Below are 57,671 nucleotides of genomic sequence, written 5' to 3'. Positions count from 1 at the left end.
AGGCCGGGATCGCCCGTGAGGGCGCCGATCTCGCACGGTTCTACAACGGTTCTCACACGCTCTCTACGACCGGTCTCCAACCGCCCGGATTCGTAACCGGACACTAACCGCGCGTCCGTACCTTCAGTGCCGTCCGACAATTCCGTCCCCGATCAGAAAAGGGCGTCGACATGGCACTCGGTCGGCATTCCGATTTCAACCGCCTGTGGTTCGGGCAGACCGTCAGCAACTTCGGTGACAAGATCTCGCTGCTCGCGCTGCCGACCCTCGCGGTCGTCTTTCTCGACGGGGGAGCGTTCGAGGTCGGCGTGCTCGGCGCGCTGCGCTTCCTCCCGTTCCTCCTGCTCGCCCCGGTCGCCGGGCTCGTCGCCGACCGGGTCTCGCGCCGCGCCGTCATGATCGTGGCAGACCTCGGCCGCTTCCTGGCGCTGGGCACCATCCCACTGGCCTTCGCACTCGACTCCGTCACGATGACGCACGTCTACGTCGTGGCCGCCGCCACCGGCATCCTGACCGCCTTCTTCGAGGTCTCCTACCAGTCCTGGCTGCCGCAGCTGATCGGCACCGAGAACCTCGTCGAGGGCAACACCAAGCTCCAGATCAGCCGAAGCGTCGCCGAGGCGGTCGGCGCCGGCGCCGGTGGCGCGCTGATCCAGTTCCTCGGCGCCGCCCGCGCGATCACGGCGGACGCGCTGACCTTCCTCGTCTCCCTGGTCGCCCTGCTCCTCATCCGGCACCGCGACACCCGCGCCAGGGTGCAGGAGACGAAGGCCTCGGCCAAGGCCGAGATGAAGGAGGGCCTGAAGACCCTCTTCGGAACCCCCGTCCTGCGCAGCCTGTTCACCGCCAACGTCGTGGTCAACCTCGGTGCCGCGATGGGTGACGCGCTGCTGATCGTGTACGCCTACAAGGTCCTCGACCTGAGCCCCGGCCAGGTGGGCGCGGCCTTCGCCGTGATGTCCGTCTTCGTCATCGTCGGCGCGGTGCTGTCCGAGCAGGTCTCCAAGGCGCTCACCCTGGGCCGCACCCTGGTCCTGACGGCGGTCGTCCTCGGCGCCGGCTACATCCTGGTCCCGACCGGCGGCGCCGTCGCCGGCTTCGTCGGACTGATCGTGGTCCAGGCCGTCATCGGTTTCGTGTCCCCGATGTTCGACATCCACGTCCTCAGCCTGGTCCAGGGCGTCACGCCCAACGAGCAGATGGGCCGCGTCAGCGGCACCGCCCTCTCGGCGGTCTACGGCGCACTGTCCCTCGGCTACCTGGTGGGCGGCGCGCTCGGCGAGGCGCTCGGCCTCACCGGCGCCCTGGCAGTGGCCGGAGTCATCACCGCCATCGGCGGTCTGACCCTGCTCGGCGGCCCGGTCGCCGCCATCAGGGAGATGCCGGGCGGAGACGCCCCCGAGGCACAGGACACCCCGGGCACCGAGTCCGCGGCGTCCGCCGGGAACGACACCAAGATCGGCGCCTAGGGCGTGTTGCGAAAGTAGCTCCGTCCGCCCACAGGGCGGGAGGGACCGCCGCAACACGTCCTGGGGCTCCCCGCGCCCCGGAGCGGGCGCCGGCCCCGGCCGGCCCCCGCTCCGCAGCCGCACACCGCACCGGCGGCGGTGCCGCCGGCGCGCATCCGCACCCCCGCGCCCCCCGCCGTCTTCCCTCGACCACACGCACGGAGGCACAAGGTGAGCGAGTCCCTCGCCGAACGCATAGCCGCACTGCCGAAGTCCCGCCGGGCACTGTTCCAGGCCCTCGCGGGCCGCAACGGGGGACGCGCCGCCGTACGGGAGGACCCGGACCCGGCACCGCGGGACCCGGACGAGCCGCCGGTGCTCTCCTTCGCCCAGCGCCGGCTGTGGTTCGTCGACCAGCTCCAGCCCGGCAGCCCGGCCTACAACGTGCCGGTCGCCACCCGTATCCGGGGTCCCCTCGACGTCCCCGCTCTCCACGGTGCGCTCCAGGACCTCGTGGACCGGCACGAGATCCTGCGCACCGTCCACGAGGACGTCCCGGGCGCGGCCGAGGCGGTGCCCCGGGTGCTGGAGGGGCACCGGCTTCCGCTGCCGGTGACCGAACTGCCGGACGAGGACGCCGTCCGCGCCTTCTACGACGCGGACGCCTCCGCCCCCTTCGACCTCGCGGGAGACATCCCGGTGCGCGCCTCGCTCGCCCGGATGTCCGCCGACGACCACGTCCTCGTCCTCAACCTGCACCACATCGTCACCGACGGCTGGTCCATGCGGCTGCTGACCACCGAACTGGAGCGCGCCTACGCGGCCCGGACCGGGGCACGGACCCCACCGCCGTCCCCGCTCGCCCTCCAGTACGCCGACTTCGCGGCCTGGCAGCGCCGCCGCATCAGCGGCGAGCGGCTGGAACGCCTCACCGGTTTCTGGCGCGAGGAACTCGCCGGTGCGAGCCCCGTGGACCTGCCCACCGACCGGCCCCGGCCGCCCGTGTTCGGCCACTCGGGAGCGTCCCGCTACGTCGAACTGCCCCCACGGCTCATCGACCGGCTCAGGGAGTTCGGCAAGTCCGAGGGCGCCACCCTCTACATGACGCTGCTGGCCGGGTTCGCCGCCACCCTGCGCCGCTGGACCGGCCAGGACGACATCGTCGTCGGCACCTCCGTGTCCGGCCGCGACCACCCCGCCTTCAGCGACCTCATCGGCTTCTTCGTCAACACCCTGCCGCTGCGCATCGTCGCGCCCGGCGACCTCTCGTTCGCCGGACTCGTCCGTGCCACCCGGCACACCACGCTGCAGGCGTACGCCCACCAGGAGCTGCCGTTCGACCTGATCGTGGACACGGCCGGACTGCCGCGCGACCCCAGTCGGCCACCGCTCACCTCCGTGATGTTCCTGCTGGACGAGACCCCCGACACCGCGCCGCGACTCGCCGGACTCGCCACCGAACCCCTCGACTTCGCCTCCCGCGCCACCAAGTACGACCTGATGATCAGCGTCCACGACACCGGCAGCACCGTCCGCGCCCTGGTGGAGTACCCCACCGACCTCTTCGACGCCGCAACCGTCGACCGGCTCCTGGGCAACTTCCTCACCACCCTGGAAGGCGCCGTCGACCGCCCCGAGGCACGGCTCCGCGACCTCCCGCTGCTCACCGGTGCCGAGCGCCGCGCCGCGCTGGACGACTGGAACGCAACCCGGGCCCCCTTCCCCCAGGACGCCTGCCTCCACCAGCTGTTCGAGGAGCACGCCGACCGCAGGCCGGACGCCGCGGCGGTCGTCTGCGGTGGCCTGGGCGGCTGGACCGTCACCTACCGGGAGCTGGAGGAGCGCGCCAACCGGCTCGCCCACCGGCTCACCGAGGCGGGCGCCGGCCCCGACCGGACCGTGGCCCTGTGCCTGCGCCGGGGCCCCGGGCTGATCACCGCGATCCTCGCCGTCCTCAAGGCGGGTGCCGCCTATGTCCCGCTCGACCCCGAGTACCCGCAGGAGCGCCTGGGCCTGCTTCTCGACGACGCGGCAGCGCCGATCGTCGTCTCCGACGCGGAAGTCGTGGGCCGGCTGCCGCTCCGCCCCGGCACCGAGCGGATCCTGCTGGACGCCGACCGGCCGCTGCTGGAGACGTTCCCCGCGACCCGTCCCGCGGTCCCCGTCACCTCCCGCGACCTCGCGTACGTCATCTTCACCTCCGGCTCCACCGGCACACCCAAGGGGATCGCCCTGGAGCACCGCGGGGTCGTCAACAACCTGCTCGACCTCAACCGCTCCTACGGCATCGGCCCCGGCGACGCCGTCCTCGCCCTCTCCTCGCCCAGCTTCGACATGAGCGTCTACGAGACGCTCGGCATGCTCGCGGCCGGCGGCACCGTGGTCCTGCCGGACCCCGCGGCCGCCAAGGACCCGGCCCACTGGGCCGAGCTGATCGAGCGGCACGGCGTGACCGTGTGGAACTCCGCGCCCGCGCTGCTCGGGCTGCTCCTCGACCAGCTGGAGCACGCCTCCGGTCCCGCGCTGCCCGGCCTGCGCGCCGCCTTCCTCGGAGGCGACTGGATCCCCGTCACCCAGCCCGACCGGATCCGGGCCTTCGCCCCCGGGCTGCGGTTCGCGGCGCTCGGCGGGGCGACCGAGGCGTCCATCCACTCCGTCGAGTACCGGGTGGGCCGCGTCGAGCCGGGCTGGACGAAGCTGCCGTACGGCCGGCCGATGGCCAACCAGCGCACCTACATCCTCGACTCCGAGGACCGGCTCGTTCCGGTCGGCGTGCCCGGCGAACTGCACCTCGGCGGGACCGGGCTGGCCCGCGGGTACCTCAACCGGCCGGAGCTGACAGCCGAGAAGTTCGTCCACGTCGAACTCGAACCCGGACGCACCGAACGGCTCTACCGGACCGGGGATCTCGCCCGCTACCTGCCCGACGGGACCGTCGAGCTGCTCGGCCGCACCGACTTCCGCATCAAGCTCAACGGGCTGCGCATCGAACCCGGCGAGGTGGAGGGCGCCCTGCGCGACCTGCCCGGCGTTCGCGAGGCCGTCGTCGTCGCCCGGCATGCCGCCGGCTCGGCACGCCTGGTGGGCTACGTCGTGCCCGAGGACGGCGCGGTCCCGGACACCGCCGCCCTGCGCAGCGCGCTGGGCACGGTGCTCCCGGCGCACTGCGTGCCCGCCGAACTCGTCGTCCTGGAGCGGCTTCCGCTCAGTCCCAACGGCAAGGTCGACCGCACGGCCCTGCCCGAACCGCGCCGCGCCGCCGCTCCGTCGGACGGATCCGCCGCCGCGCCGGCGGGCCCGGACCCGGGGACTCCGGCGGCCCGCCGGATCGCGGCGGTCTGGGCGGACGTCCTGGGACTCACCGAGGTCGGCGCCGACGACGACTTCTTCGCCCTCGGCGGCGACTCGTTCGCCGCCGTACGCGCGGTCCGGGCCGTCGCCGAGGCACTGCCGGAGGCCCACGCGCTGCGTGTGGTGGACCTGTTCGGCAACCCGACGCCGGCGGGCCTCGCCGCCCGTGCCGAGGAGCTGGGCGGCAGCGGCGGGGGGACGGAACCCCACCGGCTGCTGCACCGGCTGTCCTCCGGGAACGAGGACGACAGGTCCGCCCTGACCCTCGTGTGCTTCCCCCACGGCGGCGGCGACGCCATCGCCTACCGGCCCCTTGCGGCCGAACTGCCGCCGCACATCGAACTGCTGGCCGTCTCCCCGCCCGGCCACGACCCGCTCGCCCCGGGCCCCATGCTCCCCGTCAGCGAGTTCGCCGAACTCGCCGCCCGGGAGATCGCCCGCAGCGTCACCGGACCGTTCGCGGTCTACGGCCACTGCGCCGGCGTCGTCGCCGCCCTGGAGACCACACGGGTGCTGGAACGCGACGGTCTGCGGCCGGTGGCGCTCCACCTGGCGGCCGCGCTCCCGGAGGACGACCCAGAGTTCGCCCTGGAGATGGAACGCACCTCCAGCGACGACGACCTCGTCGCCTACCTCACCGCCATGGACGGCTTCGACGGCGTCCTCGACGACGGCGACCTGACGGCCGTGATGCGGATGGTCCGCCACGACATGACCGAGGCCGCCCGGTTCTTCGCCCGTACGCCCCAGGGCTACGAACGGCCGCTCGCCACCCCGCTCACCTGCGTCGTCGGCGACGCCGACGACGCCACCCAGGGATATGAGCAGGGCCACCGGGCGTGGGGCCGGTACGCCCCGGACCTGCGGCTCGCCGTGATCCCCGGCGGCCGCCACTACTTCGCCAAGCATCTGCCCGACCGGCTCGCCGCGCTGCTGGCCGATCTGCACCGCAACGGAGGAACCCATGTCTGACCTCGCCGAACGGCTCGGCCGGCTGCCCCAGGGGCAGCGCTCCCGGCTGCTGGGCCGGATGCGCAACCAGATGACCGCAGGCGTCGGCCACCGCGTCGAACTCAAGCGCGCCGACCACGGGCCGCGTTCCCGCGCCTCCTTCCAGCAGGAGCAGATGTGGTTCGTCGACCGGCTGGGCGCCGGCAAGGCCCGCAACAACATAGCCCTCGCCGTCCGGCTGGACGGGCCGCTCGACCGGGCCGCGCTGCACGAGGCGGTCAACGCGGTCGTCGCCGGCCACCAGGTCCTCCACAGCAGGCTCGTCGAGGTCGACGGGGTGCCCTGGCAGGAACCCGTGCCCGCCTTCGTCCTCGGCGTCCAGACCAGCGACCTCGGCGCGAGTGAGGACCCGGAGCGGGAGCTGGCCGAACTCACCGCGTCCTGCGCGTCGGCGCCGTTCGACCTGGCCGAAGCCCCGCCCGTACGCGCCCACCTGGTGCGGCTCGCGGACGAGCGGCACGTACTGCTGTGGGTCGTCCACCACGTCGTCTGGGACCCGGGCTCCACCCGCATCTTCACCGAGGAGCTCACCTCCTGCTACACCCAGGCGGTCCAGGGCCTGCGCCCGGAACCGGCCGCCCCGCCCGTCGAGTACGCCGACTTCGCCGCCTGGCAGCGCGCCAAACTCGACAACGAGGAGCACCGCAGGGCACTCGCCGACAAGTGGCGGCAGCTGCTCGCCGGCGCCGAGGCCACCGAGGTCATGCCCGATCATCCGCGCAGCCCCGAGACCCGCGGCGACGGCCGCGGACTGAGCCTCCGGCTGGAGCAGGACCTGCTGGACCGGCTCAGGGCACTGGCCGAGAGTTCCGACACCACCGTCTTCACCACCCTGCTCGCCGCCTTCAACGCACTGCTGCGGCACTGGACCCACACCGAGGACGTCGTCGTCGGCACGGCCAGCGCCTCCCGTCCCCACCCCGACCTGGAACGGGTCATCGGCTGCTTCGTCCAGATGATCACCCTGCGCACGGAGGTGGGGGACGGCCTCACCTTCCGCGAACTCGTCTCGCGCACGGCGGGCACCGTCATGGACGCCTTCACCAACAGCGAGCTCCCCTTCGAGCAGGTCGTGGACGCCGTACGGCCGGTCCGCGACCCGCTGCGGCACCCCCTGTTCCAGATCGAGTTCACCTCGCTCGGCCGCTGGGGCGCGCACACCAGCCGGTCCGCCGACGTGGACTTCGCCGTCGAGCAACTGCACGACGGAGCCGCCAAGTTCGACATGAGCTTCCTCGTCGGCGAGAACGACGGGCTGGAGCTGTCCCTGGAGTACAACACCTCGCTCTACCGCCATGGCACCGCCTCCGCGCTGCTGACGGCCTTCCGCCGGGTCATCGAGCAGGTCGCCGCCGACCCTGACCTCCCCATCGGCGAGATCAGCCTGGTGGAGGAGCCGGCGGCGTCCCGGCACGCCCGTGAACTGTCCCGCGGCGGCCCGGTGGACGAGGCCGCCTGGACCGCCACCCTCGACCGCGCCTTCCGCGAGCGCGCCACCATCCAGCCCGAGGCCGTCGCCGTCCGGCACGGCGGCACGACGCTGGACTACGCGGCCCTGGACCGCTGGTCCGAGGCCATCGCCCACCGGTTGCGCGACCGGGGAGTACGGCAGGGTGACCCGGTCGCCGTCTGCCTCGGTCGGGGTCCGGCGGCCGTCGCGGCCCTGCTCGGCATCCTCAAGGCCGGTGCCCACTACCTGCCCGTCGATCCGGCCGCCCCGGCCGAGCGGACCAGGACCGTGCTGGCCGACGCCGGCGTCCGGCACGCCCTGGTCGACGACGGGGCCGACCTGCCCGTACCGCTGGAGCTCGTCACGGCCGGCACCACGGCCCCGGTGCGCGAAGTGCCGTCCCTGGCACCGACGTCGAACCCCGCCGACCTCGCCTACGTGCTCTACACCTCCGGCAGCGGCGGAACCCCGAAGGGCGTCATGATCGAGCACCGCTCGGTCACCCACTTCTCCCGCACGATCGCCCGGGCGTACGAGATGGGCACCGGCGACCGCGTCCTGCACTTCGCCCCGCTCACCTTCGACGTCTCCGTCTTCGAGGTCTTCACCACCCTGCTGGCCGGCGGGGAACTCGTCATCGCCACCGACGACGAGCGCCGCGACCCGGCCCTCCTCGAGACCCGGATGCGCGACGACGCGGTGACCGTCGCCGAACTGCCGCCCGCCCTGCTGCCCCTGCTCGACCAGGCCCGCCTGCCGGACCTGCGGCTGGTCTCCGTCGGCGGTGAGGCGTTCCCCGGCAAGCTGGTCGCCGAATGGACGGCGGGGGAGCGGCGGTTCGTCAACGGCTACGGCCCGACCGAGGCCACCGTCGCCGTCACGCTCATGGACTGCGCCGGCAGCTACGACCGCAATCCGCCGATCGGCCGCCCGATGCCGGGCCACCAGGCGTTCGTCCTGGACGAGCGGCTGCGTCCCGTACCGCCCGGCGTACCGGCCGAACTGTGCGTCGCCGGGCCCGGCGTGGCCCGCGGCTACCTCGGGCGGCCCGAACTGACGGCGGAACGGTTCGTCACCAACCCCTACGCCGACGGCCCCGAGACCGAACGGCTCTACCGCACCGGTGATCTCGTGCGTTGGCTCCCCGGCGGGAACCTGGAGTTCCTCGGCCGCACCGACCGGCAGCTGAAGCTGCGCGGCCACCGCATCGAACCGGGCGAGGTCGAGGCCGTGCTCCTCGGTCACCCCTCCGTGCAGCAGGCCGTCGCCGTCGCCCGGCCCGGCGCCGGGGGCGAGCCCGTCCTCNGGAGTTCCTCGGCCGCACCGACCGGCAGCTGAAGCTGCGCGGCCACCGCATCGAACCGGGCGAGGTCGAGGCCGTGCTCCTCGGTCACCCCTCCGTGCAGCAGGCCGTCGCCGTCGCCCGGCCCGGCGCCGGGGGCGAGCCCGTCCTCGCCGCGTACGTCACGGCCCAACAGGCCGGCGGGTACGCCTCCGAGGTCGCCGACGCCGAGGGACTGCGGGCCTACGCCGCGTCCCGGCTGCCCGGCTACATGGTGCCGGTGGTCGTCGTCCTGGACGATCTGCCCCTCACCCCGCACGGCAAGGTCGACGTCGCGGCGCTGCCGCTGCCCGTGGACCAGGCCGCGGGCGGCACCGCCCCGCGCGACGCCGTCGAGGAGCAGATCTGTCGCGACATCCTCACCCCGCTGCTGGAGTGGACCAGCCCCGACGTCGAGGGCGACTTCTTCGCCCTCGGCGGCAGTTCGCTCCAGGCGACGATCGTCGTCTCACGGGTCCGCGCCGTCTTCGGCATCGACATCGCGCTGGCCGACTTCTTCAGCCGCCCGACGGTCGCCGGACTCGCCGACCTCGTCCGCACCGCCCGGGCCGAGGCGGCCGGCGAGCAGGACCGGCTGCTGGCGGTGTTCGACCAGATCGAGAACATGAGCGACGAGGAGGCCGCCGCGTTGCTCGACTCGCTGCAGAACCCGGACGGCGGGCGATGACCGCCGACACCGGGACCGGGGTCGACCGGGCCCTCGCCGCCCTGCCGGAGGGCAAGCGGGAGCTCGCCCGGATGCTGCTCGCGGCCCGGAGCCCCGTCCCCGCCCGGCCGGCCCCGCGCACCGGCACGGGCCCGGTGCCGGCCACCGCGCTCCAGGCCNGCCGCCCTGCCGGAGGGCAAGCGGGAGCTCGCCCGGATGCTGCTCGCGGCCCGGAGCCCCGTCCCCGCCCGGCCGGCCCCGCGCACCGGCACGGGCCCGGTGCCGGCCACCGCGCTCCAGGCCCGGCTCCTGAGGCGCGAGCGGCTCGGCACCGCGGGCAGCAGCGGCACCGGTTCGCACGCCGTACGGCTCACCGGACGACTCGACACGGGGCGGCTGCGCGAGGCGCTCACCGGTGTACTGGCGCGCCACGAGGCACTGCGCTGCCGGATCACGGAGCCCGCGGACGGCGGCGGACCACTGCTGACGGTGGACGAGGATCCGTGCCTGCGGCTGACCCGAACGGACCTGACGCACCGCACGGCCGCGGCGCGGCGGGACGCCGTACGCGCCCAGCTGGCCGAGAGCGCCGCGACACCGCTGTCCCTGGAGAGCGGCCGCACCAGCGCGTTCCGGCTGCTGACGCTCGGCGAGGGCGACCACGTCCTCGTCCTCGCCTCTCATTTGGGCGTCTTCGACGGCTGGTCTTCGGGGGTGTTCCTGAACGACCTCGCAACCGGCTACCGCGAGGGCCCCGGAAGCCTCGCCCCGCCGGCGCTGCAGTTCCCCGATCACGCGGACTGGCAGCGGCGCTGGCTCGCATCCCCGGACGGCGCCGCCGAACTGGCGGACCGGCGCGCCGCGTTCGCCAGGTGCCCGGCGCCGCCGCGGGCACCCGGCGGCTTCGAGCGGGGCCATGTCCCGGTACGCCTGGACCGCGGGCCGGGCAGCCCCCTCGCCGCAGGGCTGGCTCTCGGCGCCACCGAGGGCGCCACCCCCTTCATGACGCTCGTCGCGGCCCTCGCCGTCGTCCTGGCCCGGCGCGACGGGACCACCGAGGCCGTCGTCGGCACGCCGGCGGCGGGCCGCTTCGCCGGGCCGCTCGAGGGGGCCGTCGGACAGTTCACGACGGTCGTACCGATCCGGATCGACCTGTCCGGGCGCCCCTCCTTCGTGGAACTGCTCCACCGCACCCGCACTGCGGTCGCCGACGGGCTGAGCCGTCAACGGCTCCCCGTGGACGAGCTCTTCACCGGCGGGACACAGCCGTACGGCGTCCTGTTCGCCCTGCACAACTATCCCGCCGTGTCCCTCGGCCTGCCCGGCATCGAGGTGGGGCAGCTTCCCGGTCCGCCCGCCCACCACCTGGAGCTGTACAGCACCGACCCCGCCGCCACCCTGGCCTGCGTCGGCCTGGTCGAACGCGACGGCGAGATCGGCGGAACGGCCGAGTTCAACCGCAGGGCCGCCGGTCCCGAGGACGTGACCGCGCTGCTCGGCGGAGTCGAGGACGTCCTCGCCCGTGCCGCCGCGTCCCCCGGGACCACCCTCTGACGCGCCCAAGTGCCGCGTCAGGCAACGTTCGCCCTGTCGCGGCGCCCGGCACGGCGACTCGCGGCGTTGCCGAGTCAACCGAGTAGGCCCACTACGAGGTCGACCCGGCGCCTTGCGATCCACCGCACCCGACGCCGCTCCTTGTCGGGCAAACCTTGCCTGACGCGGCACTAGCCCCTGGGAGTAACCGTTGCTCACCACCGAGTTCTACCGGGCACCCGCCGACTGCGGCCTCGTCCGCTCCGGTGAGGGTGCGCCCCGCACACCCATGCGAGCCCTCCGCGAGGAGATCCACGACGTCCTGGTGTCCGCACCCGTCGCCGCCGCCCGGCGCAGCAGGGATCCCCGTCCCGTGCACCGGGCACTCGGAGGCGCGGGACTGCTCGCCCCGCAGTGGCCCGAGGAGTACGGCGGCCGCGGGGTCAGCCAGGTCGCCGCCGCCGTACTCGTCGAGGAACTGGCCATGCACGACGTGCCCGACCTGCTGCACACCCTGACCGTGCAGATCGTCGGATCCACCCTCCTCAACGTCGCGAGCGCCGCCATGAGAGCCCGTCATCTGCCGGGCTTCGCCGCCGGAACCGCCTTCGGCTGCGTGCTCTTCAGCGAGCCGCAGGCCGGCTCCGACCTGAACATCCTCTCCACCCGCGCCGTCTCCGACGGCAACGGCGGCTACAAGCTCTACGGCACCAAGGTCCACTCGCTGTTCGCCGGCCTCGCCGACTACGGACTGTGCCTCGCGCGCGCCGAGAACGACGCCTTCACCCTGTTCCTGGTGCCCCTGGCCCAGCAGGGCGTGACGATCACCGCCGTTCCCGGTATCGGTGACGACGCCTTCCACGAGGTCACCCTGGACGGCGTGGCCGTCACCGCCGACGACGTGGTCGGCGAGCCGGGCCAGGGCTGGGCGATCGTCGTCAAGACGCTCGCCTTCGAACGGACCGGACTCGACTACTACGTCAAGGCCCTGCGCTGGTACCGCGCCGCCGTGGAACGGCTCGAAGCCCACACCGACCGGCTGCAGTCCGGCCAGCACGACCAGATCGGCCTCGCCAAGCTCAACGCCCGCCTCCTGGCGGCGGGCACGCTCGTACGGCGCGTACTGACCCGGCTGGACCGCGGCGAGCTCAACGAGGACGAGGCGGCGGCCGCCAAGTGGTACACCACCGAACTCGCCGCGGAGGTCGCCTGGTGGGCCGCCGAACTGGACGGCGACCACAGCATGACCCTCGACGACCCCGGTACCGACGGGGTGGCACATCCACTGGACTCGGCGCTGCGGGAAGCCCCCGGGATGCGGATATCGGGCGGCACCGCCGAGATGATGCTCGAGACGCTGGCCCGGCTGCGTCTCGACTCAGGGGCGGAGGTACGGCCTTGACAAGCGCAGCACAACGGACGGCGGACGGCAGGCCACCGGTGGAGCGGTGGCGGGAGCGCGAGGACGAGGACTCCCTCTTCCGGCAACTCCGGCTCACCGTCCGGCAGGGCCTGGAGATCGACGCCGCCACACCCAACAGCGCGTGGGAGGCCCTGACGGGCGTGGGGGCCTGGGAGTTCGCCCTGCCCATCGGCATGGACGGCCTCGACCTTGGCCAGGCCGTCGTCGCCATGGTCTGCGAGGAGGGCGGCAACGCGATGCAGCCCGTGCCGCTCACCGACACCTTCCTCGCGCTGGACCTGCTGTCCGGGCTGGGTCCGCTCGCCCCGGAGGGCCTCGACGGCCTGCTGGACCGGGTCAGGGACGGCTCGCACCCCGTCGCCGTGCCGGGCCGGCTGCCCGACCCGCGCGGTTCGGTACCGCCCGGCATCACCTGGAAGCCCGACGGTGACGACGGCGGTGTCGTACTGACCGGCTCCGCAGGGCCCTTCGCCGCGGGTGTGGAGCCCGGCTCGCTGCTCGTCCTGGCCTCCGGGCCCGACGGGCCGTGCGTCGCCCTCGTCGACCCGTCGGCCCCCGGGGTCGAACTGCGCGCGCTGCGGGACCACGGCGGCGGCGCGGTCTCCGGCGCCGTCCTCGGCGGAGCCCGGATACCGGCGGGGTCCGTCGTCCTGAGGGGGATAGCGGCCGAGCAGGCGCTTGCCCGGGCGGGTCTGCGCGCCGCAGTCCACCAGGCGTCGCTGCTCGCCGGCGTCACCGCGGCCGCGCTGACGGCGGTCGTCTCCCGCATCAGGAGCCGCCGGCAGTTCGGTCAGGCACTGGTGAAGCACCAGGGGCCGCGGCTGAGGGTCGCCGGTCTGCTGGCCCGTCTCGACGCGGTGCGCTGGGCGGTCGGGGACGCCGCCAAGGACCTCGACGAGAACCGGCTCGGCCCCGGTGACGCGGCAGGGCTGATCGCCCTGACCGCGGAGACCGCGCTGGACGTCACCCGTGACGCGGTCCATCTGCACGGGGCCTCCGGGCTCTTCAGGGACGGGCTGGTGGCCGGGTGCTACCGGCGGGCCGCCTGGGAGGCACTGCGCTGCGGCCGCCCCACCCAGCTGTGGGACATCGCCGCGCACACCGCCTGAGAAGACGCACGGAGAGGGGCTCCCGCCGGTGCGGGAGCCCCTGGCTACGCGCCGTCCTCGCCGGCCCGTTCCCGTGGCGCCGGGGCCCGCCGAGACGGCGGACCCCAGCGCCACGGGACGCTCAGTCCAGGTCGCGGCGCATCACCCAGCGATAGCGCTTGTCGCTCTTGGCCTCGGTCCTGCGGACCCGGTGGAAGCCCGCCCGTTCGAACATCTCCATCGTGCCGACGTACGCGAGCGTCGCGTTCACCCGACCGCCCTCCGGGTCCACGGGGTAACCCTCCACCGCGGGGGCGCCGTTGGCCCGGGCGTGCTCCACCGCGCCCTCCAGCAGACCGGACGCGACGCCCTTGCCGCGGAACTCCTTGCGCACGACGAAGCACGTGACGGACCACACCGGCAGGTCGTCGACGGGCGTGATCGTCTTCGACGACGTGAGCCGGTCCAGGTGCTTGCGCGGCGCCACATTGCACCAGCCGGCAACCTCCCCGTCGAGATAGCCGAGCACTCCGGGGGGCGGGTTGCCCGCCTCGACGAGTGAACCCAGGTGCGCGCCCCGCTCGTCGGCGGTCATCCGCCCGTAGTCGCCGGTGGTCAGCCGCCAGGCCATGCACCAGCAGGTGTGCGCGCTCTTGCGCGGCTGCAGGACCGCCCGCACGTCGTCCCATCGTTCGGCGGTCGCCGGTAGAACTTCCCAACTCATCAGGCTACTTCGCTCTCTTTCCATTGCTGTGCGTGTCCCGCGGACGCGGGAACGCCCCTCGTCCGGCGACCCTCGCCCATGAGGGCCGCCAGGACCCCCACGGCACGACGGCAGGCCTGCCGTCCGACACCCAGATGTGTGACGAGCCGGACCGTCCGTGGACCGGGCGCGGTCACCAGGACCCTCTCCCGGGCCGCCCCGGCCACGACCTCCTCGGCGTCCGGTGTGTCGACGAGGACGACGTTGGTCTCCTGCGGACGCACCGCGCATCCGGCGTCCCGCAGTCCCGTCGCGAGCACGGCCGCGTGGGTGTGGTCCTCGGCCATGCGCTCCAGGTGGTGGTCCAGCGCGTGCAGGCCCGCGGCTGCCAGGATCCCCGACTGCCGCATGCCGCCTCCCAGACCGTGCCGCAACGACCGGGCCGTGGGAAGGTGTTCGGCGGCCGTGAGCAGAACGGAGCCGACCGGGGCGCCGAGCCCCTTCGACAGGCACACCGACAGGGTGTCGGCCACCGGGGCCCCGTACTCCGCCAGCGGCGTTCCGGTCGCGGTGTGCGCGTTCCAGATCCGGGCGCCGTCGATGTGCACCGAGACCCCGGAGCCCCGGGTCACCCGCCGGATCGCGCGCAGTGTCTCCACGGGGTACACGGCGCCGCCGCCGCGGGTGTGGGTCTGCTCCAGCGCCACCGCGCGGGTGCCGACGGTGTAGGCGTTGCCCGGACGCAGGACGGCCTCCAGTTCATCGGCCCCGAGCAGTCCCCGCTCACCGGGGACGGTGCGCGTCTGGATCCCGCCGTACCGGGCGGGCGAGCCCTCCTCGTGGGCCAGGATGTGGGCCTCGGCGTCGCAGACGACCTCCTGGCCCGGCGCGACGAGCAGACGCAGCGCGATCTGGTTGGCCATCACGCCCGACGGGACGAACAGGGCGCCGCCGAAGCCGAACAGGCCGGCCAGGCGGTCCTCCAGCGCACGGACGGTGGGGTCCTCCCCGAACAGGTCGTCGCCGACCTCGGCGACGGCCATCGCGCGGCGCATCGCCGGCGTCGGACGGGTCACGGTGTCGCTGCGCAGATCGACGGTCTCCATGGTCATGACGGTGTGTCAGCTCCTCGGTCGCGTCGCGGTCGCGGTGTCAGCCCGCGGACCGCGGCCCAGTCCAGCAGTGGCCGCACCAGCTCCCAGGTCTCCCGGACGAAGGCGCCGGCGGCGGCCGAGCCGAGGGCGGGGCCCGGTCCGAGCCGCCGTCCGGCATCGATCTTGCGGTGCCGCAGCAGCTCCAGCCGGGGGTGGTCCGCCGGCACACCCCGCGGCCGGGTGGCGAGCCTGTCGCCGCCGATCGTGAACCCCAGACCGGTCAGCCGGGCGGTGATCGCGGCCAGTTCCGCGCCGTCCGCCTCCTCCCCGACGGCGGTGCGGTAGCGGGCGACCTCGGCGCCCCCGTACGGGTACCAGCGCCCGGAGGCGTACAGCCCCTCCCGGTCCAGATGCAGCCAGAAACCCAGCGCGGGCAGTACGTCGAGGTACCCGCCCTGGTACGTCTTGTACGGGGACTTGTCGTGGGACATCCGGGTGTCCCGGACCGGGCCGAGCAGACGCACCCCGCCCGCGTACTCGGCGAAGTGCGCGGAGAGTTCGCCGGCCAGCTCCTCCATGGGGGCCCGGACGTCCCTCTCGTACACCGCGCGATGACGCGCCCGCCACGACTCCTTGGAGTTGTCGGCGGCGAGCGCCTCGTACAGGCGCGGTGCCGAGGGAGGGAAGCCGCTGAACGTCACGATCCGTACCCCGGCAGCGGGTGGCGGGAGCAGAGTGCGTCGACGCGGGTCCGTGCCGCCGCGCGCGCCTCGGCCGGGAGCACTCCGGAGCCGGCCCGCAGGGCGTCGAGGACGTCGGCGACCAGGTCCGCGCACTCGCCTGCCGCGTTGCGGTCCATGCCGCGTGCCGCCAGGGTGTTGCTGCCCAGCCGCAGTCCGGCGGTGGTCCGCACGGGCGTGGTGTCGCCCGGGACGCGATTGCGGTTGACGACGATGCCGCAGGACTCCAGGGCCTCCTCGGCGACGTCACCGGTCAGGCCGGCCGGGCGCAGGTCGATGAGCACCATGTGGGTGTCCGTGCCGCCGGTGACCAGGCGCAGGCCGCGCTCGGACAGCCGCTCGGCGATCGCCTGGGCCCCGTCCGCCAGCCGCTTGGCCAGCTCGGCGAACTCGGGTCCCGCCACGAAGTCCAGGGCCCGGGCCTTGGCCGCGACCGACGCGAGGTCCGGGGTGCCCTGGGTGAACGGGAACACGGCGCGGCGCATGGTCGAGGCGAGCGTCCCGCGCTCGGGCCCCGACCTGCCGGCGTCACGGCCGAGCAGGATCAGCCCGCCGCGCGGGCCGTACAGCTGCTTGTAGGTGCTCGTGGTGGTGATGTGGGCGTGGTCGACGGGGCTCGGGTGCAGTCCCGCCGCGACGAGCCCCGCGATGTGCGAGATGTCGGCGAGCAGATAGGCGTTCGTCTCGTCGGCGATCTCCCGGAAGCGGGCGAAGTCGATGCTGCGCGGGTAGGCGCTCGCGCCGCAGACGATCAGCTTGGGCCGGTGGGTGAGGGCCAGATCGCGGATCCGGTCGTAGTCCAGCAGCCCCTCGGGGGTGAGCCGGTATCCCACGGCGTTGTAGTAGCGGCCGCTGACCGAGGCGGGTGAGCCGTGGGTGAGATGCCCTCCGCAGTCGAGGTCCAGGCCCAGCAGGGTGTCGCCGGGTGCGAGCAGGGCGGTGAGCACCGCCAGGTTCGCGGACGACCCCGAGTGCGGCTGGACGATGGCGTCCTGGGCCGAGAACGCCGCACGGGCCCGCTCGACCGCCAGCCGCTCGATCTCGTCGGCGACCGAGCAGCCGGCGTGGTAGCGCCCGCCCGGGTAGCCCTCGGCGGTGAGGTTCCCGAGCGTGCTTCCGCCACAGGCCAGCACGGACGGGTCGGCGACGCTCGAGGCGGCGACCATCATCAGCGTGTTGTTCTGACGGTCCGCCTCCCGGTTCAGCAGCTCGTACAGGACGGCGTCGGTGCGGCGCAGCCGGGCGGCGGCGTGTCCGGCGAAGGTGATCATGTCGGGTGTTTCCGGCCGCGGACCCGCGGCCGCCGGAGCACCGCAGGCGGCCGGGGCGCCCAGCGGCGCGGGCAGGGTGAACGTCATGGCTGTCCCCTCGTGGAGTTCCTGTGGTCGTCGGTCAGGCGCGGGCCGCGCCCCCGGGCCGGTCCGGCGTCCCGGCGGGGATGTCCGCACCGTCCTCCTCGGGCAGCGCACCGAGGGCCTCCGCGGCGGCCAGCGCCTCGGCGCCGTGCTTCTCGTCGGCGGCGATCCGCGCGGCCAGCGTCGCCAGCACCGGGGTGCGGAACACCGTCTTGACGGGCACGGGCACCCCCAGCAGGTCCTGGAGGAGGCCGGCCAGCCGGGTTCCGCTCAGCGAATCGCCGCCCAGTTTGAAGAAGTTGTCGCCGGGACCGACTCGGTCGAGGCCGAGGATGTCGGCGACGGCCGCGCACAGCACCAGCTCCAGCGCGTCGCCCGGCTCCGCCGCCACGTCGGCCGTCGCGGAGTCGTCGGCGGCCTGGCGGCTGCCGGCGGTGGAGGCGAGCAGCAACCGGTCCACCTTGCCGTTGCGGGTGAGCGGCAGCTCCTCCAGCACGGTCAGCGCGGAGGGGACCATGTACGCGGGCAGTTGCTCGGAGAGCCGGGCGAGGATCTGCTCACCCGTGCTCTCCCGGCCGGCGACGACGTAGGCGTGCAGCCGCCGGACGCCGTGGGCGCTGGCGGGGGCGACCACCACGGCCGCCGCGACGCGCTCGTCCTGCCGCAGCGCCGCCTCGATCTCGCCGAGTTCGATCCGGTGGCCCTGGACCTTCACCTGGAAGTCGTCGCGGCCCAGGATCTCGATGCTTCCGTCCGGGAGGTAGCGCCCCAGATCCCCCGTCAGATAGGCCCGCTCACCGGTGTCCGGCAGCGCCACGAAGCGGCTGCGGGTCAGCTCCTCGTTCTTCAGGTAGCCGAGCGCCAGCCCGACGTCGCTGGCCACGGCCATCTCGCCGACCACACCCAGCGGGCGCTCATGGGCGGAGCCGTCCACGATGTAGTACCGCTGGTTGGTGATGGGCTTGCCGTACGGGATGCTGGACCAGGCCGGGTCGACCTCACCGATCGGCTGGAACAGCGACCAGCAGATCGTCTCCGTCGGGCCGCCGGAGCCCACCACCTGGATGCGGGGGCACTGGGCGCGCAGCCGGTCCGGCAGGGTCAGCGGGATCCAGTCGCCGGAGAGCACCGAGAGCCGCAGGGACTCCAGCGGCCGTCCGCCACCGCGCCGTTCGCGGACCTCCGCCTCGCCGACGAGGAGTTCCATCAGCACCGGCACGGAGTTCCACAGCGTGACGCGCTCCGCGGACACCAGGTCGGCCCACACGTCGGGCTCGGCGTGCTCGAACGGCGGCGGGACGACGACGGTGCCCCCCTGCGTCAGCACGCCGAACACGTCGTAGATCGACGCGTCGAAGTGCAGACCGGAGACGGCCAGCAACCGGTCGGCCCCGTCCACCCCGAACCGCCGGGCCACGTCGTGGATCAGGTTGACGACACCGATGTGGTCGACCATGACGCCCTTGGGCTCGCCCGTCGAACCGGAGGTGAAGATGGTGTACGCCATGTCGGCCGGGGTCTGCGCGACCTCCGGCAGTCCGGCGTCGCCGATCTCGAAGTCCTCGTCCACGCGGTAGCGGTGGGCGTTCGGCGGCCAGCCGATCCGGGACTCCAGCCGCGACTGGGTGAGCACCTTGTCCACTCCGGCGTGGGCCAGGAGCCTGCGCAGGCGATCGGGAGGGAGGGCGGCGTCGAGCGGCAGATAGGCCGCGCCGGACGCCAGGATCCCGTACACCGCGGCGTACTGTTCCCAGCCCTTCTCCATCACGACGGCGATCAGCTCGCCCGGCTGCGCGCCGTGCTGCCGCAGCCTGCGGCCGATCCGCCAGGCGTAGGAGGCGAGTTCCGCGTAGGTGAGACGCCGTCCGGCGTCCACGACCGCCTCGGCGTCCGGTGTGCGGGCGGCCTGTTCGGCGAACAGCTCGTGCAGGGTGGTGTACGGGATCTGGCCCGCCGTGTCGTTGACCCGGCGGCGCAGCTCGCGCTCGGCCGGGGGGATCAGGTCGAAGCGCCGGCTGTGCAGGCACTCCGGTTCCTCCACGAGGCGCCGGACGAGCGAGACGTACGCCCCGAACGCCGCCTCGGTGAACCCGGGCGCGAAGGCGCCGTCGACGTAGTCCCAGATGATCCGCAGCTCCCCGCCGAGTTCGCGCAACTGGACGTCGAGCGACACCTGCGGGGTCTGCGAGATCGAATAGACCTCGTGCCCCAGGTCGGTGACCGGGCGGCGGGCCGGGTAGTCCAGCAGGCTGGTGACGACCACCGGCATCCCGGCCTGTGCGCCGGCGCCGTGCAGCCGGGTCAGTTCGCGCAGCACCCGGACGCCGTTGAACGAACCGTGCTCGGTGTCCCGGCGGAGCTGGTCGCGCAGGGCGTGCGCCCGGTCGAGGAAGGTGGCGCCCGAACCGTCCGCGGCCAGCATCACGGCGTTGGTGAAGTCCCCCAGCACCGAACCGATGTCCTCGTGCACCCGGGGGCGCTCGAAGACCGGGTAGTTCAGGGTGAAGTCGGTCTCCTCGGCCCAGCAGCGGACCACCTCGGCGAACGCGGCGGTGAGCAGCACCGACGGGGTCACCTCCGCCTCCCGCGCCACGTTCCCGAGGCGGTCCCAGTCCGCGGGCGCCAGCCGGTGCTCGTGCCGTTCGAAGCGGACCCCGGCCCCGCCGCCCCCGCCCTTCGGCAGCGAAGGCGCCGGCGGGAGCTGGGGAACTCGTTCCAGCCAGTAGTCACGGGCCGCGCGGAACGCCTCCGTGCCGGGCATGACGTCGGCACGCCAGCGCGCGTAGTCGGCGAACGTGAGGCCGGAATCGGGCAGCTCGACCCCGGGGTCCTCGTACAGGTCGATCAGGTCCGGGAAGAGCACCTGGAAGGCGCTGGAGGCGTCCAGCACCTGCAGATCGATGCCCAGATGGACCCGACCCCTGCTCCCCTCGCCCGGCAGCAGCACGAACCTCAGGTCGAACAGCGGCCAGCTCCCCACCGGGAACACCCGGTGGCTCATCTCCTCCCGCAGTTCGGCGAGCCGATGCTCGGCGTCGTCGGGGGAGAGCCCGCGCAGGTCCAGCACCGGTGTGTCGTACGGGGGAGGCTCCACGAGCACGTGCTGCGTGCCGTCGGCCGCTCCGACGGCACGCAGCATGTCGTGGCGGGCGACGACCCGGCGCCAGGCGGCGGCGAACCGCTTCGGATCCAGGTCCTCGCGCTCCCATTCGAAGTATCCGTAGCAGCCGATGCTGCCCAGCTCGACGCCCTCTCCCCGCCCGATCATCAGCGCCTGCTGCGTCTCGGTCATGGGGAAGGGGGCGGCGCTGTCGGCGGGGCCGTGCAAGAGCTCGGTCATGGTCCAACTCCACTCGCTTTAAAGGGAATTCATCGGGCCGGGACTGCAGAGACGTCGCCGCTCCGCCGGGCGGAGCGAGGGTAGGCCGCGCCGGTTAGCCACCGGTTACGCCCCCACGGAACCGTCCGGCCGGTGCGCCCTGCGCCCGGTCGTCGGGAAGGGAGAGGGCGAAGAGCCGCACCAGCGGGTGGAACACGTAGCAGGGCCGGCCCCACTCGTCGGCGCCGCTCACCTCCAGCAGCGCCTCGTCCGCCATGGCCTCCAGCAGCAGCTCGGCCTCCCCCTCGGGCAACCCCAGCAAACCGGCGGCGCGCACCGCGGGGAACGGCTCAGGGCCCAGGCCGCCGAGGTCCGGGAAAGCCCGGCGGGCATCCGGCCGCAGTGCCCGCCACGAGGCGAGCAGCGCGCCCTGCACGTCCAGGTCGCCCGAGTGGAGCTCCCGCAGCCGGGTCTCGGGGTCCGCCAGCCGCCGCGCGAACCGGTCCGGCGCGTAGTGCGGCCGGGCCGCTATCCGCGTGCCCGCGATACGCAGTGCCAGCGGCAGCCCCGCGCAGTGCTCCACGATGACCGCCGCCGCGCCGGGGGCGGCGGCGATCCGCTCCGGCCCTGCCGCCGCGGCCAGCACCTGGAGCGCCGGTCCGTCCTCCAGCGGATCGAGGGCCACGGTGTGGGCCCCGGCCACGGTGGGCAGCGCGGTGCGTCCCGTGACGAGGACGGCCGGTTCGGGGGTGTTGGGGAGCAGCGGCCCGAGTTGTGCCGCGCTCGCGGCGTTGTCCAGCAGGATGAGCAGCCGCCTGCCGCCGGTGCGCTCCCGGTAGAGACGCACGAGTTCGTCGGTGTCGTCGGCCACCCCGGAGCCGACGGCCAGCCCCAGTGCCCGCAGCAGATGCAGCAGCACCCCGCCGGCCGGCCGCGCGGTGCCGTCCGGAGTACGCAGGTCGGCGTACAGCTGCCCGTCGGGGAAGTGCCGCTTGCAGCGGTGCGCGGCGTGTACGGCGAGCGCGGTCTTGCCGACCCCGGCCATCCCCGTCACCAGCACCCTGCGGGGCCGGTCGGCCGCTGCGGTGTCCGGGGCGAGCGCGCGGGACAGCAGTCCCAGTTCGCGCTCGCGGCCCGTGAAGTCCGCCGTGTCCGGGGGCAGCGTGGCGGGTACGCCATGGGTGTCCTGGTCGTCCTGGCGGCGGCCGGCGGGCTCCGACGCCGCGGTGCCGGCCCGCCGCGGATGCCGCACCAGGGAGCCGTCCAGCAGTGCCCGGTAGGTGGCCTGCAGTTCCTCGCCCGGGTCGACGCCGAGTTCCTCGGCCAGCACCGCGCGGCCGTGGTGGTAGAGGTGGATCGCGTCGGCCTGCCGTCCGCAGCGGCACAGCGCGGTCATCAGCTGGCAGCGGATGCGCTCCCGCAGGGGGAACTCCGCCACGAGACCGGTGAGCTCGACGGTGATCTCCTCGTGGCGGCCCAGCGCGAGGTCGGCGGCGATCCGGTGCTCCAGGGTGACGGCGCGCGCCTCCGTCAGGCAGGGGGCCTCGGCGGCCGCGAGATGGTCCGTCGTGTTCGCCAGGGGAGGGCCGTTCCACCGCGCGAGGGCCCCCCGGAGAAGATCTCCCGCTTTTTCGTGGTCCTGCGCGGAAAGCGCTTCCCGACCCTCCCGGTCGAGTTCCTCGAATTCGATCAGGTCGAGCGAAGAATTGCCTATGGCCATGGCATATCCGGGTGGCCTGCGGTCGATGAGTATGTCGTCGCCCAGGATTTTCCGCAGCCTCGACACATAGGTGTACAGCTGGGCGCTCGCGGTGGCGGGCGGCGTCCAGCCCCAGAGCAGCCGGCTCAGCCGGTCGTCGGAGACGACCTCCTCGCGGGCCATCAGCAGCGCTGCCAGCACGGTGTGCAGCTTGGTGCCGGAGAGCGGCACTCTGCTCCCGTGCCGGCGGACCTCGACCGGCCCGAGCACTCGGAATTCCATGGGCAGCCCCGTTCGTGATTCACGCGAAGAATCTCCGGACGACGCTAGAGGGGTGCGTTATTTTCTCGATATCGTGTCGGTTTCACGGGGGTCCCGACGCGTGAAATCGGTGGGACAAGGGATCGAAAGGAGGCGTCCCTACTGTCCGTTCGTACCGCAGCAAGCGGCAATGACGGTCCACCGATGAGGGGGAATCGCAATGCGCAGCACTCGGACGGCGAAGCGGGCGACGATGGCCGGTCTGTTCGTACTGGCAGGGCTCATCACGGGCGCCGGCGCCGGCACCGGACTGGGCTTCACCGCGCACTCCACAACGGTCGCGAACGCCGACGACATGCCCTGGGGCGTCGTCACGCCGACGGGGCCGACCGCGGCCGCCGACGACGACATGCCCTGGGGCTGAGTCCCCGAATCCTCCGGGACCGGCTCAGTCGGACCGGTCCGCCAGGAGCAGCCGCAACATCCGGGGTGTGAAGCACCGTTCCGTCCCCGCGGCCGCACCCGCCCCGCCCGGCTCGCCGCGCAGCGCGGCGAGCAGCCTCAGCACCCTCTCCCGCCAGGGCTGGGCCCCGACTTCGCCGAGCGCGGCATGGGCCCGCTCGAACCTCTCCGCCGCTGCCGAGTGCCGGCCGTCCAGCGCCTCCACACAGCCGAGGTCGGTCTCCACCCGCGCGTACAGAAAGCGGTCGGACAGTTCCTCAGTGATCTCCAGGGCCTGCCTCAGCGTGCTCTCGGCCGCCGGGAGCAGGCCCTGGCTCCACTGCGTCTCGCCGAGTCCGCGCAGCGCGTGGGCCTCGCCGACCCGGTCGCCCTCCTTGCGGGACAACTGCAGCACCTCGTGGAAGGACTGGGCCGCGTCGTCCAGTTCACCCACGCACAGCCGCGCCTCCGCGAGCCGGTACAGGTTCTGCGTCTCCGCGCGCACAGACCCGGACCGCCGGCTGAGCGCCACCGCCTCCACGGCCAGGGGGAGCGCCTGCCCCACCTGACCGCGGTCCAGCTCGATCTGCGCCAGATAACCGAGCAGATGGGCCTGGTTGCGGGTGTCGTGCACCTCGGAGAAGCCTTCCAGCGCAGCCCGGCAGAACTGCAGCGCCCGGTCCCAGTCGCCCTGGAGCCTGGCGCACATCGCCAGGTTCCGCTGGGCGAGCGCCGCCCCGTGGACGTCGTCGCTGCCCCGCAGGAGACGCAGAGCGGCCATGTTCCAGCCCTCGGCCTGCTCGTAGCGCCGCTGGTAGATGGCGAGCGAGCCCAGCAGGCGCAGCATGGTGGCCTCGCCCACCCGGTCGCCGGCGCGCCGGGCGGACGTCAGGGCCGCGTCGGCGCAACGCTGCCAGTCCTCCAGGTAGTTGCGCGTCTCGAAGTGCGGCACCGCGCTCTCCGTCAGGGCCCACGCGTACCGTGCCCGGCCCGTCTCGGCCGCGTGCGCCACCACGTCCGCGACCGCGGCCCGCTCGGACTCGAACCAGTCCAGCGGTGCGGCCAGCAACTCGTCCGCGGCACCGGGCAGGCAGGCCGGTGCCCGCTGTGCCGGACGGCCCACCGGGAAGTCCCGGCCGTCCAGCCGCCGATGTGCCTCCTCCGCGAGCCACAGCCAGGCGGCGAAAGCGCGCTCCAGCGCGGCGTCGCACTGCTCCTCCGTCTCGTCGGCCTCGGCACGCTCGCGCGCGAAGAGCTGGAGCAGGTCCTGGAACCGGTACCGGGCGGGCCTGCCCGGTACCGGTTCCACGGCCTCCAGCAACTGGGCGTCCACGAGTTGGTCGAGCAGTTCCTCGGCCCGCCACAGGCTGGTGTCCACCGTGGCGGCGGCGGCCCACGCCGCGAAGTCCGGGGTGCGCAGCAGTCCGAGCCGGCGGTACATCCGGGCCGCGTCCGGAGACAGGTCCCGGTAGGTCAGCCGGAAGCCGGCCCGGACCCCGCCTTCCTCCGGGCTCAGCTCGTCCAGCCGACGCCGCTGGTCGCGCAGTCTCTCGACCAGCCCGCGCACCGTGAGCCCGGGTTTGGCCGCCAGCCGTGCTCCCGCGATCCGCAGCGCCAGCGGCAGGCAGTCGCACAGCGCGCTCAGCTGCTCGAGCCCCACCGGGTCGCTGCCGAAGCGGTCGGCACCGGCGATCTTGGTGAGCAGTGTGGTGGCCTCGGCGGGCGGGAGGACGCGCAGCCTGATCCGCAGCGCCGTGTAGTCGCCGGTCACATCGTCCAGGACCTCGCGCCCGGTGGCCAGGACGACACTGCGGCCGCCGCCCGGGAGCAGGGGCCGCAGCTGCGCGAACGACCGTACGTTGTCCAGGAGGACCAGCATTCTGCGCGTGCTGAGCAGGCTCCGGTACAGCGCCGCACGCTCGTCGAGCTCCTCCGGGATCTGCGGAGCCGGCACCCCGAGTGCGCGCAGGAAGCGGTCGAGTACGGCGGTGGGGGAGACCGGGGGGTTCTCCTCGTCGTAGCCGCGCAGATCGGCGAAGAGCTGACCGTCCGGGAAGCGGTCGGCAGCCTGACTCGCCCAGTGGACGGACAGTGCCGTCTTCCCCACCCCGCCCACGCCGACGACCGTGGCCAGAGCGGGGGCGTGGGGATGGTAAGGCTCCTTGAGCAGCCGGTCGAGCGCGGCCAACTCCTGCTGCCGCCCGGTGAACCGCATGACGTCCGCGGGCAGTTGGGCTGGCACCGTCAGGACGCTGACCGACGCGGGCGGAGCGGTGGCGGGCGGGCGGGACAGCTCGGGTGAGTCGCGCAGGATCAGATCGTGCAACTGCTGCAGCGCGGGCCCCGGTTCGATGCCCAGCTCCTCGTTCAGCAGCCGGCGCCCCAGCCGGAACACCTCCAGGGCCTCGGCGCGCTGTCCCGAGCGGTAGAGCGCCAGCATCAGATGCTCGCGCGACTGCTCCCGCAGAGGATGCCGTGCGACGAGTTCACCGAGTTCCCCGGTCAGCACCCGGTGCCTGCCCAGCTCCAGCATCAGACCGGCGCGCTCCTCCATCAGATCGAGCCGGAGCTGCTCCAACCTGGCCGCCTCCGCCTCGATCCGCTCGCCCGAGAGCTTGTCCAGGGCCGCCCCCCGCCACTTGCTGAGAGCCTCCTCCAACAGCGCACAGGCGTCCTCGGCCCGACCGTGGCGTGCGGCGTCACGCCCCTGTTCCGCGTGCTGCAGGAACTCCACGACGTCGATGCGGTGCTCACCGCGGGCGAGTACGTAGCCGGGCGGGGACGTCAGCAGCAGATCGCTTTGCCCGGCCTCCTTGAAGGTCTTGCGCAGAGTGGCGACGCAGATGGCGATCTGGTTGCGCGCGGTGGCCGGAGGGCTCTCCGGCCACACCGCGTCCACCAGGGTGTCCACGGACACGATCCGGTCGGCGGAGAGAAGCAGCATCGCGAGGACGGTGGACTGGCGTCTGCCTTTGATCCGGACCGGCACCCCGTCTGCCTGAACCAGCAGGGGGCCGAGCATCCTGAAGACTAGCTGGTTCAAAAGGTCCCCCCGACGTGACCCTGATCAAGGCGCTGACGGTACAATACGGAAGTACTCGAAATCGGCCATCAACAGCTCCGCCGGCAGGGCGATTTCCGGCCCTGGCGGGTGGACCTCGGAGCGTGCGGGGCGCGGTGGCCCACGGGGTTTCCGCGGACTCAGGAACGGGGCTGCGGTGCGACGGCGCACAGGGCCCGCGACAGTTCCCCCAGCACCTCGATGATCTTGCGGAATCCATCCTCCCCACCCAGCTCTCCGCACAGTCGGCGGGTCAGTTCGGCCTGGCCGGGCTCGATTCCGTGCAGAACCGCCCGGCCGCCGTCGGTGGCCTCGAGCAGTTTGGCGCGCCGGTGTGCGGGGTTGTCCCGGTAGGCTGCCAGTTCCCGGCTCACCAGCACATCGGACGTACGCTGCACGCTCTGCCGGGTGACGCCCAGGAGGCGGGCCACGGCGGAGACCGGTCGCGGCTCGGTCCCTATGGTGTTGAGGACCTGCCACTGGGCCGCGCTGAGTCCGTGCGCCAGCGTCAGCCTGTTGAGCTCGGCCGTGAACCTGCCGTTCAGGTGGAGCACCGCGAGTGCGGACCGACTGAGGGCGTCGACGCTGGTCACGCCACCAGGAGCGTCCTCACAGTAGTTGGCGACACGCAAAACGGCCCCCTCCGCAGGAAGTCGACACACTGAGCGTCCGTCGGTCCGCGGCCCCCGATGGTTCCGGCCACATGCTGCCGCACCGTACCGTTGGCCGAACGCAGTGTCCATGATGTGTTCGATTACCGGAATCTCGCGCGCCGCTTATGGTGAATCCGCCTCCGCCGAACCCCGTTAACGGAGCAGCGTATTCATGTCTGCACCCGGCCCACGGCCGGTGCCGTGCGGCCGACGGCACGGCGGGCAGCCCGCCGCCCCGGCGGGGGAGGCGCCCTCGGTGCTGCCGTCGTCACGCCGACGGCAGGCGCGAGCCGTCTGCCGGTTGATGTCGGCGTCCGACCTGAAGGGGCCGCCGGGTGTCTCGTCGGAAGTGCGGGGTCTTCGTAGTCACTGCGGCGCAGCCGCATCCCGCCGGTGTAGACGCCCGTGCCCATGCCGAACCATCGTGGGGTGCGCGATCGATGCGGCCGTCGAGCTCACCGGCGGCCGAGGCGTGCCGGCCGGATCTCGCCGGAGTGCGGCCGGGCGGGCGGGGCAACCGGACGCGAGGGAACCGGGGGACGTCGCCGAGCCGGGTGCGGACCGCTGGGCCCCGGGCCGGAGCGCGGACGGCCTTGCGGCCGGGCTCCGGTCCGCAAGGGCCCTCCGGGCGCGGTGCCGTCGGTGAGCGGTCCTTCGGCGAGCGGTCGTCTTCCGGCGGTCGTTCGCCGGGCGGCCATTTCGGTGACTCGTGCGGAAATGAGGCCGGCCCGGTATCCGCCGTGCGAATACCGGGCCTCGGGGTCGGAAAGCCCCGCCTCAGCGGTGAAAGGCGTCCTTGGTCTTCTCCTTCGCCTCGCGCATATCGCCCTTCGACTGTTCGGCGCGCCCTTCGGCGGTCATCCGCTCGTTGCCGACCACGCGTCCCACGGTCTCCTTCACCTTGCCCTTGGCCTGCTCGATCCTGGCCTGGGTCTTCTCGTTCGCAGTCATGACTCTCACTTCCCGGAAGTCGACGACGGATGCACTGTGTCGACTGACCCGGGCCCGCGCCGTCAAACGCCCGGTCCACCCGGGAAAAGACGGCGGATTGATCGACCAAGCCGCAGGTGTGAATTCGCGGAGCCCGGGCAACCGTGGCTTCGGAGGTTGATAAACATGGTCCCGTTGCTGCTGGTTCTCATACTCGCCGCGCTGCTTTTCGGTGCTGGATTCGCTCTCGAAGCGCTTTGGTGGATCGCCGCGATCGTCCTCGTCGTCTGGCTGCTCGGTTTCGTCATCCGACCGGCCGGTCCCGGTGGCGGCCGCGGACGCTGGTACCGCTGGTAGGTCGGCTCCGGCCGCCGACCGCCCGAGTACGGGTGCCCCGGGAGGACCTCCCGGGGCACCCGTACTCCCGTGTCCGGACGGCGCCGAACGAGCCCCGTGGATCAGGAGCGGCGGCGCGGCTTGCCGGGCCGGGCACCCTTGCGTCCGGCGGGGGCGCCGCCACGCCCGGTGGCGGCACCGCGCCGTCCCGCGGCCGCGGTCTTGCCGCCGGCCGCCTCGCGCGCCGGGCGGCCGGCGCGCCGGGCTCTGTCCTTCGGCTGGTCCTTCGGCTGCTCGGCGGGGGAGGGGCGGCGACCCCGCGTGCTGTTGACGGTCCTCCCGCGGACGATGCCGATGAAGTCGTCCACCAGATCGGTGGTCCGCTCCTCGGGCCAGGACAGGGCGACCCCCGACTGAGGGGCGTCGGTGACCGGGCGGTACGTGAGGTCCCTGCGGTGGTGCAGACGGGCGAGGGACTGCGGGACCACCAGCACACCCACCCCCGCGGCCACGAGCTCGATCGCGTCCGCGGTCGTCGCCGGCCGCTCGATCGCGGGACGTCCCGGGAGGTCCAGCCACTCGAGGGTGTCGTCCAGCGGGTGGAGCACGACGTCCTCGGCGAGGTCCTCCAGGGACACCTCGTCGACGGCCGCGATCGCGTGGTCCTTCGGCACGACGACCACCGTCGTCTCCGTGTAGAGCGGGATGGCGCTGAAGACGGCGCGGTCGACGGGCAGCCGCACCACACCGGCGTCGGCGCCCCCGTCGCGCAACAGCCCCGGCGCCTCGGCGGCCGGCACCGCGACGAGGTCCAGCGGGACGTCGGGCAGCCGATCCTGCCAGATCCGCACCCATTTGCCAGGAGTCACGCCGGGTACGTAGGCGAGCCTGAACGAGGGGGGAGCTTCGGAGCCAGTCACCGCTCCAGGTTATCCGGCGTGGTCGGAGCTCGTGCACGCGCTCGATATCCTTGCCCCATGACGTCGCACCACGGCACCCAGACCATGAAGCCCGCCACGGCGGCCAAGAAGCTGGGTGTGTACCTCGAAGCCACCCCTGCGGAGTTCCGGGAGGGCGTCGTCTCGCGCGACGAGCTCAACGCGCTCCAGTCCGACCCGCCCGAGTGGCTCCGCGAGCTGCGGCGCAACGGCCCGCACCCCCGCCCCGTGGTCGCGGCGAAGTTGGGCGTCTCCATCTCCGGTCTGGCCCGTGGTGGTGTCACCGAGGCCCTGACCACGGAGCAGATCGAGGCGCTGAAGCAGGAGAGCCCCGAGTGGCTCCGGCGGGAGCGCGCGACCCAGGCCGAGGTGCGCAAGGAGGCCGTGCGCCTCAAGGAGAAGCGCGCCGAGAAGGACGCGGAGGCCGAGGGGCGTTCCTGACGGCCGGCATGCAGGGCGGGCCGGGCGCTCCGGCCGGAGCGCCCCGCGCCGCCGGCCGACCACCGGTGTCAGTCCGTGATCCTCGTCCACGCGGTCGTGCCGAGCAGGCCCGTCTCGCCGATGTCGAGGCCGCCTTCCGGTTCCACGGTCTGCCGGTCGGCACCGGCGCTCGGGCCGATCTCCACGTACACGCCGCTCCCGCGCAGGGACGCCGCGTCGACGGCGGAGTAGCGCCAGACGAACACGCTGCGTGCCGACTCCCCGGGGCGCAGCGGGACCGGGTGCGGACCCGGGTCGTCGAGTCGGGTGATCGGTTCCGGCCCCTTGAGCACCGTCACGTCCATGGGCCGGTGGTCCACGTCGCGCACCCGGACGTCCGGATAGCCGTTCAACCGCTGAGCCCGAGTGCCGCAGTTGGTGATCGTGACGGGCATGGCGCGCAGGCCCATGGTGGCGCTGACCATGCCGGTCGACACCCGTATGCCCGAGGCCGGGCAGTTGCGCGCTCCGGGCGGAGGCCGCTCCCCGGCGGCTTCCCGCACACCGGACGACGGCCGTGAGCCGGGAGGACCGGGTACGGGAGGACCGGACGCCGGGTGCGGGGGACGGGCGTCCGCTCCCGTCCGGGCGGGATCGGCCTCGCGGTCCAGCTCTGCCGACAGCCCGCACCCGGTGGCCAGGATCGCGGCCGACGCCGCGAGGATCGCCGCACGCCTCAGCTCTCTGCCGTTCATGCCGTGATCATGGCACGCCGCCGCCACCGTGCGACGGGGGATTCGGGAGCCCGCTTCGGCAGGGAACCGGGCCGCGCCCTGCCGGCCCGCTCCGGCACGGTCGCTCCAACGGCTCTGCCTCACCGCCGACTTCGCGGTGGACCGCTCGCCGCACGCACCGTTCCGCCGGACGCCGCCACTCGGACCGCCCGGTGGACGGTGTCGTCCGAACCGCCCCGTGGACGGCGTCCAGACGCTTCCAGGCCCGTGCGCTCCGCGGTAGGTGCGCGGGTACCGGACCGCCGCGCCACCCGTGGAGGGCCGGCGGGGCGCGAGGAACGCCCCGAGGGCAGGGCGCCCCCGTGCGCACTCACCGGATCATGACCGTGCCCCGCGGCCCTTGGGGGCGCGGGGCACGGAACAGGCCTTGCGCGGACGGCGGTCAGCCGCGGGCGGCGCGGCGCCGGCGCGTCACCACGAGGATGCCGGCACCGGCCGCGACTGCGGCGGCCGCGGCGCCCGCGATCACGGGCGTGGCGCTGGATCCGCCGGTCTCCGCGAGGGGCGGCGTGCTCGGCTCGGGCGCGGGTGGCGCCTCGGAGCTGGGCGGCTCCGAGCTCGGGGTGTCCGAGGGCTCCGGCTCCTCCGGCGTCTCGGAGGGCTCCGGCGTCTCCGGGGGCTTCGGGGTTTCGCAGACTGGCGCGCTCTTGGTCTCGTCGTGCGAGAACCGGTCGCCGTCACCGGCCTTCACCACGAGCCGCACCTCGACCTCGGCCTTGTGCTCGGGCAGTTGCAGCGTCTTGCTGAACTCGCGCCCGAACGCCTCGGTGGGCAGCAGGTCCTTGCCGTCGACGGTGACCGTCACCGTGTTGGTGACGTCGGGGCTGTACGCCTTCAGGTCGACCGTGACCTCGGAGCAGGTCACCGTCCAGACGGGTGTGTGGGCCGACGCCGGAGCGGCGCTCAGGCCCACTCCGACGAGCCCGAGTGCGGCGCCCGCTATAAGAGCGCCCGAGCGCTTCCACGCACCGGTGGGTGCATTCATCAATCCTCCATGGAGGTCCGAACACCTGGTCTGATGGCAGCGCACAGTACTCCTCCCGCGAACCGGGTTCACTCCGCCCCCGACAACGACTTGGTCCCCATCACCCCACCGGGCCGGGGGCGTTCGCGCCGTCGTACCCGGTCCGCCGCGGCACTGCTGCCGCCGCCGGGGAACGGGCAGGGGGCCCAGCCTCGCCACTTGGCCAACCGGCCTACCTGATGGAGCGTTTCCTCGCCCGGCCCGAGCACGGACCCGAGGCAGAGGCCGGTGATCACCGGCGTGCCCGCGGAGGATCCGTGTGCGGGCTGCCCGGCTGTACGCCGGCGCCCGACGCGGTCGACCACTGCGGGCTCGGCGTCACCCGGCACAGCCCAGGGCTCGACGATGCTGCCGGCCACGGCCACGGCCACGGCCGCGGCCGACCGGCCGCGACCGGCATCGGCCGCGAGGGCGCGGGGGTGAACCCGCTGCGCGGGCAGAACGACGTGCAGGGCTCGCGCGACACGGGCCCCTTCCCCGCGACCGGTGCCGACGCCGACGCCGACGCCGTGACGACCGAGTACCCGGACCGGGGGCCGACTGTCCCGAGTGCAGAGTGACGGCGTCCGGGGCACCCTGAGGCGGCCCGCGGCGGCGGAACCGGCGGTGGCCCGCGGGGGCCCTCGCCGCCGGGGAGCGGTGGGTCATGGCCCGTTCGCCCGTCGCCGCCCGCGTACGGCTGGCGACGGCATCGCGGCACAGCTCCGGCAGCGGGATCCGCCGCGGTGGCGGAGGAGACCGCCGTACACGTCCGGGCCTGCCGTGATCCCCGGACGCGCGCCCGGCCGACCGAGGACGCCGAGGCCGGCCGCGACGGCCGGGATCCCCGACGTCCCCGCCGTCGCCCTGCTGCCCGGCGGGGGTCGGCTTCGGCCGAGCGGCGGGGTCCGCACCGGGCGGCGGACCGGGCGTCCGCGCGGCCGTGCACCTGCCGGGACCGCCGGCCGCGTCGTCCGGCCCTCCGCCGGAACCGGAGGGAGGGTCGGCCGGGAGAGCCCGAGCCGCCGCTCCGGCCGTGCGGACACGCAACCGTCGCCGACGGTGCGGTCCGGTGCCGGGGCCCGAGCCGCGTCGGAACGACCGGCGGAGAGGGTCCGAATTGCCCCGATTGGTCGATATCGGTCAGGCTTGTACTGGCAGGACGGGAGCGGACCCGTGTGTGGACGTGGCAGGAGCAGGCCGCAAGGCGTCCGGGACACGGCGCCGGAGCAGGCGCGCGGCGACGGCGTCCGGCGGCCCACGGGCCGCCGGACGCGGCGACCACCGGTGCCGTACGGCCGGCGGGCGCGGCGTCGCCCCTGCGTATGCGTGTGCCCGCGCGCACCGACCTGAGTATCCGCTTCCCGACCTGTGAACCGCGCCTCGTGCGACGAAGGAGAACCTCATGGCCAAGGCAGTCGGAATCGACCTGGGGACCACCAACTCGGTGATCGCGGCATGGGAGGGGGGAGAGGCCGCAGTCCTCCCGAATTCCGAGGGCAGCCGCACGACCCCCTCCGTCGTCGCCTTCACCGACACCGGGGAACGGCTCGTCGGCCAGCTGGCCCGCCGCCAGGCGATCCTCAATCCCAAGGGCACGATCTACTCGGCCAAGCGCTTCATCGGCCGCCGATACGACGAGATCTCCGACGAGGCCAAGGCCGTCGCGTTCGACGTCGTTCCGGACGAGCACGGCAACGCGCGCTTCGACGTGCGGGGCAAGCTGTACTCGCCGGAGGAGATCAGTGCGCTGGTGCTGCGCAAACTGGCCGACGACGCGGGCAAGCAGCTGGGGGAGCGGGTGACCGAGGCGGTCATCACCGTTCCCGCGTACTTCAACGACGCCCAGCGCCAGGCCACCAAGGACGCCGGGAGGATCGCCGGTCTGGAAGTGCTCCGCATCATCAACGAGCCGACCGCCGCGGCCCTCGCCTACGGCCTGGACAAGAAGGGCCACGAGACGGTCCTGGTGTTCGACCTCGGCGGCGGCACCTTCGACGTGAGCCTGCTCGACGTCGGCGACGGCGTGGTCGAGGTCCGGTCCACCGCCGGTGACAGCCACCTCGGCGGTGACGACTTCGACCGGCGCCTGGTCGACCACCTGGCCGACAAGTTCCAGCAGGACAACGGCATCGACCTGCGCCAGGACCCCCAGGCGCTGCAGCGGCTGTTCGAGGCCGCGGAGAAGGCCAAGGTCGAACTGAGCTCCGTGACCCAGACGCAGGTCAGCCTGCCGTTCATCACCGCCGACGCGGCCGGCCCCAAGCACCTGACGGAAACCGTCATGCGGTCCACGTTCGAGCAGATCACCGCGGACCTCGTCGAGCGGACGCTGGAACCCGTCAAGCAGGCCATGGCGGACGCCAAGGTCACCGAGAACGACATCGACGAGGTCATCCTCGTCGGGGGATCCACCCGCATCCCTGCCGTGCAGGCCCTCGTCCGCCGGCTGACGGGCGGCAAGGAGCCGAACATGAGCGTGAACCCCGACGAGGTCGTGGCCCTGGGCGCCGCGATCCAGGCGGGTGTGCTCAAGGGCGAGGTCAAGGACGTCCTGCTGCTCGACGTGACCCCGCTGTCGCTGGGCGTGGAGACCCGTGGCGGCGTGATGACCAAGCTGGTCGAACGGAACACGACGGTCCCCGTCCGCCGTACGCAGACGTTCTCCACCGCCGAGGACAACCAGCCGGCCGTCGACGTCGTAGCCCTCCAGGGCGAGCGGGAGATGGCCGCCGACAACCGTGTCCTCGGGCGCTTCCAGCTGAAGGACATCCGGCCGGCCCCTCGGGGCGAGCCGCAGATCGAGGTCACCTTCGACGTCGACGCCAACGGAATCCTGAACGTCACCGCACGCGACAAGAACACGGGAGCCGAGCAGGGCATCACCATCAGCGAGGGCTCCAACCTCGACCAGGGCGAGGTGGAGCGGATGGTCCAGGAGGCCGAGCGCCACCGCGGCGAGGACGCCGCACTGCGCGAGGCCGTCGACGCCCGCAACGAACTGGACGCCGTGGCCTACCAGGTCGAGCGCCGACTGCAGGACCTGGGCGACGCCGCGCCGCCGCACGAGAAGGCCAGGGCGGAGATCCTGGTCGGCGACGCCAGGGGGGCCGTGCGGGAGGAGGCGCCGGTCGACCGGGTCAGGTCACTGACGTCCGAACTGCAGCAGATCCACGCCTCGTTGTCCGCCCACCGCGCCGGTGCCGCGACGGGCGCGGCGGGCACGGGGCCCGACGACGGTGCGTCGGTCGGTGCCGGAGGGGCCGGCGACGACGTGATCGACGCCGAGTTCGACAAGGGCTGAGACGGTTCATGACCACCGACGACGTACCCGTTCCGCCGGAGGAGCCCACCCGGGCACCGGCCGCGGAGGCACAGCCGGACACCGGGGAACCCGCCGAGGAGCTCGAAGAGATCCGGGACCGCTGGCGGCGCTCCCTCGCGGACCTGGACAACCTCCGCAAGCGCCACGCGCGGGAGCTGCAGCGCGAGCGGAGCGACGAACGGGCCCGTACGTCTGCCGCCTGGCTGCCCGTGATCGACAACCTCGAACTCGCCCTCCAGCACGCGGGATCCGACCCGTCCGCCGTGCTGGAGGGAGTCAAGGCCGTGCGCGACCTGGCCGTCGACGTCCTCCGGGGGCTCGGATACCCCCGCTACGAGGAGACGGGAGTGCCGTTCGACCCGGCCCGGCACGAGGTCGTCGGTGTCGTCGACGACCCCGAGGCCGTGCCCAACACCGTGGTCCGGGTGCAGCGGCCCGGTTACGGCGAGGGCGACCGGCAGCTGCGTCCCGCGTCCGTCGTGGTGAACAAGCGGCGGGAGTGACGCCCATGGCGCGTGACTACTACGACGTGCTCGGGGTCGGCCGCAGCGCCGATTCCGACGAGATCCAGGCGGCCTTCCGCAAGCTGGCCCGCCGGCACCATCCCGACGTCAACAAGGACCCGGAGGCCGAGGAGCGGTTCCGGGAGATCAACGAGGCGTACGGCGTGCTGTCCGACCCCGACACGCGCCGCCGCTACGACCGGTTCGGCGAGCACTTCCGGGACGTCCCGGAGGACTACGACGAGCGTGTCGCGGCTGCCGCCGGCGCCCGGGGCGGCGGGTACGCCCGCGGCGGCGGACCGGGCGGCGCCGGCCGCCGGGTCCGCTTCGTGTCCGACTTCGGCGATGGCTACGAGGGGGGCGCGGGCGTGGACTTCGAGGACCTGCTCGGCGGGCTGTTCGGCCGCGGCGGGACCAGGACCGGGGGATCCGTGCCCGGCGCGGACCAGGAGGCGGAGCTCCCGCTCCGCGTCGAAGAGGCCTACCACGGTGGCAGACGCGGCATCACCCTCTCGGGACCGGACGGTCCGCGGACCTACGACGTGACGGTTCCCCGCGGCGTCCTCGACGGCCAGCGCATCCGGCTGGCCGGAGAGGGCGGCCGGGGGAGCGGCGGCGGCTCGTCGGGCGACCTGTACCTGCGGGTGCGGATCACACCGGACTCGCGGTTCCGGCTGGAGGGCCGTGACATCCACGTGGTCCTCCCGGTCACCCCCTGGGAGGCCGCGCTCGGCGCCACCGTGCCCGTTCCCACCCCCGGCGGCACGGCGAAGGTCACCGTGCCGGGCGGTTCCTCCAGCGGCCGCAGGCTGCGGCTGCGCGGTGAGGGGATGCCCAACCCCCGCGGCGGCGACGGGGACCTCTACGCGGAGGTCCGGATCATGGTGCCGCCGAAGCTCTCCGAACACGAACGCGAACTGTTCGGCCAACTCGCCGCCGACTCCACCTTCGACCCGAGGAAGCCAGGATGACCCACGACCCCCGGACCGCGGGGCGGACCCCCGGGCACCGCCCGGCGACACCACCGGCCCGGCAACCGGGCGTGAACGTCGTCGTACGGCGCTACGCGATGGATCCGGTCCCCCGGCTGGACCTGGACGCCGTCGCACGCCGTGCCTCCCTCCACCCCGAGGTCGTGCGGCGGTTCGTCGCGCTCGGGCTGATCGACGCGACCCGCGGCGCTGACGGACGGCTGTGGTTCGACCGGAGCGCGCCTTCGGCACTAGCCCGCATCCAACGCCTACGGGCCGGGCTGCACCTCAACTACGCCTCCCTCGGTCTGGTGCTCGATCTGCTCGACCGGATCAGCGAACTGGAGGACGCGCTGAGGCGCAGCAACGCCGGCGCCAGGAGTGATGAATCGTGGATATGAACCGGCTGACCCAGAAGTCGCAGGAAGCCCTGCGGGAAGCACAGACGATCGCCGGACGGCTCGACCAGACCGAGGTCGACGGCGAGCATCTGCTGCTCGCCCTCATCGACCAGCCCGAGGGCCTGGTGCCCCGGCTGCTCGACCGGGCGGACGTCGACACCCAGGGGCTGCGCAGGGCCGTGACGGAGTCGCTGGCCCGCAGGCCCAGGGTGACCGGACCCGGAGCCCAGCCCGGCCAGGTGTTCATCACCCAGCGGCTCGCCCAGGTGCTGGACACCGCCGAGCAGGAGGCCAAGCGGCTCAAGGACGAGTACGTCTCCGTCGAGCACCTCGTCCTCGCCCTCGTGGACGAGGGGGCGAGGACCTCCGCGGGCCGGCTGCTCAAGGAGTTCGGCGTCACGAAGGAGTCGTTCCTCGACGCCCTCACGCAGATCCGCGGTCACCAGCGCGTCACCTCCGCCACCCCCGAGGGCTCGTACGAGGCACTCGAGAAGTACGGCCGGGACCTGGTCGCCGAGGCCCGCGGCGGAAGGACGGACCCGGTCATCGGCCGCGACGCGGAGATCCGCCGCGTCATCCAGATCCTGAGCCGGAAGACGAAGAACAACCCCGTCCTGATCGGCGACCCGGGCGTCGGCAAGACGGCGATCGTGGAGGGGCTGGCCCAACGGATCGTACGCGGGGACGTGCCCGACGGTCTTCGCGACCGGACGATCTTCGCCCTCGACATGAGCCTGCTGGTCGCGGGCGCCAAATACCGGGGTGAGTTCGAGGAACGGCTGCAGGCCGTGCTCGGCGAGGTCAAAGGCGCCGAGGGGCGGATCCTGCTGTTCGTCGACGAACTGCACACCGTCGTCGGTGCGGGCGGAGGTCCCGAGGGCGCCATGGACGCCGGGAACATGCTCAAGCCGATGCTGGCACGCGGCGAACTCCACATGATCGGCGCCACCACCCTCGCCGAGTACCGCAAGTACGTGGAGTCCGACGCCGCCCTCGAACGCCGTTTCCAGCAGGTGGTCGTGGACGAGCCCAGCGTCGAGGACACCATCTCCATCCTTCGCGGACTGCGCGAACGCCTGGAGGTCTTCCACGGGGTGAAGATCCAGGACACCGCGCTCGTCGCCGCCGCCACCCTCAGCCACCGCTACATCTCCGACCGGTTCCTGCCGGACAAGGCGATCGACCTCGTGGACGAGGCCTGCGCCCGGTTGCGGACGGAGATCGACTCGATGCCGGCCGAACTCGACGAGATCACCCGCCGGGTGACCCGGCTGGAGATCGAGGAGGCGGCACTCGACACGGAGTCCGAACCCGCCAGCCGCAAGCGCCTCGAGGAACTCCGGCGCGAACTGGCCGATCTGCGTGCGGAGGCCGACGCCATGCACGCCAAGTGGGAGGCCGAGCGCCAGGCCATCAGGCGGGTGCAGGAACTGCGCCAGGAGCTGGAGCAGGCACGGCAGGAGGCCGAGGAGGCCGAGCGGAACTACGACCTCAACCGAGCCGCGGAACTCCGCTACGGCAGGATCACCGAACTGGAGAGGCGACTCGCGGCCGAGGAGGACTCCCTGGCGGTCAAGCAGGGCGAGAACCGGCTGCTGCACGAGGTCGTCACCGAGGACGAGATCGCCGAGATCGTCGCCGCGTGGACCGGGATCCCCGTAACCCGGCTCCAGGAGAGCGAGCGCGAGAAGCTGCTGCGGCTCGACGAGATCCTCGGGGAGCGCGTCGTCGGGCAGGACGAGGCGGTCAAACTCGTCACCGACGCCATCATCCGGGCCCGTTCCGGCATCCGGGACCCGCGGCGGCCGATCGGCTCGTTCGTGTTCCTCGGCCCGACCGGCGTGGGCAAGACCGAGCTTGCCAAGGCGCTGGCGGCGGCGCTCTTCGACAGCGAGGAGAGCCTGATCCGCCTGGACATGAGCGAGTACCAGGAGCGGCACACCGTCAGCAGGCTGGTCGGCGCGCCCCCGGGATACGTCGGCTACGAGGAGGGCGGCCAGCTCACCGAGGCCGTCCGCCGCAAGCCGTACTCCGTCGTCCTGTTCGACGAGATCGAGAAGGCGCACGCGGACGTCTTCAACACCCTGCTGCAGGTGCTCGACGACGGCCGGATCACCGACTCCCAGGGCCGCACGGTCGACTTCCGCAACACCGTCGTCATCATGACCTCCAACATCGGGTCGACGTACCTGCTCGACGGCGTCACCGCCGACGGCGAGATCAAGCCCGAGACCCGGGCCCTGGTCATGGGCGATCTGCAGGCACACTTCCGGCCGGAGTTCCTCAACCGCATCGACGACGTCGTGCTGTTCAAGCCCCTCGGCATGGCACAGATCAAGAAGATCGTCGACCTCCAGTTCGACGATCTGCGCCGGCGGCTCGGGGAGCGGCAGATCACCCTGGAACTCACCGACGCCGCCCGCGAGCACATCGCCGAGCAGGGCTTCGACCCCGTCTACGGTGCCCGGCCGTTGCGCCGCTACATCTCGCACGAGGTCGAGACCCTGGTCGGCCGTGCGCTGATCCGCGGTGACGTGCGGGACGGCTCGACGGTCCGGGTCGGCGAGCAGGACGGCGAACTCGTCGTCACCTACGACGACGCCCCCGGCCGGCCGCGCCCCGTCCAAGAGGCCGCGTGAGCCCGGTGAACCCGACCGACACGGGCGGCGGAACGGTCGCGTGCACCGAATGCGGCCGCGGGAACCGCGTGCCGGCGGCCGCCGACGGTCGTCCGCGCTGCGGGAGCTGCAAGGCCCCGCTCCCGTGGATCGTCGACGCGGGCGACGGCGACTTCGAGGAGGTCGCCATGAGGGCCGCGCCCGTCGTACTCGTCGACCTGTGGGCCACCTGGTGCGGACCCTGCCGCATGGTCGGTCCGGCGCTGGAGCAGGTCGCACGGGAACTGGCCGGTCGGATCAAGCTGGTCAGGGTCGACGTCGACCAGGCGCCGCGCATCGCGCAGAAGTTCCAGGTGCAGGCCGTACCCACCCTAATCCTGATGGACCGGGGAGAGGTGATCGCCCGACAGGCGGGCGCGGCTCCCGCGCCGGCTCTGCGCCAGTGGGTCGAACAGGCACTGCGGGGCCGCCGCTGAACTCCCGCAAGCCGCCGAACGGAGGCCGCCCGTGGAGGAGACCGATCCGCATCTCGACATGGTGCGTGCGGTCTCGCCGAACACGCCCGAGGGCTGCGAGGAGTGATACGGATCGGTCGCCCTGGGTCCGCCCGACCTCAGAGACGACAGTGCCGTCATCCCGCCTCTCCTGCGGCGGTGCAGTCTCCGCATCAGCTTGCGGTGGGAAGTTCGGAGCGTGTGACGCGCTGGTCAATCGCCTCCGCCGCGGTTCGGAGCATGGAGATCGCCTGGTTCAGGAAGGGGTTGGGGTCCGAGGTACGGCGGACCGCGAAGACGCGACGCGCATACGAGGGATGGGCGAGTCGGACGACATGTACTTCGTGGGACTCGAGCATGGCCAGCTCGGGCACCATGGCGACCCCCAGTCCGCGGCGCACCAGCTCAAACGGCAGGTTGTAGTCGTCCGTGCGGAAGAGCACCTCGGGGCGGAAGCCGGCCTCCGCGCAGATGTGGAAAAGGGCACGCGCCGCGTCCGCGTTCTCGTGGGAGCAGATCCACCGCTCTTGGGACAGGTCGCCGATCCGCACGTGCTTGCGCCGAGACAGCCGATGCCCGCTGGGTACCAGGACGTACAGAGGCTCCTCCAGGAGCAACGTGCAGTCCAGGTCCTTGGGCCAGGTGCGCGGCACCGTGCCGTACTCGAAGACCACGGCGAGGTCGAGCCGACCGTCGATGACCGCCGGCAGCGTCACATGCGGATCGGCCTCCTCGTACCGGACATCGACCTGCGGACGGTCCTGAAGAAGATCCGCGAGCACCGCAGGGACCAGCCGAAAGCCCGCCGACCAGAAGCTGCCCAAATACAGTCGACCGCGCTCGGCGGAGGCGAAGGACCGCATCTCGTCCTCGGCGGCTTCCAGCTCGGACAGCAGCCGGGCTGCCCGGCGGGCGAGCTGGATACCTGCCGCGGTGGGCCGAATGCCGTGAGGAAGGCGCTCCAGGAGCTGCACGTCCAATGCGCGTTCCATGGAGGAGATCTGCTGGGAGACGGCGGAGGGCGTGTAGCCCAGCCGCCTGGCGGCTGTCCTGAGCGAGCCGGTTGCGACCACGTCGCGTATCGCCTGCAGCTGCGATGGTGTGAGCATCAGAACAATTTAACAGTTCCGGCGAGAACGGTTGCTCATACTCCTCGCCTGCTGCAGGTCCTCAGGAAACTGATGATTAGCACAACTGAACAATGTGTGAGGCAACGGTCACCCTGACTCACCTTGCGCTGCCTCTGCTGGTGCCGCACGATTTCCGTCACCCGTCGAAGACTCGACCGGAAATGGACACCGCCCATGTGGACAAGAGGCATGGGAGCGAGTCGCGCCGCGGTGCGCCCGAGCCTTCCTCGGCAAAGCCCTCCAGAACCAGGAGTCCCCAATGCCACGTGCAGTCGTCATGGACGTCGGTGCGGTGCGTTGCACCGCCGCACCCGCCGGCGTCGCCAAGCCGGAACGGACCGGCGCCTTCCCGTCAGCCACCGCCATCGGGGAGGAACTCTGATGCGGGCCTCCCGTACCGTGAGCGCCGCCGACTACAAGCGCCGAGCGCGTCGGCGACTGCCCCGGATGGTCTTTGACTTCCTCGAAGGGGCGGCGCTCGACGAACTGACGAGCGACAGCAACATCCGTGATGTGCGCCGCGTCGAGTTCAAGCAACGAGCATTCCCCTCGGTGAGTGCTCTGCAGACCGACGTATCAATGCTGGGCCGGCACTGCGAGACACCGTTCTTCATCGCCCCGATGGGCATGCTCGGTCTCATGCATCCGGACGCGGATGTCGGGGTCGCCCGTGCGGTCCATCGAGCCGGTGCCGTTTTCATCCACAGCGCCTGGTCGGGTGTGTCCCTGCCCGAAGTCGCTGCTGCGGCTCCAGGGCGTGTGTGGTCGCAGGTGAACTTCTGGAAGGAGCGCGCGCACACCGAGCAGCACATCGCCCAAGCGCGCGACCTGGGCATCGACGTGCTCGTCCTTCCCGGTGACTGCGTACTCGGCGACAAGCGGGAGCGCGACCTGCGTCACGGTCTCGATCGACTGCCTCCGGCGTTCGGTCTGCCCGACCTGCTGTCCTGCGCCGTGCACCCGCGGTGGCTGTCGAACGTCCTGTTCCGCCGCAGGGTCACTTACGGGAACTACCTGGAGAACGGGCGGCGACTGCGGATGTCGCGGATGAAGCCATGGATGGACGAGAACGACGACATGAGCGTCACGTGGAGCGACGTCGCCCGGGTCCGTGCAGAGTGGCCCGGCATGATCGTGATCAAGGGCATCATGTGCGCCGAGGACGCGCGGATCGCGCTCGACCAAGGCGCCGACGCAATCTACGTGTCGAACCATGGCGGCCGTCAGTTCGATCGGCAGCCGTCCACCATCAGCGTTCTCGAGGAGGTCGTACGAGCCGTTGACGGGCGCTGCGAGGTCTACTGTGACGGGGCCGTGACACGTGGCGCGGACGCGCTCGCATATCTCAGCAGCGGGGCCACCGCGGCAGGGGTCGGCCGTTCCGCGGCTTACGCGCTCGCGGCGGGTGGTGGGCAAGCGGTCTCGCGCCTGCTTGGGATCCTCACCGACGAGTTCACCCAGGCAATGGGATTCTGCGGGGTGACGAGCGCTCGCGAGGTGACTTCCGAGGTGCGACGCGATCTTCGACCGGCGCCCGGGGCCTCGTCCCGCCCCGAAGGGACGGCGAGTTGCGGATTGCTTTGAACACTCCGCGGCGAGCGTCCGTATGGAACTCAGCGGGTCCCCCACAGCCGTTCGCGTCCACGCGCGAACCGGCAGAGACGCACAGGAGTTCCATTGAGAAGAAGTGCACGCAGACGCTCAACGGGCGGCAGGAGAGTAGTGGCGGCCTCGATCGCGCTCATGCTGGGCGGGGGTGGGCTGATCGCGGTCAACACCTATGCCTCGGCCGGCGAGGGGTGGGGGCAGTCGCAGAACCAGACCCTCGGAGCCGGCGCCGCCGCGTCCACCATCAAGTGTCCGGAGGCAGCGAACGGGCTCTCGGAGGTGCCGGACGCGGCGCGTTCCGAGGTCGACAAGGAACTGGCCGCGATGGACAGCCAGATCACGGAGGCATACAAGCGGTTCGCCGAGCAGAAGGAACAGGTCGCGCGGGACCCGAAGTTCGCCGAGAACGCGGTCCTCGGTCCGCTGGAGGACAAACGGACGGCCAGTCTCGAGCGCATCTCCACGGCGATCGGCCGGTCTGGCGAGCGCCCTAAGGGCCTCGAGTCCATGGCGGCCTGCGAATTGCAGGAGGACGACGCCGACAAGGAGGGGCAGGACGGTGGTCAGGGCGACGGCCAGGACCAGGGTCAGGGTCAGGACAACGGCGGTCAGGACCAGGGCCAGGACAACGGCCAGGGCGGCGGCAACGGCGGTCAGGCCGGCNGGTCAGGGCGACGGCCAGGACCAGGGTCAGGGTCAGGACAACGGCGGTCAGGACCAGGGCCAGGACAACGGCCAGGGCGGCGGCAACGGCGGTCAGGCCGGCAACGGCCCGGAGCAGTCCGACTTCGTCGACATCCAGTCCGTCCAGCCGAACGTCAGCAACCCGCGCAACGGGCGCGGTGCCTCCCGGGGCACGTTCACGACCGACTGCGGTGTGAACGAGAACGGGAAGTTCAACCCGGACAACGTGATCGTCGCTCCCGGTGTCGCCAACGGCGCCCACCACATGCACGACTACGTGGGCAACCAGGCCAACGACGCCTTCGCCAGCGACGACGACCTCGCCAACGGGCAGACGACCTGTGTGAACCAGGCCGACAAGTCGACGTACTACTGGCCGGTGCTGCGGCTGCAGAACGGGCAGCAGGAGGACGACGCCGACGCCGACGGCGGCGGCAAGGACCAGAACGTCGGCGAGATCCAGACGCCGTCGCAGGTCACGCTGAACTTCGTCGGCAACCCGCGCTCCAAGGTGACGGCCATGCCGCGGTTCCTGCGGATCATCACCGGCGACGCCAAGGCGTTCGTCAACGGTGACGCGAACGCGAACGCGTCGTGGAGCTGCACCGGGTTCGAGAACCGCCAGCTGAAGGACAAGTACCCGATCTGCCCCGAGGGCAGCCAGGTGGTGCGGACGTTCAAGTTCCAGAGCTGCTGGGACGGTCAGAACACCGACAGCGCCAACCACCGCACCCATGTCGCCTTCGCCCAGGCGAACGGCGCCTGCCCCAACGGCTTCCGGGCCATTCCGCAGCTCGTGCAGCGCATCGTCTACGACGTGCCGCCGCCGGTCTTCGACGGGGAGAACCCGAGCGTCTTCGCGGTCGACTCCTTCCCGGAGCAGCTGCACAAGCCCATCACCGACCACGGCGACTTCATCAACGTCTTCGACNGTCGCCTTCGCCCAGGCGAACGGCGCCTGCCCCAACGGCTTCCGGGCCATTCCGCAGCTCGTGCAGCGCATCGTCTACGACGTGCCGCCGCCGGTCTTCGACGGGGAGAACCCGAGCGTCTTCGCGGTCGACTCCTTCCCGGAGCAGCTGCACAAGCCCATCACCGACCACGGCGACTTCATCAACGTCTTCGACCAGAAGCTGATGAACAAGGTGGTGAGCTGCATCAACGGCGGACGCAAGTGCCGCTGACCGCTCCCTGAGCCGGCGCCGAACCCCGGACTCCCCGCCCGAGTCCCGGGGTTCGGCGCCACCTTCCGCCGGACCCCTCCCCGCCCGTCCCCCTCCCCCCCCATACCTGCGCGGTCTGCTCAGTGATGGCCGGAGTGCTCGTCCTCGTTCCCCCCACTGCCGGCGCTGCTCCCCGAGTGCCCGCCATGCGAGGCGCCGCTCTCCACGGTCCCGCCGAGCCGGCCGCGCAGTGCCGCCACGACCTTCTCGTCGCCGACCGCGACCCACTTCCTGCCGACGAGGTACGAGCCGCCGTAGTCGTTGGCCACGTTGATCCACTCGCGCTGGCCGCGGTCGGTGGCGAAGGTGGCGAGGACGTACTCGCCGTCCTTCGTCGCGCAGTTCGCCTGCCGCAACTCCTTGGCGTCCGTCTGGATGTTCGGCTCGCACTCGGCCTGCTTCGCCAACTGCTCCAGGCTCCCGGTCGCCGTCCTCGGCACGTCGGGGGCCTCGTCCGCGTCCCCGCCGCAGGCGGTGAGGGCCGTGGCCGCCGTCAGTGCCAGCGCGACCAGGGCCATCGGAGTGGTGCTTCGAGCTCGTTGCGTACTCATCGGGCCATCGTGCCCGGTCGGCGCCCCGGTGTGCAGAGGAACGAGGGGTAACGTGCCGCACGTCGCACCCGCACCAGCTGCCCCATGTGCACCAGGGAGAAGCCGCCGCCATGCCCGCGATCCCCGCGACCACCGTTGCCAATCTGCGCGACCTCGGCCCGACCCCGCTCACGGGCGACCGCATCGTGCGGCCGGGCCTGCTGCTGCGGTCCGGGCAGCTGGACCGGCTGGACACCGCGGCCGACCCGGCGGTGGCGGCCCTGGGCGTCCGGACCGTCTTCGACTTCCGCACGGAGGCGGAGCGCCGGGCGCGGCCCGATCGCCTTCCGCCGGGCACCCGGGTGCTGGCGGCCGACGTGCTGGCGGACTTCCTGGCCTCCGGCACGGTGCCCGCGGCCGCACGGCTGCGGGAGGTCCTGGGCGACCCGGCGGCCGCCGAGCGGGAACTGGGCGGGGGCCGGGCGCACGCCCTGTTCGCCGACACCTACCGGGCCCTCGTCTCCACGGAGTCCGCCCGGCACGGCTACGGGGCCTTCCTGGAGGCCCTGGCCGAGCCGGACGCCGGGACGCTGCTGTTCCACTGCACCGCGGGCAAGGACCGCACGGGCTGGGCCGCGGCCGTGGTGCTGGGCCTGCTCGGCGCGGACGAGGACACCGTGATGGCGGAGTACCTCTCCGTGAACCGGGCGGTGCGCCAGGCGTTCGCACCGCTCGTGGAGGGTTTCACCGCCCAGGGCGGCGACCCGGAGATCGCGCTCACCGTCGTCGGTGTGACACCGGACTACCTGTCCGCCGCCCGGGACGAGGTGACCAGGCTCCACGGTTCGCTGGAGCGGTACGTGAGGGACGGCCTCGGAGTGGGCGACGAGACCGTGGCACGGATCCGCGCCCGTCTCACCGGGCCTGACGGCCGGAGCTGGTGACTATCGCAGTATTCGCTCGTTCTGCTGAAGGTGAGCACCCAGGAACTCGCCCCCGCCGCCGTCGACGTGGAACAGGCCGAGGCCGCGCTCGTGGAGCACTATCCGCGTCTGGTGCGGACCGCCTACCTCGTCCTGCCGCCCTCCCTCGGCCGCAACCGCCGGGTGCTGACCGCTCACTGGATCGTGCAGCGCTCCCTGCCGCGCGGCCGTGCGGCCCGGCTTCCGCAGGCCAGTGGGGCACGGGTGCCGGCCCCGCGCGGAACGGCCGCGCCGGGGTACGCGTTCGTCCGCGGGCGGGTGCTGCGGCAGGCGCTGGACGCGGGTCTCCCGCTGCGGCGGCGTGCCTGGCCGAAGCGTGTGCAGTTCCCGCCGCTGCTGCCCCAGGTGTGGGGGCTGCGGCTGTTCCCGCGTTCCGGCGGCGCCGATGAACTCGCCCTGGACCAGGGACTGTCCGCGCTGTCCGGGGCCGCTCGTGCCGCGTACGCGCTGCGCGCCCTGGAGGGGCTGACGGATGCCGCGGTGCGGCAGGTCCTGACCTGCGCCGGGGTGGCCGACCCGCACGCGGCGCTCGCGGCGGCGGACGGGCTCCGCACCCCGGAGGGCAGGACCGCGGTCGAGCTGCTGGATTCCCCCGAGTTCGACCCCTGCTCGCTGCAGGCCCGGCCGACCGATCTGATGCGCCGCCGGCGGCACGCGAAGGCCGCGCTGGCGGCGGCCGCGGCCGTGCTGGTGTCCGGCACACTGCTGAGCATGCCCGGAGAGGGCTGGGCACCGGCGGAGGCGGCCGCTCCGCTGTACGCGCGCCACCCGGCGGCCGAGGCGGCGCTGGACCCGGCCCGGCTGCAGCGGATCGGCGCTCTGGCCTGGCGGAGCTCCAGCCGCACGGACTTCTCCGTGTGGCCCGCCCGGGGCTCGCTGACCGGGGACCGCGCACTGCTGCGCAGGGCGCTCGCCGTCTGGGCGCGGCCCGGTGCGACGGTGCAGGTGTCCGCGACACCCGGCACCCCGCCGGGTCCGCCGATGGGGGCGCCACAGCTGCTGTTCGCGGGCGAGGTGGACCGGGCCCGGGTGGTGGTGTTCCACGACGGGCTGCGCGTTGTGCGGTACGCGGAGCCGGACGGGGGCGCGAGCGGCGGCCCGGCGCTGGACCTCGCCCGGACCGACGCGGCGGACGCGGCCACCGCCGGGGCGCTGCTGGTCGGCCGGGGCGACGACGGTGTCCGCTATCTGACGGCACCCTGGGTGAGCGGCGCCTCGGCGCGGGATCTGCTCGATCCGGACGCGGAGCCCCGGACACTGCGGCGCGACGCGCACGGGGTGACCGAGGTGCTGCCGAGCCCGGCCGAGGCCCGCGAATGCCGGGCGTGGCACGCGCTGGAGTTGGCCGGCGGCGGCGCCCGACGGCTGGTCACCGATCTCGGCGAGATCGTTCCGGCCCGGCTGACCTGGGGGCCTCCGCTGTCCTCCGACGATGTCCCCGAAGCTCCCGAGGAGGCCCGCACCGCCTGGGCGCGCACGGCCTGTCTGCTGCCCACGATGCGCTCGAACGGGGTGCGGGAGGTCAACACCTGGCGGTACACGCGTCAGTGGCTGCCGGAGGGGAACGGCAGGGCCGCCTGGGTGTGCACCCGCGCCGAGACCTGGCGCGGCACGGGCGGCCGGGTGCTCGCCCAGTTCCAGCCGCCGCGGTCGGGCCCGGCGGCCCCGTCGACCGGTGTGGTGGTGGCCCGTTCCGAGGTGTCGCCCGCGTGCGGACCTCGGGACCCGCGGGTGCTGGCGGGCGTGCTGTGGAAGTCCCGCACGGGCCGGTGGTACGTACTGGCCGCGGGCAGTGAGGACGTCGCCTCCGTACGCACTTCCGGCGGGGTCACCGGCAGCGCGGGGGGCAACCACCTCGTCGTGCCGGCGCGCCAGGGGGTACGGGTGGAGCTCGACGGCAGGCTCGCGGACGGATCCCGGATGCGTGCCCTGCGCTGAACGGCGGCCGGAGCACGGAGTCCGGACGGAACGGCTGGGCCCGATGCGCCCGGAGCCGAGCGGCTCAGGGCAGCAGCAGCCAGTCCGCCGCAAGGGCCGCCGCCAGGCCCGCGCCCAGCAGATACGTGCCCAGCCGGGTGCGGCCGTGGCGGCTGAGCTCGATGACAACTCCGCACAGGATCATGGCCAGTCCGTACACCCCGACCACGAGGACCGACGTGCGACTGGCCAGCCGCACCGCCAGGACCGCACCGAGCGCCACGAGCACGACGGACGCCGCGGCGATCCGGAGCGTCCGGGCCTGGCGGGGGGTCATGCGCCCCGGCGCGGCTGCGGGCACCTCCGAGGGCGCGGGCCCGTCCGCGGGTACGGGCCCGTCCACCGCGGGCACTCCCGCCGGCGCGGGCGCGTCCACGAGCTCGGACGCGTCCGAAGGTGCCGGGGACTCCGCGGGTGTCTCCTGGTCAGAAGCGGTCATGTTCCGGAAGCCTAACGGCCGAGCGGCGGACGGCGTCCGAAGCCCGGCCGTTAGGCTGTTCGCATGACGACCGGGGTTCGCCGCAGGATGGGCGTCGAAGAGCGCAGGCAGCAGCTGATCGGAGTGGCGCTGGAGCTGTTCAGCCACCGCTCCCCCGACGAGGTGTCGATCGACGAGATCGCCGCCGCCGCGGGGATCTCGCGCCCGCTGGTCTACCACTACTTCCCCGGCAAGCAGAGCCTGTACGAGGCCGCGCTGCGGCGCGCGGCGGAGGACCTCGCCCACCGCTTCTCGGAGCGGCACGAAGGGCCGCTCGGCGGACGGCTGCTGAGGGTGATGCGCCGGTTCTTCGACTTCGTCGACGAGCACGGGCCGGGTTTCTCGGCGCTGATGCGGGGCGGTCCCGCGGCAGGCACCGGCACCACCAGCGCGGTGATAGACGGGGTCCGCCAGGCGGCCTACGAGCAGATCATGGCCCATCTCGGCGTCACCGACCCGGCGCCGCGGCTGCGGCTGGTGGTGCGGTCCTGGGTGTCACTGGCCGAGTCCACCGCGCTGATCTGGCTGGACGGCCGGGAGATACCGCGCGCGGAGCTGGAGCTCCAACTGGTCCACGACTTCGCGGCGCTGGTGGCGGTGCCCGCGGCGTACGACCCGGACATGGCGGCCGTGCTGGAGCGCATCATGCGGGACGAGCCGGCCGACGGGCTCTTCGGGGACCTCGTCGGCCGGCTCGTGGCCCTCGTGCCGCAGGCGCCGTCCCCGGCACCCGCGGCACGGGTTCCGCAGCAGCGCGCCTGAGCCCCGAGGGCCCTGGCGCGCCGCCGCGCGTCAGCCGCGGGTGAAGACGGCGACGGTGCGTCCCGGCACCGCGAAGGAGCCGGTGGCGCCGTCGTACGACGCGGACTTGACCACCGGGTCGGCGCCCCCGGCCTGGACCGGGTGCAGCCCGTAGGACGTGCCCGCGAGGGCGCCGATCCGCTGGGTCCGGCGGTCCGGAGTGGCGTTGAACACCACGACCAGGTCACCGAGGCGCATGGTGATCACGCCCGGCGTCTCGTCCGTGCCCGACAGCGGGAACGAGAGCGCCGACTGCACCTCGTCCACCGAGCCGAGTCCGAACTCCTTCTCGGTCGTACGGATCCTCAGCAGATCGCGGTAGGCGGCCGAGGTGCCGGTGATCTCCGCGCAGCCGGGCTTCAGCGTGGGCGCGGTCAGCAGCGGCTTGGCGTAGGGCCACTTGGTCTTGTTGTCGGCGGCCGGCGGCAGGCCGCGGCCGAAACCGTTGCCGTCGCGGCAGTCCCAGTGGACGGGGTTGAACCAGTCACCGCTGTCGTAGGAGTTGCGGTCGAGCGACTTCGACCGGAGGAGGTCGGTGCCGGCCTGGGACAGTGCGGGTCCCTGGGAGAGCGCGGCCGTCGCCATCGCCAGGACCTGCATCCGGGCGCGGTCGGCCGCGGGGACGGACGGCGGCAGCTTGAACGCGAGCGCGTCGTAGAGCGTCTCGTTGTCGTGGGCGTCCGCGTAGGCGAGGGCGTCACCGGGTGCCGCCGCGTAGCCCGCCGGTGAGCCGTTGTAGTCCACCTCGGAGCCCTTGACCGTGCGGCCCCGGGTGTCGGTGAAGGTGTACGACGCGAGGTTGCCGGACAGCCCGACCTTGATCAGGTCCTGGTAGTGCAGCAGCCGGGCCCTCTGCTCGGCCGGGGTGCCGTTGGCCCCGGAGGCGTTGGGCTCGGTGAACAGACCGGAGGCGAAGCCCTGGACGCCCGGGTCCTCGTCGAACGGGCCGCCGCCTCGGACGGCGTCCCGCGCCCGGTCGGAGAAGGTGGCGATCCCCGTCCCGGCCATGTTCCGCTGGGTGGCCTGGACGAACCGGACATCGTCCGCGATCTCGCCGAAGTTCCAGCCCTCCCCGTACAGGACGACCTTCTTCCCGTCGACACCGTCCTTCCCGACGGTGAGCGAGTCGAGGGCCTTGCGGACGGCGAGCATGTTCGCCTTCGGGTGGTGGCCCATCAGGTCGAACCGGAAGCCGTCGACCTTGTAGTGCTTCGCCCAGGTGACGACCGAGTCCACGACGAGCTTGCCCATCATGGTGTTCTCGGGCGCGGTGTTGGCGCAGCAGGTGGACGTGGCCACGGATCCGTCGTCGAGGAGCCGCTGGTAGTAGCCGGGGACGATCCGGTCCAGTACGGACTTCTCCGACTGGCCGCTCGCGACGGTGTGGTTGTAGACGACGTCCATGACGGTGCGCAGTCCGGCGCCGTTCAGGCCCTGCACCATCCGCCGGAACTCGACCGTGCGGCGCGTTCCCTCGGGGTCGGAGGCGTAGGAGCCCTCCGGGACGGTGTAGTGCAGCGGGTCGTAGCCCCAGTTGTAGGCGTCCTTCGCGGCCGCCTTCGCGACGCAGGCCTGCTGCTCCTCGGAGTCCGGCGCGTACACCTTCAGGTCGCAGTCCGGCACGGACTGGTCCGACTTCCTCTCCGGGACGGTCCCGATGTCGAAGGCGGGAAGCAGGTGCACGTAGGAGGTACCGCTCCTCGCGAGCGACGCCAGGTGCTTCATCCCGTCCGAGTCGCGCTCGGTGAAGGCGAGGTAGCCGCCCTTGTTCCTCGCGGTGCGGTCGGCGACCGAGAAGTCGCGGACGTGCAGCTCCTGGATCTGGGCGTCCTTCAGCGGCACGGCGGCCGGCTTGCGCAGCGTGGACCAGCCCTCGGGGGCGAGCTTCGGGTCGGCGAGGTCGACGACGAGGCTGCGGGCCGAGTCCGTGGTGAGGGCGGTGGAGTACGGGTCGGTGACCCTGTTGGTGACCACCTTGCGCACACTGGGCGCCCAGACCGTCACGGCGTACCGGTAGGGCTTGCCCCGCCAGCTCGCCGGGCCGGTGACCGACCAGACGCCGGAGGCGTCGTCGCGGCGCATCGGGACGGTCTTCCCGTCCAGCTCGAGGGCGACCTTGCGCGCGGTGGGGGCCCACACCGACAGCGTCGGGCGTCCCTTGCGGAACACCGGTCCGAGCGCGGCCTTCTGCGCCTTGCCCGCGTACAGGTCGTCGAGGACGCCCGGGATCTGCACTCCGGTCGCGGCGAGCAGCGCGCCCTCCGCATTGCGCTGGGTGGCGATCAGCTGGCCGCGCAGGGCGCCTTCGACCCGGTCGCGGTCGCGCGGGTCGACGGTGAAGGCGGGGAAGTCCTTCAGGTGCGGGTACTTCGCCTTCTGGGCGCCGGTCAGTGCGGACGGGTTCAGCCGCAGCCACCGCCCCTCGTCGCTGAGTGCGCCGTCGACAATCCCGATGCCGCCGCCGGGTGCGTACACCAGTTGCTGGCTGGTGGCGTCGGTGGCCTTCACCTTCCACACGACGGTGTCGCGGTCGATGAACTGCGCCTCGGCCTTCGACAGGTCGGGCGCGGGGGCGCCGCCGCTCATCGGCAGCAGGTACTTCGGCTGCCCGGCGAGCATCCACACCTCGCGGCCGTGGCTGCCGAACGACAGCGACTGGTCGGTCGGCAGGTCCTTCTCGTCGCCCTTGTGGACGATGTAGCTCAGCGACGTGGCGCCCTCGGCGAGCGGGACCTCGAAGACGACGCCGTACGCGTCCTTCCGGACCGGCATCAGCGGCTTCGACCAGTCGGTGGGCTCGGATGCGCCGGTCCACGTGTGCAGGCCCCACCCGTCGTAGTCGCCTCCCCCGGGCCGGTGGTAGTGCAGCACGGCCTTCTTCGGGTCCTGCGGCGGGCGGGCACCGTCGGGAGCGGTGTCGGACTGGCCGTCCTGGCCCTGCGTGATCCAGACCTCGCCGGTGCGGCCGAGGCCTATGGTGCGCTCCGGCCCGTCGGGGGCGCCGTCCTTCTCGACGGTGTACGAGAGGGCCGACGTGCCCTCGGGGACCTTGACCCAGGCGAAGGCGCCCCAGGCGTCGCGGCCGGTGAACGCTGCCGTGGTCCCGGCCGCCTTCAGCCGCGCGCCGTCGTAGTCGCCGTCGGCGCGCTTGTAGTGGACGACCGCATGGGTGCGCTCGACGGCCGTGGGCTTCTCGGGCGGCGGGACCTGGCCGGCCGTGGTCGCGGCGAGGGCGCTCGCGGTGCGTCCGAGGCTGTCGACGACGACCGCCTTGTAGCGCAGTGGCGTCCCGGCGGGCGCCGTGATGTGCTGGGTCACCTTGTACGGGGCGTGGTCGGCGGTGCCGAGGGTGCGCCACTTGCCGTTGCCGACCTGCGCGGCGAAGACGACCCGGTTGAGCTGTCCGCCGCGGACGTCGGCGGAGATCTCCACGGTGCCGGTCGCCCCGGCGGCGGGGGGCTTGAGGGTGAGGGCGGGTCGGCTGGCGGGCGGTGCAAGGGGCCCGGTGGCGCGCAGCACCAGCGACGACAGTGCGGGGACGGTGACGGTGAGTTCCCCGTCACCGGCGCGGACGGTGCCGGAACCGCCGTACAGGGCCCGGAACTCCGCCGAGTCCACGGGCACGGTCACGGTCTTCTCGGTGGTGGCGTTGTTGACGGCCACCAGGTACTCGACGGCTCCCGCGCGCTTCTCCGCGTCCGTGCGGGAGAAGGCGTAGACGGAGTCCTTCGCGTAGCGCTCCTGCTGGACGCCGTCACGCAGCGCCGGGTGCTCACGGGTGAGCTTCGACAGCGCGGCGATCGAGCGGTAGACGGGGTGCCCGGTGTCGTACGCGTCGTCGGCGTGGGTGCGGTCCGTGCCGAGCTGGTCGTCGTCGAGGTAGTCGGCGGTCTTGGACGCGAACAGGGTCTGGCGGGCGTCCTTGTCGCCGCCCGCGCCGGTGAAGCCCTGCTCGTCGCCGTAGTAGACGACCGGGTTGCCCCGACTGAGGAACATCAGCTCGTTGGCGAGACGGGCCCGCTTCAGCAGCTCGGCGTCGCCGGCGCCGGGGTTGTCCTGCCTCAGGAAGGTGCCGATGCGGCCCATGTCGTGGTTGCCGAGGAAGGTCACCTGCTCGTAGGCGTTGGCCTTGTCGGTGGTGTACCGGTAGTCGTCGGCGAAGACCTCGGCGAGCCGGCCGGCGTCGGCGCCCTGCGAGGCGTAGGCGCGGGCCGCGTCCTGGAAGGGGAAGTCGAGGGTCGAGTCGAGCCGGCCCCGGGTGACGTACGGCGACGTCACGGCGGTGTCGGCGGAGAACACCTCGCCGAACATGAAGAAGTCCTCACGGCCCCGCTTGGCCGCGTAGGCGTCCAGCGCGGTCGCCCACTGGGTCCAGAAGTCAAGGTCGACGTGCTTGACCGTGTCTATCCGGAAGCCGTCTATCCGGAAGTCGCGGACCCACTTCTCGTAGATCCGCTTCATGCCCTCGACGACCTCGGGCCGCTCGGTCCACAGGTCGTCCAGTCCGACGAAGTCGCCGTACTCGGCGCTCTCCCCGGCCCAGGTGGAGTCGCCCCGGTTGTGGTACATCGTCGGGTCGTTGAGCCAGGCCGGGACCTTGGTGACGGCGCCCTCGCCCTTGACCGGGGTGTACGGGAAGGAGTCGGCGTCGACCGCGCCGCGCGGGATCCCGTCGCGGTCGTCGAACGGGCGGCCGCTCTTGTCGAGGTACGGGTAGGAGCCCTTGGGACGGTAGCCGTAGGCCTTCTCGGCGTAGTCCACGGTGTCGGCGGTGTGGTTGGTGATGACGTCGAAGAAGACCTTCATGCCCTTGGCATGGGCCTTGTCGATCAGCGTCTCCAGGTCCCGGTTGCTGCCGAAGTGCGGGTCGACCTGGGTGAAGTCGGTGATCCAGTAGCCATGGTAGCCCGCCGACGCGTCCTTCCCGCTGCCCTGTACGGGCCGGTTCTTGAAGATGGGCGCGAGCCAGATGGCGGTCGTGCCGAGGCCCTTGATGTAGTCCAGGCGCTTGGTGAGGCCCTTGAGGTCGCCGCCCTGGTAGAAGCCCTTGTCGGTGGGGTCGTAGCCGGTCTCCAGGCGTGAACCGGTCAGTCCCCCGCGGTCGTTGGCGCGCTCGCCGTTCGCGAACCGGTCCGGCAGCACGAAGTAGAACTGTTCGCGGGTGAGATCGTGCCGGGCGGGCTGCGCGGCGAGCCGCGCGTCGGACGGTGGGGCGGGCGGCTTCGCCGCAGCGGCGGGCACGGCGGGCGCGAGTGCGGCGCACACGGCGACGGCCAGGCCGGCCGCCACCGTTCTGCGCCGGGTGCGCGAGGGGGGTGTCACGAGGGTTCTCCTCACTGGTCTGGACTCGTCGGAACTCGTGTCGGAACTCGTCTGCGCCCGTGGGCTCATGGACTGCTCACGAGCCCGCGGCTCGCGGCTTACGGGACTCTTCGGGACCGGAGGGCCGTGCGCCGAGGGCCGTGGAGCTCAGCTCACCCGCGCCGCCCGGCGGGCCGTGCCCGGGCCGGATCCGGGCGGCACGGCCGTGGCGGGTGGTGCCGACCCGGCCGTGCGCGCCCCGGGCCGGACGGGCGCGGTCCGCCGGTGAACGTCCCGGCACCGCTGCCCGTCAGGCCCCGGATCTCAGGACCGCCAGGTGTCGTCGAGACTCACCCTGCCGGTCGGCGGGACCGTCGCCGTGCGGTTCGCCCCGGTCTCCCAGGTGACGTTGCCCGCGGCGTCCTTGCGCAGGTACTTGTACTCGAAGGTGGTGCCGGCGGGCAGGCCGGCGTCGAGCTTCCACACGGGGTAGGCCGCCGGGTCGAGCTTGAGGGCGCTGCCGGTGTTCCAGTTGCCGAGGGCGGCCTGGTTGCCGGTGACGTAGATGTTCTGGCCGGGCACGGTCGTGGCGTTGACCGCGAACGAGGCGCCGGAGGCGGACGATCCGCCGCCGCAGTTCCTCGCGCCGACGTGCAGCGCGACGGCGGTGTTCGGGCCCAGGGTCCGGGTGAACTGGCCGGCGCCGTTCACCGTGACGCCCGTGCCCGACTGGACGTCGCAGTAGTCGCCGGCCGGGAGGGAGGTCTGGAAGGTGCGGGTCAGCGCCGAGGTCTCGTGGTTGACCGCCACGTACGCCTTGTCGCCCCGGCCGAACGCGATCGCGTCGGCGCCGTTGTCCCACCAGTTCGTGACGCCCTGACCGCGCGCCACGTTCCGGAAGGCGACCATGGAGGAGATCTCGCGCCAGGCGTGCTGGCACTTCCAGCCGTCGCTGTAGCAGGCGTTCACCGTGCCGCCGTTGGGCGGGCCCGCGTCCCGGTCGGACCACTCGTAGCCGGAGTGGACATCCGGCGCGCCGTACGGCCAGGCCAGCATGAACACGTTCGCCAGCGTGTAGTCGGCGCCGTTCTTGTAGTTGAGGGTGTCGCCGCCGCGCTCGGTGTCGTGGTTGTCGACGAAGACGGCGGACCTGCCGCTCGTCATGTAGCCCCAGCCCTCGCCGAAGTTCTTCAGGTACGACAGGTTCTCGTTGAGGAAGACCCGCTTGAGGTCGCGGGCGTAGCGGAACTCCTGCACGTCGCCATTGCCCAGGTACTCGTCGGGCTGGACGGCCTCGCCGGCGCCGTGGATGGCCTCCTGCTTCCAGTAGGCGGCCGGGTTGCTGAGCCTTGCCTTGATCGCGGCCAGGTCCGCGGCGGGCATGTGCTTGGCGGCGTCGACGCGGAAGCCGTCGACGCCGAGCGACAGCAGGTCGTTCATGTAGCCCGCGATCCTGTCGCGGACGTACTCCTCGCCGGTGTCGAGGTCCGCGAGCCCGACGAGTTCGCAGTTCTGGACGTTGGCGCGGTTCCGGTAGTCGGTGATCTGCGCGGTGCAGTCGTCCATGTCCGGGGCCGAGTACAGGCCGGGGTAGCCGTACTTGGTGTACGACGAGCCGCCCGTGCCCGTGCCGTTCCCGGCGGCCATGTGGTTGATGACGGTGTCGACGACGACCTTGACGCCCGCCGCGTGGCAGGCGTCGACCATTCTCGTGAAGGCGGCGCGGTCGCCCAGCCGCCCCGCGATCTTGTAGCTGACGGGCTGGTACGACGTCCACCACTGCCCGCCCTGTATGTGCTCCTGGGGCGGGGAGACCTGGACGTATCCGTACCCGGCCGGCCCCAGGGTGCCGGTGCACGCCTGCGCGACCGAGTCGAAGCGCCATTCGAAGAGGACGGCGGTGACGTCCTTGGTGCCGGGCGGGGCCGCCTGCGCTGCCCCGGGTGGCGCGATCACCGCGGCTGCCGTGCCCGCCACGACGGCGAGCGCGGCAGCCAGAGATCTGCTGGCCATGTGCTTCCTCCTGCGGCTCAGGAAGGGAGGTGGGAGGTGGTGAGCGAGGGCCGGAGATGGGGGTGTTGAAGGTTCTTGCTGCAAAACTGAAAGGGCCCTCTGCGCAGGTGACGGTAGGCCCGAACGATTGCCCGGTCAACCGTTCGGACACATCCGGGAAACACGGACGCCATCCGCCTGCAAGGTTTTTCACCCTGCGGGCAGATGGCGTGACGTCCGTCCCGGCCGGCCGGTCAGCTCCGCGCCCTCGCCGTCGAGCCGCGTACCACCAGCTCCGGCTGGAAGACGTACTCGGTGCTGGGCACGGGGTTTCCCCGGATCTCCTCCAGCAGCGCGCCGACCGCCGCCGACGCCATGGCCTGGACCGGCTGCCGCACGGTCGTCAACGGCGGGTCCGTGAAGGGGATCAGCGGCGAGTCGTCATACCCGACCACCGACACGTCGCCCGGCACGTCCAGGCCGCGCTCGCGCGCCGCCCGGATCACCCCGAGCGCCATCATGTCGCTGCCGCAGACGATTCCGGTGCAGCCCGCGTCGAGGAGTTCGGCGGCGGCGGCGTGACCGCCCTCGACGCTGAACAGGGTGTGCCGGACGTACCGTTCGGCGTCCGGTCCGGCCGCCGCCAGGAAGCCCTCCGTCTTCCGCCGCGACGGCACGTAGCGCACCGGCCCGACCGCGAGCCCGATGCGCTCGTGGCCGAGCTCGGCGAGATGGCGCACGGCCATGCCCGCGGCCATGTGGTCGTCGGGCGAGACGAACGGCGCCGAGACCTGCTCGTTCCAGCCGTTGACCAGCACGAACGGGACCCGGCGCGCGGTCAGTTCGGCGTAGCGCCCCTGGTCCGCCGCCGTGTCCGCGTGGAGTCCCGAGAGGAAGACGATGCCGTCGACACCGCTCTCCTCCAACTGCTCCACGAGTTCGTCCTCGCTGGCCCCGCCGGGCTGCTGGCAGCACAGCACCGGTGTGTAGCCGTGCCCGGCCAGCACCTGCTCGATGACCTGGGCGAACGCCGGGAAGATCGGGTTGGTGAGCTCGGGCACCACCAGGCCGACCAGTCCCGCGCTGCGGCGGCGCAGCTTCACCGGGCGCTCGTAGCCGAGGACGTCGAGCGCCGCGAGCACCCGGGTGCGGGTCGCCGCCGACACACCGGGCTTGCCGTTGAGGACACGGCTGACCGTGGCCTCGCTGACGTCGGCCTGCGCGGCGATGTCGGCGAGCCGGGGCGCGCCCGCCCCCGCGGTGCCCCTCGGCCTGGGGATCGTCACACCGTCCACCACGCCGTGGCGTCCGCGGGCAGGACGGCGAAGCCGTCGTTCACCGCGACCGGCGCACTGGCCAGCAGGAATGCGCCGGGTACGGGGAGGCGGACCGGCGCGCCCGTGGTGTTGGTGGTGCAGACGAACCCCTCGCGGGACAGGGCGAGGACTCCGTCGGGTGCGTCGAGCCAGGTCACCGCTTCGCCCGCGCCGAGGCCCGGGTGCTCGCGGCGCACCGCGAGGGCCGCCCGGTACAGCTCCAGGGTGGAGCCGGGCACCCCGGTCTGCGCCTCCACGCTCAGCTCGGCCCAGTCGGCCGGCTGCGGGAGCCAGCTC

The 57,671-nt window shown here is 72.7% G+C and carries 41 protein-coding genes and 3 pseudogenes (1 of these 44 running past the window's edge); 25 read left to right on the top strand and 19 right to left on the bottom strand.

Annotation, left to right across the window (positions count from 1 at the left end; genetic code table 11):
• The 8 genes from QMZ92_RS31760 to QMZ92_RS31725 form a co-directional block, all read left to right on the top strand.
• Positions 1-107: the 3' portion of a winged helix DNA-binding domain-containing protein gene (locus tag QMZ92_RS31760; protein ID WP_283301027.1), read on the top strand. It extends 1,009 nt beyond the left edge of the window; only the last 107 of its 1,116 coding nucleotides appear in the window; its start codon lies beyond the left edge, outside the window; it ends in the stop codon at positions 105-107.
• Between the two features lie 63 nt (positions 108-170).
• The gene (locus QMZ92_RS31755; protein WP_283301026.1) at positions 171-1,469 is read left to right on the top strand and encodes an MFS transporter; all 1,299 of its coding nucleotides are present in this window, start codon (positions 171-173) and stop codon (positions 1,467-1,469) included.
• Positions 1,470-1,679: 210 nt separating this feature from the next.
• Complete coding sequence (locus QMZ92_RS31750) at positions 1,680-5,771, top strand: non-ribosomal peptide synthetase (protein WP_283301025.1); 4,092 nt, start codon at positions 1,680-1,682, stop codon at positions 5,769-5,771.
• Positions 5,764-8,598 carry a non-ribosomal peptide synthetase gene (locus QMZ92_RS31745; protein WP_283301024.1) on the top strand — a complete coding sequence of 945 codons (2,835 nt, stop codon included), beginning with the start codon at positions 5,764-5,766 and terminating at the stop codon, positions 8,596-8,598. The genes QMZ92_RS31750 and QMZ92_RS31745 overlap by 8 nt, the downstream gene beginning before the upstream one ends.
• 41 nt (positions 8,599-8,639) lie before the next feature.
• Entirely contained in the window at positions 8,640-9,269 is a 630-nt protein-coding gene (locus QMZ92_RS31740; RefSeq protein WP_283301023.1) for a phosphopantetheine-binding protein, read from the top strand.
• A gap of 195 nt (positions 9,270-9,464) precedes the next feature.
• Positions 9,465-10,802, top strand: a complete 1,338-nt coding sequence (locus QMZ92_RS31735; protein ID WP_283301022.1) for a condensation domain-containing protein — start codon at positions 9,465-9,467, stop codon at positions 10,800-10,802.
• Between the two features lie 190 nt (positions 10,803-10,992).
• Positions 10,993-12,183 (top strand): acyl-CoA dehydrogenase family protein, encoded by a 1,191-nt coding sequence (locus QMZ92_RS31730; protein WP_283301021.1) that lies wholly within the window; start codon positions 10,993-10,995, stop codon positions 12,181-12,183.
• Positions 12,180-13,313 carry an acyl-CoA dehydrogenase family protein gene (locus QMZ92_RS31725; protein ID WP_283301020.1) on the top strand — a complete coding sequence of 378 codons (1,134 nt, stop codon included), beginning with the start codon at positions 12,180-12,182 and terminating at the stop codon, positions 13,311-13,313. The genes QMZ92_RS31730 and QMZ92_RS31725 overlap by 4 nt, the downstream gene beginning before the upstream one ends.
• A gap of 121 nt (positions 13,314-13,434) precedes the next feature.
• On the opposite strand, the gene QMZ92_RS31720 is transcribed toward QMZ92_RS31725, so the two are convergent.
• The 6 genes from QMZ92_RS31720 to QMZ92_RS31695 form a co-directional block, all read right to left on the bottom strand.
• Positions 13,435-14,016 carry a GNAT family N-acetyltransferase gene (locus tag QMZ92_RS31720; protein WP_283301019.1) on the bottom strand — a complete coding sequence of 194 codons (582 nt, stop codon included), beginning with the start codon at positions 14,014-14,016 and terminating at the stop codon, positions 13,435-13,437.
• A complete protein-coding gene (locus tag QMZ92_RS31715; RefSeq protein WP_283301018.1) occupies positions 14,016-15,107 on the bottom strand; it encodes a threonine aldolase family protein in 1,092 nt (363 codons plus the stop codon). The genes QMZ92_RS31720 and QMZ92_RS31715 overlap by 1 nt, the downstream gene beginning before the upstream one ends.
• On the bottom strand, positions 15,104-15,790 hold the full coding sequence (locus QMZ92_RS31710) for a DUF2461 domain-containing protein (RefSeq protein WP_283301017.1): 687 nt from the start codon (positions 15,788-15,790) through the stop codon (positions 15,104-15,106). Before QMZ92_RS31710 ends, QMZ92_RS31715 begins: the two co-directional genes overlap by 4 nt.
• Entirely contained in the window at positions 15,787-17,187 is a 1,401-nt protein-coding gene (gene glyA / locus QMZ92_RS31705; RefSeq protein WP_283301016.1) for a serine hydroxymethyltransferase, read from the bottom strand. The genes QMZ92_RS31710 and glyA overlap by 4 nt, the downstream gene beginning before the upstream one ends.
• Positions 17,188-17,221: 34 nt before the next feature.
• Positions 17,222-20,524 carry a non-ribosomal peptide synthetase gene (locus QMZ92_RS31700; protein ID WP_283301015.1) on the bottom strand — a complete coding sequence of 1,101 codons (3,303 nt, stop codon included), beginning with the start codon at positions 20,522-20,524 and terminating at the stop codon, positions 17,222-17,224.
• A gap of 94 nt (positions 20,525-20,618) precedes the next feature.
• Positions 20,619-22,484, bottom strand: a complete 1,866-nt coding sequence (locus QMZ92_RS31695; protein WP_283301014.1) for an AfsR/SARP family transcriptional regulator — start codon at positions 22,482-22,484, stop codon at positions 20,619-20,621.
• Positions 22,485-22,683: 199 nt separating this feature from the next.
• Between QMZ92_RS31695 and QMZ92_RS31690 the strand changes: the two genes are divergently transcribed.
• Positions 22,684-22,887, top strand: a complete 204-nt coding sequence (locus tag QMZ92_RS31690) for a hypothetical protein (protein WP_283301013.1) — start codon at positions 22,684-22,686, stop codon at positions 22,885-22,887.
• 24 nt (positions 22,888-22,911) lie between these two features.
• Here QMZ92_RS31690 and QMZ92_RS31685 read toward each other — a convergent pair whose 3' ends face one another.
• From QMZ92_RS31685 to QMZ92_RS31675, 3 genes are all read right to left on the bottom strand, one after another.
• Positions 22,912-25,947 carry an AfsR/SARP family transcriptional regulator gene (locus QMZ92_RS31685; protein ID WP_283301012.1) on the bottom strand — a complete coding sequence of 1,012 codons (3,036 nt, stop codon included), beginning with the start codon at positions 25,945-25,947 and terminating at the stop codon, positions 22,912-22,914.
• A 158-nt stretch (positions 25,948-26,105) separates the two neighbouring features.
• Positions 26,106-26,558, bottom strand: a complete 453-nt coding sequence (locus QMZ92_RS31680; RefSeq protein ID WP_283301011.1) for a MarR family winged helix-turn-helix transcriptional regulator — start codon at positions 26,556-26,558, stop codon at positions 26,106-26,108.
• A gap of 837 nt (positions 26,559-27,395) precedes the next feature.
• Positions 27,396-27,569, bottom strand: a complete 174-nt coding sequence (locus tag QMZ92_RS31675; protein WP_283301010.1) for a CsbD family protein — start codon at positions 27,567-27,569, stop codon at positions 27,396-27,398.
• 165 nt (positions 27,570-27,734) lie between these two features.
• Between QMZ92_RS31675 and QMZ92_RS31670 the strand changes: the two genes are divergently transcribed.
• Positions 27,735-27,905: a hydrophobic protein gene (locus QMZ92_RS31670; RefSeq protein ID WP_109294168.1), complete on the top strand. Its 171-nt coding sequence runs from the start codon at positions 27,735-27,737 to the stop codon at positions 27,903-27,905.
• A gap of 101 nt (positions 27,906-28,006) precedes the next feature.
• On the opposite strand, the gene QMZ92_RS31665 is transcribed toward QMZ92_RS31670, so the two are convergent.
• Positions 28,007-28,804 carry a LysR substrate-binding domain-containing protein gene (locus QMZ92_RS31665; protein ID WP_283301009.1) on the bottom strand — a complete coding sequence of 266 codons (798 nt, stop codon included), beginning with the start codon at positions 28,802-28,804 and terminating at the stop codon, positions 28,007-28,009.
• Between the two features lie 57 nt (positions 28,805-28,861).
• On the opposite strand from QMZ92_RS31665, the gene QMZ92_RS31660 reads away from it, so the two are divergent.
• Positions 28,862-29,263: a DUF5997 family protein gene (locus tag QMZ92_RS31660; RefSeq protein WP_283301008.1), complete on the top strand. Its 402-nt coding sequence runs from the start codon at positions 28,862-28,864 to the stop codon at positions 29,261-29,263.
• 68 nt (positions 29,264-29,331) lie between these two features.
• Here QMZ92_RS31660 and QMZ92_RS31655 read toward each other — a convergent pair whose 3' ends face one another.
• The gene (locus QMZ92_RS31655; RefSeq protein ID WP_283301007.1) at positions 29,332-29,997 is read right to left on the bottom strand and encodes a DUF4232 domain-containing protein; all 666 of its coding nucleotides are present in this window, start codon (positions 29,995-29,997) and stop codon (positions 29,332-29,334) included.
• Positions 29,998-30,418: 421 nt separating this feature from the next.
• Positions 30,419-31,021 (bottom strand): LAETG motif-containing sortase-dependent surface protein, encoded by a 603-nt coding sequence (locus tag QMZ92_RS31650; RefSeq protein ID WP_283301006.1) that lies wholly within the window; start codon positions 31,019-31,021, stop codon positions 30,419-30,421.
• Positions 31,022-31,317: 296 nt separating this feature from the next.
• On the opposite strand from QMZ92_RS31650, the gene QMZ92_RS31645 reads away from it, so the two are divergent.
• The 7 genes from QMZ92_RS31645 (at position 31,318) to trxA (ending at position 39,333) form a co-directional block, all read left to right on the top strand.
• Positions 31,318-31,620 carry a hypothetical protein gene (locus QMZ92_RS31645; RefSeq protein ID WP_283301005.1) on the top strand — a complete coding sequence of 101 codons (303 nt, stop codon included), beginning with the start codon at positions 31,318-31,320 and terminating at the stop codon, positions 31,618-31,620.
• Positions 31,621-32,444: 824 nt separating this feature from the next.
• Positions 32,445-34,343, top strand: a complete 1,899-nt coding sequence (dnaK, locus tag QMZ92_RS31640; protein ID WP_283301004.1) for a molecular chaperone DnaK — start codon at positions 32,445-32,447, stop codon at positions 34,341-34,343.
• An 8-nt stretch (positions 34,344-34,351) separates the two neighbouring features.
• Positions 34,352-34,867 (top strand): nucleotide exchange factor GrpE, encoded by a 516-nt coding sequence (locus tag QMZ92_RS31635; RefSeq protein WP_283301003.1) that lies wholly within the window; start codon positions 34,352-34,354, stop codon positions 34,865-34,867.
• A gap of 5 nt (positions 34,868-34,872) precedes the next feature.
• Entirely contained in the window at positions 34,873-35,838 is a 966-nt protein-coding gene (locus tag QMZ92_RS31630) for a DnaJ C-terminal domain-containing protein (protein WP_283301002.1), read from the top strand.
• A complete protein-coding gene (locus QMZ92_RS31625) occupies positions 35,835-36,239 on the top strand; it encodes a chaperone modulator CbpM (RefSeq protein WP_283301001.1) in 405 nt (134 codons plus the stop codon). The genes QMZ92_RS31630 and QMZ92_RS31625 overlap by 4 nt, the downstream gene beginning before the upstream one ends.
• A complete protein-coding gene (clpB, locus tag QMZ92_RS31620; protein ID WP_283301000.1) occupies positions 36,230-38,878 on the top strand; it encodes an ATP-dependent chaperone ClpB in 2,649 nt (882 codons plus the stop codon). The genes QMZ92_RS31625 and clpB overlap by 10 nt, the downstream gene beginning before the upstream one ends.
• Positions 38,875-39,333: a thioredoxin gene (trxA, locus tag QMZ92_RS31615; RefSeq protein WP_283300999.1), complete on the top strand. Its 459-nt coding sequence runs from the start codon at positions 38,875-38,877 to the stop codon at positions 39,331-39,333. Before clpB ends, trxA begins: the two co-directional genes overlap by 4 nt.
• A gap of 191 nt (positions 39,334-39,524) precedes the next feature.
• On the opposite strand, the gene QMZ92_RS31610 is transcribed toward trxA, so the two are convergent.
• Positions 39,525-40,460, bottom strand: coding sequence for a LysR family transcriptional regulator (locus QMZ92_RS31610; RefSeq protein WP_283300997.1), 936 nt, complete (start codon positions 40,458-40,460; stop codon positions 39,525-39,527).
• Between the two features lie 280 nt (positions 40,461-40,740).
• Between QMZ92_RS31610 and QMZ92_RS31605 the strand changes: the two genes are divergently transcribed.
• From QMZ92_RS31605 to QMZ92_RS36600, 4 genes and pseudogenes are all read left to right on the top strand, one after another.
• Positions 40,741-40,863, top strand: coding sequence for a hypothetical protein (locus QMZ92_RS31605; protein WP_283300996.1), 123 nt, complete (start codon positions 40,741-40,743; stop codon positions 40,861-40,863).
• A 17-nt stretch (positions 40,864-40,880) separates the two neighbouring features.
• Complete coding sequence (locus QMZ92_RS31600) at positions 40,881-42,065, top strand: alpha-hydroxy acid oxidase (RefSeq protein ID WP_283300995.1); 1,185 nt, start codon at positions 40,881-40,883, stop codon at positions 42,063-42,065.
• 159 nt (positions 42,066-42,224) lie between these two features.
• A pseudogene (locus tag QMZ92_RS31595) lies at positions 42,225-43,713 on the top strand (DUF1996 domain-containing protein); the annotation flags it as partial.
• Positions 43,706-43,957, top strand: a pseudogene (locus QMZ92_RS36600) (DUF1996 domain-containing protein); the annotation flags it as partial. The pseudogenes QMZ92_RS31595 and QMZ92_RS36600, both read left to right, overlap by 8 nt.
• Positions 43,958-44,076: 119 nt before the next feature.
• Here the strand turns inward: QMZ92_RS36600 and QMZ92_RS31590 are convergent.
• Positions 44,077-44,547: a hypothetical protein gene (locus tag QMZ92_RS31590; protein WP_502962180.1), complete on the bottom strand. Its 471-nt coding sequence runs from the start codon at positions 44,545-44,547 to the stop codon at positions 44,077-44,079.
• A gap of 110 nt (positions 44,548-44,657) precedes the next feature.
• Between QMZ92_RS31590 and QMZ92_RS31585 the strand changes: the two genes are divergently transcribed.
• Positions 44,658-45,470: a tyrosine-protein phosphatase gene (locus tag QMZ92_RS31585; RefSeq protein ID WP_283300993.1), complete on the top strand. Its 813-nt coding sequence runs from the start codon at positions 44,658-44,660 to the stop codon at positions 45,468-45,470.
• A gap of 30 nt (positions 45,471-45,500) precedes the next feature.
• Complete coding sequence (locus QMZ92_RS31580) at positions 45,501-47,447, top strand: hypothetical protein (protein WP_502962179.1); 1,947 nt, start codon at positions 45,501-45,503, stop codon at positions 47,445-47,447.
• Between the two features lie 64 nt (positions 47,448-47,511).
• On the opposite strand, the gene QMZ92_RS31575 is transcribed toward QMZ92_RS31580, so the two are convergent.
• Positions 47,512-47,925, bottom strand: coding sequence for a hypothetical protein (locus QMZ92_RS31575; protein ID WP_283300992.1), 414 nt, complete (start codon positions 47,923-47,925; stop codon positions 47,512-47,514).
• A 63-nt stretch (positions 47,926-47,988) separates the two neighbouring features.
• Here QMZ92_RS31575 and QMZ92_RS31570 point away from each other — a divergent pair, with 63 nt between their 5' ends.
• Entirely contained in the window at positions 47,989-48,726 is a 738-nt protein-coding gene (locus QMZ92_RS31570; RefSeq protein ID WP_283300991.1) for a TetR/AcrR family transcriptional regulator, read from the top strand.
• Positions 48,727-48,756: 30 nt separating this feature from the next.
• On the opposite strand, the gene pulA is transcribed toward QMZ92_RS31570, so the two are convergent.
• The 4 genes and pseudogenes from pulA to QMZ92_RS31550 form a co-directional block, all read right to left on the bottom strand.
• Positions 48,757-54,087, bottom strand: coding sequence for a pullulanase-type alpha-1,6-glucosidase (pulA, locus tag QMZ92_RS31565; protein ID WP_283300990.1), 5,331 nt, complete (start codon positions 54,085-54,087; stop codon positions 48,757-48,759).
• Positions 54,088-54,390: 303 nt separating this feature from the next.
• On the bottom strand, positions 54,391-56,079 hold the full coding sequence (locus QMZ92_RS31560) for a carbohydrate-binding module family 20 domain-containing protein (RefSeq protein WP_283300989.1): 1,689 nt from the start codon (positions 56,077-56,079) through the stop codon (positions 54,391-54,393).
• 233 nt (positions 56,080-56,312) lie between these two features.
• Positions 56,313-57,356, bottom strand: coding sequence for a LacI family DNA-binding transcriptional regulator (locus tag QMZ92_RS31555; RefSeq protein WP_502962178.1), 1,044 nt, complete (start codon positions 57,354-57,356; stop codon positions 56,313-56,315).
• Positions 57,341-57,671 (bottom strand): annotated as a pseudogene (locus QMZ92_RS31550) (alpha-glucosidase); the annotation flags it as partial. The pseudogene QMZ92_RS31550 and the gene QMZ92_RS31555, both read right to left, overlap by 16 nt.

This window comes from Streptomyces sp. HNM0645, assembly GCF_030056615.1.
Taxonomy (GTDB): domain Bacteria; phylum Actinomycetota; class Actinomycetes; order Streptomycetales; family Streptomycetaceae; genus Streptomyces; species Streptomyces marianii.
The sequence above is the reverse complement of the archived record's forward strand: the minus strand, read 5'-3'. Positions and strand labels throughout refer to the sequence as shown.

Coding starts and splice junctions, on each gene's coding strand:
- QMZ92_RS31755 (WP_283301026.1), top strand. CDS start 171: ATGGCACTCGGTCGGCATTCCGATTTCAACCGCCTGTGGTTCGGGCAG.
- QMZ92_RS31735 (WP_283301022.1), top strand. CDS start 9,465: ATGCTGCTCGCGGCCCGGAGCCCCGTCCCCGCCCGGCCGGCCCCGCGC.
- QMZ92_RS31720 (WP_283301019.1), bottom strand. CDS start 14,016: ATGAGTTGGGAAGTTCTACCGGCGACCGCCGAACGATGGGACGACGTG.
- QMZ92_RS31715 (WP_283301018.1), bottom strand. CDS start 15,107: ATGACCATGGAGACCGTCGATCTGCGCAGCGACACCGTGACCCGTCCG.
- glyA (WP_283301016.1), bottom strand. CDS start 17,187: ATGACGTTCACCCTGCCCGCGCCGCTGGGCGCCCCGGCCGCCTGCGGT.
- QMZ92_RS31700 (WP_283301015.1), bottom strand. CDS start 20,524: ATGACCGAGCTCTTGCACGGCCCCGCCGACAGCGCCGCCCCCTTCCCC.
- QMZ92_RS31695 (WP_283301014.1), bottom strand. CDS start 22,484: ATGGAATTCCGAGTGCTCGGGCCGGTCGAGGTCCGCCGGCACGGGAGC.
- QMZ92_RS31690 (WP_283301013.1), top strand. CDS start 22,684: ATGCGCAGCACTCGGACGGCGAAGCGGGCGACGATGGCCGGTCTGTTC.
- QMZ92_RS31675 (WP_283301010.1), bottom strand. CDS start 27,569: ATGACTGCGAACGAGAAGACCCAGGCCAGGATCGAGCAGGCCAAGGGC.
- QMZ92_RS31670 (WP_109294168.1), top strand. CDS start 27,735: ATGGTCCCGTTGCTGCTGGTTCTCATACTCGCCGCGCTGCTTTTCGGT.
- QMZ92_RS31660 (WP_283301008.1), top strand. CDS start 28,862: ATGACGTCGCACCACGGCACCCAGACCATGAAGCCCGCCACGGCGGCC.
- QMZ92_RS31655 (WP_283301007.1), bottom strand. CDS start 29,997: ATGAACGGCAGAGAGCTGAGGCGTGCGGCGATCCTCGCGGCGTCGGCC.
- QMZ92_RS31650 (WP_283301006.1), bottom strand. CDS start 31,021: ATGAATGCACCCACCGGTGCGTGGAAGCGCTCGGGCGCTCTTATAGCG.
- dnaK (WP_283301004.1), top strand. CDS start 32,445: ATGGCCAAGGCAGTCGGAATCGACCTGGGGACCACCAACTCGGTGATC.
- QMZ92_RS31635 (WP_283301003.1), top strand. CDS start 34,352: ATGACCACCGACGACGTACCCGTTCCGCCGGAGGAGCCCACCCGGGCA.
- QMZ92_RS31630 (WP_283301002.1), top strand. CDS start 34,873: ATGGCGCGTGACTACTACGACGTGCTCGGGGTCGGCCGCAGCGCCGAT.
- QMZ92_RS31625 (WP_283301001.1), top strand. CDS start 35,835: ATGACCCACGACCCCCGGACCGCGGGGCGGACCCCCGGGCACCGCCCG.
- QMZ92_RS31610 (WP_283300997.1), bottom strand. CDS start 40,460: ATGCTCACACCATCGCAGCTGCAGGCGATACGCGACGTGGTCGCAACC.
- QMZ92_RS31605 (WP_283300996.1), top strand. CDS start 40,741: ATGCCACGTGCAGTCGTCATGGACGTCGGTGCGGTGCGTTGCACCGCC.
- QMZ92_RS31590 (WP_502962180.1), bottom strand. CDS start 44,547: ATGAGTACGCAACGAGCTCGAAGCACCACTCCGATGGCCCTGGTCGCG.
- QMZ92_RS31585 (WP_283300993.1), top strand. CDS start 44,658: ATGCCCGCGATCCCCGCGACCACCGTTGCCAATCTGCGCGACCTCGGC.
- QMZ92_RS31575 (WP_283300992.1), bottom strand. CDS start 47,925: ATGACCGCTTCTGACCAGGAGACACCCGCGGAGTCCCCGGCACCTTCG.
- QMZ92_RS31570 (WP_283300991.1), top strand. CDS start 47,989: ATGACGACCGGGGTTCGCCGCAGGATGGGCGTCGAAGAGCGCAGGCAG.
- QMZ92_RS31560 (WP_283300989.1), bottom strand. CDS start 56,079: ATGGCCAGCAGATCTCTGGCTGCCGCGCTCGCCGTCGTGGCGGGCACG.